The 56,445-nt window shown below is 61.9% G+C and carries 58 protein-coding genes (1 of these 58 only partly in view); 42 read left to right on the forward strand and 16 right to left on the reverse strand.

The features are described 5' to 3' along the window. Positions 1–135: 135 nt before the first annotated feature. Entirely contained in the window at positions 136–711 is a 576-nt protein-coding gene (locus CVS27_RS13775) for an NADPH-dependent FMN reductase (RefSeq protein ID WP_103466337.1), read from the reverse strand. Positions 712–786: 75 nt separating this feature from the next. Between CVS27_RS13775 and CVS27_RS13780 the strand changes: the two genes are divergently transcribed. The 10 genes from CVS27_RS13780 (at position 787) to CVS27_RS13825 (ending at position 10,481) form a co-directional block, all read left to right on the forward strand. After that, positions 787–1,341 (forward strand): MarR family winged helix-turn-helix transcriptional regulator, encoded by a 555-nt coding sequence (locus CVS27_RS13780; protein ID WP_243400191.1) that lies wholly within the window; start codon positions 787–789, stop codon positions 1,339–1,341. 59 nt (positions 1,342–1,400) lie between these two features. Continuing rightward, positions 1,401–2,621 carry a 1-deoxy-D-xylulose-5-phosphate reductoisomerase gene (gene dxr, locus CVS27_RS13785; protein WP_103466338.1) on the forward strand — a complete coding sequence of 407 codons (1,221 nt, stop codon included), beginning with the start codon at positions 1,401–1,403 and terminating at the stop codon, positions 2,619–2,621. A gap of 17 nt (positions 2,622–2,638) precedes the next feature. Continuing rightward, the gene (locus CVS27_RS13790; protein ID WP_103466339.1) at positions 2,639–3,970 is read left to right on the forward strand and encodes a M50 family metallopeptidase; all 1,332 of its coding nucleotides are present in this window, start codon (positions 2,639–2,641) and stop codon (positions 3,968–3,970) included. A gap of 81 nt (positions 3,971–4,051) precedes the next feature. Further along, positions 4,052–4,684 carry a MarR family transcriptional regulator gene (locus CVS27_RS13795; protein ID WP_103466340.1) on the forward strand — a complete coding sequence of 211 codons (633 nt, stop codon included), beginning with the start codon at positions 4,052–4,054 and terminating at the stop codon, positions 4,682–4,684. Positions 4,685–4,745: 61 nt separating this feature from the next. Next, complete coding sequence (locus CVS27_RS13800; RefSeq protein ID WP_103466341.1) at positions 4,746–5,216, forward strand: hypothetical protein; 471 nt, start codon at positions 4,746–4,748, stop codon at positions 5,214–5,216. Between the two features lie 9 nt (positions 5,217–5,225). Continuing rightward, positions 5,226–5,519 (forward strand): YciI family protein, encoded by a 294-nt coding sequence (locus CVS27_RS13805; protein ID WP_103466342.1) that lies wholly within the window; start codon positions 5,226–5,228, stop codon positions 5,517–5,519. A 129-nt stretch (positions 5,520–5,648) separates the two neighbouring features. Next, positions 5,649–6,815 (forward strand): flavodoxin-dependent (E)-4-hydroxy-3-methylbut-2-enyl-diphosphate synthase, encoded by a 1,167-nt coding sequence (gene ispG / locus CVS27_RS13810; RefSeq protein ID WP_103466481.1) that lies wholly within the window; start codon positions 5,649–5,651, stop codon positions 6,813–6,815. Then, positions 6,772–7,665 (forward strand): GNAT family N-acetyltransferase, encoded by an 894-nt coding sequence (locus tag CVS27_RS13815; protein ID WP_103466343.1) that lies wholly within the window; start codon positions 6,772–6,774, stop codon positions 7,663–7,665. Before ispG ends, CVS27_RS13815 begins: the two co-directional genes overlap by 44 nt. A 207-nt stretch (positions 7,666–7,872) precedes the next feature. After that, a complete protein-coding gene (locus tag CVS27_RS13820; protein ID WP_103466344.1) occupies positions 7,873–9,900 on the forward strand; it encodes an oxidoreductase in 2,028 nt (675 codons plus the stop codon). Positions 9,901–9,908: 8 nt separating this feature from the next. Continuing rightward, a complete protein-coding gene (locus CVS27_RS13825; protein ID WP_103466345.1) occupies positions 9,909–10,481 on the forward strand; it encodes a PadR family transcriptional regulator in 573 nt (190 codons plus the stop codon). Here the strand turns inward: CVS27_RS13825 and CVS27_RS13830 are convergent. From CVS27_RS13830 to CVS27_RS13840, 3 genes are all read right to left on the reverse strand, one after another. After that, positions 10,478–10,750 carry a hypothetical protein gene (locus tag CVS27_RS13830; protein WP_103466346.1) on the reverse strand — a complete coding sequence of 91 codons (273 nt, stop codon included), beginning with the start codon at positions 10,748–10,750 and terminating at the stop codon, positions 10,478–10,480. The two genes, CVS27_RS13825 and CVS27_RS13830, sit on opposite strands and share 4 nt — an antisense overlap. A gap of 95 nt (positions 10,751–10,845) precedes the next feature. Next, positions 10,846–11,601: an ABC transporter permease gene (locus tag CVS27_RS13835; protein WP_243399887.1), complete on the reverse strand. Its 756-nt coding sequence runs from the start codon at positions 11,599–11,601 to the stop codon at positions 10,846–10,848. After that, positions 11,598–12,410 (reverse strand): ABC transporter ATP-binding protein, encoded by an 813-nt coding sequence (locus CVS27_RS13840; RefSeq protein WP_103466347.1) that lies wholly within the window; start codon positions 12,408–12,410, stop codon positions 11,598–11,600. Before CVS27_RS13840 ends, CVS27_RS13835 begins: the two co-directional genes overlap by 4 nt. Before the next feature lie 217 nt (positions 12,411–12,627). Here CVS27_RS13840 and CVS27_RS13845 point away from each other — a divergent pair, with 217 nt between their 5' ends. The 3 genes from CVS27_RS13845 (at position 12,628) to CVS27_RS13855 (ending at position 16,125) form a co-directional block, all read left to right on the forward strand. Next, on the forward strand, positions 12,628–12,852 hold the full coding sequence (locus CVS27_RS13845; protein WP_103466348.1) for a hypothetical protein: 225 nt from the start codon (positions 12,628–12,630) through the stop codon (positions 12,850–12,852). A 259-nt stretch (positions 12,853–13,111) separates the two neighbouring features. Continuing rightward, positions 13,112–14,905, forward strand: a complete 1,794-nt coding sequence (locus CVS27_RS13850; protein WP_103466349.1) for a proline--tRNA ligase — start codon at positions 13,112–13,114, stop codon at positions 14,903–14,905. Between the two features lie 419 nt (positions 14,906–15,324). Next, a complete protein-coding gene (locus CVS27_RS13855; RefSeq protein ID WP_103466350.1) occupies positions 15,325–16,125 on the forward strand; it encodes a sulfite exporter TauE/SafE family protein in 801 nt (266 codons plus the stop codon). A 240-nt stretch (positions 16,126–16,365) separates the two neighbouring features. Here the strand turns inward: CVS27_RS13855 and CVS27_RS13865 are convergent, their stop codons facing one another. Both CVS27_RS13865 and CVS27_RS13870 read right to left on the reverse strand, forming a co-directional pair. Further along, entirely contained in the window at positions 16,366–17,349 is a 984-nt protein-coding gene (locus tag CVS27_RS13865; RefSeq protein WP_103466351.1) for an aminoglycoside phosphotransferase family protein, read from the reverse strand. 157 nt (positions 17,350–17,506) lie between these two features. After that, entirely contained in the window at positions 17,507–19,441 is a 1,935-nt protein-coding gene (locus tag CVS27_RS13870) for a DUF4439 domain-containing protein (RefSeq protein ID WP_103466352.1), read from the reverse strand. A gap of 169 nt (positions 19,442–19,610) precedes the next feature. Between CVS27_RS13870 and rimP the strand changes: the two genes are divergently transcribed. From rimP to rbfA, 5 genes are all read left to right on the forward strand, one after another. Further along, the gene (gene rimP / locus CVS27_RS13875; RefSeq protein ID WP_103466353.1) at positions 19,611–20,255 is read left to right on the forward strand and encodes a ribosome maturation factor RimP; all 645 of its coding nucleotides are present in this window, start codon (positions 19,611–19,613) and stop codon (positions 20,253–20,255) included. A 2-nt stretch (positions 20,256–20,257) separates the two neighbouring features. After that, positions 20,258–21,229 carry a transcription termination factor NusA gene (gene nusA / locus CVS27_RS13880; RefSeq protein WP_103466354.1) on the forward strand — a complete coding sequence of 324 codons (972 nt, stop codon included), beginning with the start codon at positions 20,258–20,260 and terminating at the stop codon, positions 21,227–21,229. An 86-nt stretch (positions 21,230–21,315) separates the two neighbouring features. Beyond that, positions 21,316–21,639, forward strand: a complete 324-nt coding sequence (locus CVS27_RS13885; protein ID WP_103466355.1) for a YlxR family protein — start codon at positions 21,316–21,318, stop codon at positions 21,637–21,639. 188 nt (positions 21,640–21,827) lie between these two features. Further along, positions 21,828–24,758: a translation initiation factor IF-2 gene (infB, locus tag CVS27_RS13890; protein ID WP_103466356.1), complete on the forward strand. Its 2,931-nt coding sequence runs from the start codon at positions 21,828–21,830 to the stop codon at positions 24,756–24,758. Positions 24,759–25,001: 243 nt separating this feature from the next. Then, entirely contained in the window at positions 25,002–25,439 is a 438-nt protein-coding gene (gene rbfA, locus CVS27_RS13895; protein WP_103466357.1) for a 30S ribosome-binding factor RbfA, read from the forward strand. Between the two features lie 301 nt (positions 25,440–25,740). Here rbfA and CVS27_RS20820 read toward each other — a convergent pair whose 3' ends face one another. From CVS27_RS20820 to CVS27_RS13910, 3 genes are all read right to left on the reverse strand, one after another. Further along, positions 25,741–26,310: a hypothetical protein gene (locus CVS27_RS20820; protein ID WP_165788156.1), complete on the reverse strand. Its 570-nt coding sequence runs from the start codon at positions 26,308–26,310 to the stop codon at positions 25,741–25,743. A gap of 92 nt (positions 26,311–26,402) precedes the next feature. Then, positions 26,403–27,890 (reverse strand): WXG100 family type VII secretion target, encoded by a 1,488-nt coding sequence (locus tag CVS27_RS13905; protein ID WP_133162937.1) that lies wholly within the window; start codon positions 27,888–27,890, stop codon positions 26,403–26,405. Between the two features lie 80 nt (positions 27,891–27,970). Next, positions 27,971–28,750 carry a hypothetical protein gene (locus CVS27_RS13910; protein ID WP_103466360.1) on the reverse strand — a complete coding sequence of 260 codons (780 nt, stop codon included), beginning with the start codon at positions 28,748–28,750 and terminating at the stop codon, positions 27,971–27,973. Between the two features lie 123 nt (positions 28,751–28,873). Here CVS27_RS13910 and truB point away from each other — a divergent pair, with 123 nt between their 5' ends. The 8 genes from truB (at position 28,874) to CVS27_RS13950 (ending at position 37,270) form a co-directional block, all read left to right on the forward strand. Then, entirely contained in the window at positions 28,874–29,839 is a 966-nt protein-coding gene (gene truB, locus CVS27_RS13915; protein ID WP_207767531.1) for a tRNA pseudouridine(55) synthase TruB, read from the forward strand. Beyond that, complete coding sequence (locus tag CVS27_RS13920; protein WP_243399886.1) at positions 29,836–30,258, forward strand: hypothetical protein; 423 nt, start codon at positions 29,836–29,838, stop codon at positions 30,256–30,258. Before truB ends, CVS27_RS13920 begins: the two co-directional genes overlap by 4 nt. Continuing rightward, a complete protein-coding gene (locus tag CVS27_RS13925; protein WP_103466483.1) occupies positions 30,255–30,680 on the forward strand; it encodes a hypothetical protein in 426 nt (141 codons plus the stop codon). The genes CVS27_RS13920 and CVS27_RS13925 overlap by 4 nt, the downstream gene beginning before the upstream one ends. Continuing rightward, positions 30,677–31,891 carry a GNAT family N-acetyltransferase gene (locus CVS27_RS13930; protein ID WP_165788312.1) on the forward strand — a complete coding sequence of 405 codons (1,215 nt, stop codon included), beginning with the start codon at positions 30,677–30,679 and terminating at the stop codon, positions 31,889–31,891. Before CVS27_RS13925 ends, CVS27_RS13930 begins: the two co-directional genes overlap by 4 nt. A 72-nt stretch (positions 31,892–31,963) precedes the next feature. Beyond that, positions 31,964–32,911 (forward strand): bifunctional riboflavin kinase/FAD synthetase, encoded by a 948-nt coding sequence (locus tag CVS27_RS13935; RefSeq protein ID WP_103466363.1) that lies wholly within the window; start codon positions 31,964–31,966, stop codon positions 32,909–32,911. A gap of 193 nt (positions 32,912–33,104) precedes the next feature. Further along, on the forward strand, positions 33,105–33,374 hold the full coding sequence (gene rpsO / locus CVS27_RS13940) for a 30S ribosomal protein S15 (RefSeq protein WP_103466364.1): 270 nt from the start codon (positions 33,105–33,107) through the stop codon (positions 33,372–33,374). Positions 33,375–33,667: 293 nt separating this feature from the next. Beyond that, positions 33,668–35,908: a polyribonucleotide nucleotidyltransferase gene (locus CVS27_RS13945; RefSeq protein WP_103466365.1), complete on the forward strand. Its 2,241-nt coding sequence runs from the start codon at positions 33,668–33,670 to the stop codon at positions 35,906–35,908. 3 nt (positions 35,909–35,911) lie between these two features. Further along, positions 35,912–37,270, forward strand: coding sequence for a M16 family metallopeptidase (locus CVS27_RS13950; RefSeq protein WP_103466366.1), 1,359 nt, complete (start codon positions 35,912–35,914; stop codon positions 37,268–37,270). A 139-nt stretch (positions 37,271–37,409) separates the two neighbouring features. On the opposite strand, the gene CVS27_RS13955 is transcribed toward CVS27_RS13950, so the two are convergent. Further along, positions 37,410–38,378: an AraC family transcriptional regulator gene (locus tag CVS27_RS13955; protein ID WP_103466367.1), complete on the reverse strand. Its 969-nt coding sequence runs from the start codon at positions 38,376–38,378 to the stop codon at positions 37,410–37,412. An 80-nt stretch (positions 38,379–38,458) separates the two neighbouring features. Here CVS27_RS13955 and CVS27_RS13960 point away from each other — a divergent pair, with 80 nt between their 5' ends. After that, positions 38,459–39,301 carry a Rossmann-fold NAD(P)-binding domain-containing protein gene (locus CVS27_RS13960; protein WP_103466484.1) on the forward strand — a complete coding sequence of 281 codons (843 nt, stop codon included), beginning with the start codon at positions 38,459–38,461 and terminating at the stop codon, positions 39,299–39,301. Then, positions 39,298–39,783, forward strand: coding sequence for an anthrone oxygenase family protein (locus CVS27_RS13965; protein ID WP_103466368.1), 486 nt, complete (start codon positions 39,298–39,300; stop codon positions 39,781–39,783). The genes CVS27_RS13960 and CVS27_RS13965 overlap by 4 nt, the downstream gene beginning before the upstream one ends. A gap of 17 nt (positions 39,784–39,800) precedes the next feature. Here CVS27_RS13965 and CVS27_RS13970 read toward each other — a convergent pair whose 3' ends face one another. After that, positions 39,801–40,769, reverse strand: coding sequence for a helix-turn-helix transcriptional regulator (locus CVS27_RS13970; RefSeq protein WP_103466369.1), 969 nt, complete (start codon positions 40,767–40,769; stop codon positions 39,801–39,803). Positions 40,770–40,830: 61 nt separating this feature from the next. Here CVS27_RS13970 and CVS27_RS13975 point away from each other — a divergent pair, with 61 nt between their 5' ends. The 4 genes from CVS27_RS13975 to CVS27_RS13990 all read left to right on the forward strand — a co-directional run bounded on the left by CVS27_RS13975 (position 40,831) and on the right by CVS27_RS13990 (position 45,019). Further along, positions 40,831–41,865, forward strand: coding sequence for an ABC transporter ATP-binding protein (locus tag CVS27_RS13975; protein ID WP_207767532.1), 1,035 nt, complete (start codon positions 40,831–40,833; stop codon positions 41,863–41,865). Beyond that, complete coding sequence (locus tag CVS27_RS13980; protein ID WP_103466370.1) at positions 41,862–42,653, forward strand: ABC transporter permease; 792 nt, start codon at positions 41,862–41,864, stop codon at positions 42,651–42,653. The genes CVS27_RS13975 and CVS27_RS13980 overlap by 4 nt, the downstream gene beginning before the upstream one ends. Positions 42,654–42,755: 102 nt before the next feature. After that, positions 42,756–44,279, forward strand: coding sequence for an amidase family protein (locus tag CVS27_RS13985; protein WP_207767533.1), 1,524 nt, complete (start codon positions 42,756–42,758; stop codon positions 44,277–44,279). Then, positions 44,276–45,019 carry a DNA alkylation repair protein gene (locus tag CVS27_RS13990; RefSeq protein WP_103466371.1) on the forward strand — a complete coding sequence of 248 codons (744 nt, stop codon included), beginning with the start codon at positions 44,276–44,278 and terminating at the stop codon, positions 45,017–45,019. Before CVS27_RS13985 ends, CVS27_RS13990 begins: the two co-directional genes overlap by 4 nt. Here the strand turns inward: CVS27_RS13990 and CVS27_RS13995 are convergent. Further along, entirely contained in the window at positions 45,013–45,312 is a 300-nt protein-coding gene (locus CVS27_RS13995; protein ID WP_103466372.1) for a hypothetical protein, read from the reverse strand. The genes CVS27_RS13990 and CVS27_RS13995 overlap by 7 nt on opposite strands. 122 nt (positions 45,313–45,434) lie before the next feature. Here CVS27_RS13995 and CVS27_RS14000 point away from each other — a divergent pair, with 122 nt between their 5' ends. Further along, positions 45,435–46,526 (forward strand): helix-turn-helix transcriptional regulator, encoded by a 1,092-nt coding sequence (locus CVS27_RS14000; RefSeq protein WP_103466373.1) that lies wholly within the window; start codon positions 45,435–45,437, stop codon positions 46,524–46,526. A 569-nt stretch (positions 46,527–47,095) separates the two neighbouring features. Here CVS27_RS14000 and CVS27_RS14005 read toward each other — a convergent pair. The 3 genes from CVS27_RS14005 to CVS27_RS14015 form a co-directional block, all read right to left on the reverse strand. After that, on the reverse strand, positions 47,096–47,377 hold the full coding sequence (locus CVS27_RS14005; protein ID WP_103466374.1) for a MoaD/ThiS family protein: 282 nt from the start codon (positions 47,375–47,377) through the stop codon (positions 47,096–47,098). Between the two features lie 2 nt (positions 47,378–47,379). After that, complete coding sequence (moaA, locus tag CVS27_RS14010) at positions 47,380–48,495, reverse strand: GTP 3',8-cyclase MoaA (RefSeq protein WP_103466375.1); 1,116 nt, start codon at positions 48,493–48,495, stop codon at positions 47,380–47,382. Positions 48,496–48,564: 69 nt separating this feature from the next. Further along, complete coding sequence (locus tag CVS27_RS14015; RefSeq protein WP_103466376.1) at positions 48,565–49,035, reverse strand: hypothetical protein; 471 nt, start codon at positions 49,033–49,035, stop codon at positions 48,565–48,567. A 91-nt stretch (positions 49,036–49,126) separates the two neighbouring features. Between CVS27_RS14015 and CVS27_RS14020 the strand changes: the two genes are divergently transcribed. The 7 genes from CVS27_RS14020 to CVS27_RS14050 are packed head-to-tail and all read left to right on the forward strand — an operon-like array spanning position 49,127 to position 53,959. After that, entirely contained in the window at positions 49,127–50,446 is a 1,320-nt protein-coding gene (locus tag CVS27_RS14020; RefSeq protein ID WP_103466377.1) for a molybdopterin molybdotransferase MoeA, read from the forward strand. Continuing rightward, on the forward strand, positions 50,434–50,970 hold the full coding sequence (gene moaC, locus CVS27_RS14025) for a cyclic pyranopterin monophosphate synthase MoaC (protein WP_103466378.1): 537 nt from the start codon (positions 50,434–50,436) through the stop codon (positions 50,968–50,970). Before CVS27_RS14020 ends, moaC begins: the two co-directional genes overlap by 13 nt. Next, positions 50,967–51,467 carry a MogA/MoaB family molybdenum cofactor biosynthesis protein gene (locus CVS27_RS14030; RefSeq protein WP_103466379.1) on the forward strand — a complete coding sequence of 167 codons (501 nt, stop codon included), beginning with the start codon at positions 50,967–50,969 and terminating at the stop codon, positions 51,465–51,467. The genes moaC and CVS27_RS14030 overlap by 4 nt, the downstream gene beginning before the upstream one ends. Further along, on the forward strand, positions 51,457–51,936 hold the full coding sequence (locus CVS27_RS14035; RefSeq protein ID WP_103466380.1) for a molybdenum cofactor biosynthesis protein MoaE: 480 nt from the start codon (positions 51,457–51,459) through the stop codon (positions 51,934–51,936). The genes CVS27_RS14030 and CVS27_RS14035 overlap by 11 nt, the downstream gene beginning before the upstream one ends. A gap of 10 nt (positions 51,937–51,946) precedes the next feature. Further along, a complete protein-coding gene (dapB, locus tag CVS27_RS14040; protein WP_103466381.1) occupies positions 51,947–52,705 on the forward strand; it encodes a 4-hydroxy-tetrahydrodipicolinate reductase in 759 nt (252 codons plus the stop codon). A gap of 19 nt (positions 52,706–52,724) precedes the next feature. Next, entirely contained in the window at positions 52,725–53,168 is a 444-nt protein-coding gene (locus CVS27_RS14045) for a hypothetical protein (protein ID WP_243400193.1), read from the forward strand. A gap of 2 nt (positions 53,169–53,170) precedes the next feature. Next, a complete protein-coding gene (locus tag CVS27_RS14050) occupies positions 53,171–53,959 on the forward strand; it encodes an alpha/beta fold hydrolase (RefSeq protein WP_243400194.1) in 789 nt (262 codons plus the stop codon). Positions 53,960–54,008: 49 nt separating this feature from the next. Here CVS27_RS14050 and CVS27_RS14055 read toward each other — a convergent pair whose 3' ends face one another. Further along, positions 54,009–54,857, reverse strand: coding sequence for an SGNH/GDSL hydrolase family protein (locus CVS27_RS14055; protein ID WP_103466383.1), 849 nt, complete (start codon positions 54,855–54,857; stop codon positions 54,009–54,011). Between the two features lie 100 nt (positions 54,858–54,957). On the opposite strand from CVS27_RS14055, the gene dapA reads away from it, so the two are divergent. Both dapA and CVS27_RS14065 read left to right on the forward strand, forming a co-directional pair. Continuing rightward, positions 54,958–55,863 carry a 4-hydroxy-tetrahydrodipicolinate synthase gene (gene dapA, locus CVS27_RS14060; RefSeq protein ID WP_103466384.1) on the forward strand — a complete coding sequence of 302 codons (906 nt, stop codon included), beginning with the start codon at positions 54,958–54,960 and terminating at the stop codon, positions 55,861–55,863. Positions 55,864–55,865: 2 nt separating this feature from the next. After that, positions 55,866–56,445, forward strand: partial view of a ribonuclease J gene (locus CVS27_RS14065; RefSeq protein ID WP_103466385.1) — the 5' portion only. 1,112 nt of this gene lie beyond the right edge of the window; 580 of the gene's 1,692 nt are visible here — the first part of the coding sequence; it begins with the start codon at positions 55,866–55,868; its stop codon lies beyond the right edge, outside the window.

Below are 56,445 nucleotides of genomic sequence, written 5' to 3' on the forward strand. Positions count from 1 at the left end.
GAACTATGCGGACGCATGAAAAACTCCCCGGAAGTAAAGATCTGAATTAATCAGTCCAACTTCCGGGGAGCAGTTCAACCAAAGTGCAGGAGCGTTCGGTAAAACCACCCCGTTGCTGCAGGAGCGTTGGGATATTTAGACGGTTGTCAGGGCGCCTTCACGGACAGCCTTCATGGCGTGGGTCCAGGCAACCAACTGGTCGAACATGGGGGCAACAGATGCGGCCTGCAGTTCGGTGGGCTTGAAGGTGGAGAAGTTCTCGAAGTCGGTGAACAAGGAGAACATGCCCGTCTTCTGCACGTGGGCAACCTGGAGTTCGGAGAGGATTCCGCGCAAGTGCTCCATGGCCCTGACACCGAAGGCTGAGCCGTAGCCCACCATGCCGGCAGCCTTGTTGTTGAACTCAACGTTCAGGTATGAGATGGCGTTGGCCAGGGCAGGCTGAACGGAGTGGTTGTATTCGCCGGTGATGAAGATGTAGCCGTCGAACTCGTTCATCTTCGCTGCCCAGACCTTGGTGTGATCGTTCTGGTAGTTCTGGTAGCCGGCGGGGTACGCCTCATCCAGAACGGGCAGGTTAAAATCGGCAATGTCTACCAGCTCGTAGTCAGCATCTCCGCGCAGCTGTGCCTGGGCCAAAACCCACTCGGCAACTCCGGTGTTGTTGCGGCCGGGGCGGGTGGAACCGGTGACGATAGCGATCTTAGTCATGCGCGTTGCTCCTTGAGATTGATAACCCGCCACCATAGATAGGTGACGTGTCAACTAAAACTTGATGTTTCTGTCATGAACCAGACATACTTGATATGTCAACTACTACGTAACAACCACTTGAGGGACGTCATGGCTGCACCGGAGATCACGGCAGAAGCAATCGCAGAGCCGCGCTGGCTCACCGAGAAGGAGCGCCAGCTTTGGCTGGAGCTGGTGGAATTCAGCAACGGGCTTCCCCGGGCCATCGACAGGCAGCTCAGCCGAGACTCCGAGGTATCAGGGGTGGAATATTCCATACTGGCGTCCATATCCGAGGCGTCCCCCGACGGTGTGCGCTCCGGTGATTTGGCGGCCCGGCTGCAGTGGGAGCGTTCACGACTTTCACATTTGCTGCGCCGCATGGAGGCCCGGGGCCTGATTGGCCGCTGCGCAGCCAGCACCGATGGCCGGGGCCAGGAAATTTCCCTGACTGAGGCCGGCTGGGCCAAAATTCGCAGCGCAGCGCCAGGGCACGTGACCATGGTGCGCGAGACCATTTTCGACCCGATCAGCGTGGCCCAGCAGGAACAATTGCTCCTGGCCATTGGGAGGATCCGAGAAGCTTTCACCGAGCGCGGACTCTGGTGATCCCAGCTGATCTGCGAGGGGAGCCGCCGTCGTGCGCCAAGTGCGGAATACTTGTAACTATGGCGCATCGTAAAGTGATCATCCTCGGCTCAACAGGTTCCATCGGCACCCAGGCGATCGACGTGATCGAACAAGCAACCCTGGCGGACGGCAGCCCGCGCTTTAGTGTGACTGCCCTTAGCGCTGGCGGTGGCAACTTGGAATTGCTGGCGCAGCAGGCCGTGCAGCTGCGGGTTTTGGCGGTTGGAAGTGCCTCGGACGACGCCGGGACCTTGCGTTCCCTGATCGACTCAAGTGCCGCTGCGGCCGGCTTGGCAGGCTTCGCGCCGACGATTGTCACGGGCCCGGACGCCTCCACCGTCGTCGCAGCATGGGGGGCGGGAACCCCAGAGGGCGCCGACGTTGTTCTCAATGGCATTACCGGCTCCATTGGCCTGGCCCCAACCCTGGCCGCCCTGGGCACCAGTGCAATTGTGGCGCTTGCCAACAAGGAATCCCTGATTGTGGGCGGCGCCCTGGTCAAGGATGCGGCATCGCCCGGGCAGCTGGTGCCCGTCGATTCGGAGCACTCGGCTCTGGCACAGGCCCTGCGATCCGGCACGGCGGCTGAGGTGGACAAGCTAATTGTGACGGCCTCCGGCGGGCCCTTTCGTGGCCGTAGCCGTGAAGAATTGGCCGACGTGACTCCGGCCCAGGCGCTCAAGCACCCCACTTGGGACATGGGCTTGATGGTCACCACCAACTCCGCCACACTCGTCAATAAGGGCCTGGAGGTCATTGAAGCCCACCTGCTCTTTGACGTACCGCTTGATCGCATTGAAGCCGTGGTGCACCCGCAATCGGTGGTGCATTCCATGGTGCAGTTCACCGACGGGTCCACCATGGCCCAAGCTTCGCCCCCGGACATGCGCCTGCCCATTGCCTTGGGTTTGGGTTGGCCCGAACGCGTTCCGGGAGCCGCAGTGCCGTGCGACTGGAGCATGGCAACCACTTGGACCTTTGAGCCGCTGGACAACGTGGCGTTTCCCGCCGTCGAACTTGCCAAGGATGCTGCGCGGCGGGGGAGTACGTGCCCCGCCGTCTATAACGCCGCCAACGAGGAAGCCGTCCATGCCTTCCATGCCGGAGAGATAGGCTTTTTGGATATTGTGGACACTATTGCGCAAGTTCTCAGTGAACACACACCGAGTTCGCAGCTGACGCTCGAATCCGTGTTGGAAGCTGAACTCTGGGCGCGCGCGCGGACCCACCAAGTGCTGGCCACCAAGGGCAGAAAATAATAGGGACAAGAAAGTAAATCGTGACTGTATTGCTTTTCATTGGCGGAGTGGTCTTTGTGGCCATTGGGATCGCCCTCTCCATCGCCTTGCACGAGGTGGGCCACCTGCTGCCCGCAAAGCTGTTCAAGGTCCGCGTGACCCGGTACATGATTGGCTTTGGACCCACCCTGTGGTCCAAGAAAAAGGGCGAAACGGAGTACGGCATCAAGGCCATTCCAGCCGGTGGTTATGTTGCCATGGTCGGCATGTACCCGCCGAATCCCGCCGATGGCAGCGTGCGCCCCTCCAGTACGGGCATGTTCCAGACCATCGCCACCGAGGCGCGCAGCGCTGCGCACGAGGAAGTGGGTCCGGAGGACGCCAATAGGGTGTTCTACAAGCTTCCCGTATGGAAAAAAATCATCATCATGCTGGGCGGGCCGTTCATGAACCTGCTCATTGGTGTGGTGCTCATGGGTGTGTTGTTGATGGGCTTTGGGACAGCTCAGGCCACCACCACGTTGGCGGACGTCAACGCCTGCCAGGTGGCTTTTGGTGAACCGACGCCCACGGATCTAAACAATTGCACCAAGACGCCGGCAGCTGCCGCAGGGTTGCGGCCCGGGGACACCATCAAGTCCTTCGACGGCAAGGATGTCACTAACTGGACCGCTTTCACCGACGACGTGCGAGCCTCAGCGGGCAAGACTGTCCCCTTGGTTTACGTCCGCGGTGGGGAACCCATCACCACCAACATCACTCCCGTCCTCACGGCGCGGCCAGTCATTGACGCCAATGGTGTGGCCAAGGTGGATGCCGACGGCAAGGCAGTCACTGTGCAGGTAGGGTTCCTGGGCGTTGGGCCCAGTGCGGCCATGGTGCGCCAACCGGCGTCGGCCGTTCTCCCTGCCGTGGGGAACAACATTGTCCAGATCGGCGGGGTGGTTTTCCAACTTCCGCAAAAGCTGGTGGGCGTGGCCCAGGCGGCGTTTAGCTCCGAACCCCGGGATCCGAACGGCCCCATTTCAGTGGTGGGTGTGGGGCGCGTTGCCGGGGAAGTTGCGGCCATGGAGGAGATTCCGTTGAGCTCCCGGGCGGCCACCTTGATTGGCCTGCTGGCTGGTGTAAATCTTGCCCTGTTCGTGTTCAACTTGATTCCGCTGCTCCCGCTCGACGGCGGACACGTGGCGGGTGCGCTGTATGAAGGTGCGCGGCGCACTGTTGCCAAGGTCTTCAAACGCAAGGATCCTGGGCCATTCGATATTGCCAAGCTGCTGCCTGTCACCTACGTTGCGGCCGTGGTGCTCATGGCCATGGGTGCCTTGCTGATCTACGCCGACATTGTGAAACCCGTCAACTTGTTCGGATAGATGTTGCTGCCGGGCTACTCGGCTCCCATTAGACATCCAAAAATGATTGATAGTTGATAAACAATCAATTATGGTTTATTCATGTTTGTGATGACTATTGACCAGCGCGGCAGCCGGATCCATGGCGACAAGGTGCCTCCGCTGCTAAGTCTGTTGGCTAACCTGGATATGGTCCTGCCCTTTGAACGCTCCGTGGGCGATGAAATTCAAGGCGTCTTTGAGGAACCCAGCGCTGTTGTTGAAGCGGTGGCCCGAGTTCTGCGGGAACGCGACTGGTATATAGGTATTGGCCTCGGAGGTGTGGACCTGCCCCTGCCCAAGAACTCCCGGGAGGCATCTGGGAGCGCTTTCGTAGCGGCTCGGGAAGCTGTGGAGGCAGCCAAAAAAACGGGGGAGCGCGTGCCGCTCCGCGTCAAGACGCCTCTCGCTGCTGCTGCCGCTGCACGATGGGTTGATGCTGCCGAAGCGGTCCTGGTCCTGGCCGGAGATGTGATCAGGCGCCGGTCCGAGGCCGAGTGGCGGGTGCTTGACGCATTGGCGGCTGCACCGGCTGCTTCCCAAAAGGATGTGGCCCAACAACTCGGCATAAGCCCCCAGGCCGTCAGCAAGGCCATAGTGCGCTCCGGCCGTCACGAGGTGCGTCATGGCCGTGAAGCGGCGACCCTTCTCTTGGAGCACGCGAAACAAGCACACAATGTCGGTGCCACACGCTAGTTTAGAGACCACAGTTGTTCCAGCGCCCTGTTCGGGGGATTCGCTGGATGAGGGAGGTTCCGTGGATGCTGTCTGGATAGGCGTGGCACTTGTTGTTGCGGTGGCCGGAGGGTGGCCTGTGACAGCTGGACTCCTCAAATTTGCCACATCAAAAACCGTCCGAGCTGTGGATGACGCAGAGTCCGGAGTCGCCGACGCGTCCGAGGGGCCAGCTGAAGCGGGGTCGGTAACTGCGGTGCCTGAGGCCTCGGCACTGGAGACCTCGGCGCCGGACGCTTCGGCGCCGCGCCCGCGGGTTGAAGTGCTGCGCGGCGGGTTGCTCATTGGGTTCTTGGAACGTGGGGCTGTGGCGGTGGCCATATTTTCCGGTCAGCCGGTGGCCATCGCCTACGTTGTGGCCATCAAGGGCCTGGGCAGGTATCCGGAACTGAAAGACACCCCGGCAGCCAGTGAAAGGTTCATCATTGGCACGCTGGCGTCAATGTTGTGGGCGGCCAGCGTTGCTGCAGTCACAAAAGCACTCCTACTATAGGCTGAATCCATGTCTATTTTTGCTGTTGAGTATGTTTACGGTCCCGAGGCTGAAGATGGCCGCGTGGAGCACCGCCCCGCCCACCGCCAGTGGTTGGCCGGCCAGGCTGAAGCTGAAGTGGTTCTCGCCTCCGGGCCCTACGTTGATGGGGCTGGCGCCTTGCTGATTTTCCGTGCGGCGGATGAAGCCTCCCTGCGTGAACTAGTGGCGCAGGATCCAATGTGCTCAGGCGGGGGCGTTACCGGCCTGAAGATTTCCGCGTGGAATCCCGTCATTGGCCAGCTCAGCGGCTACGTGGCATAGGCCTCACTCGTCCGCCAATGGCGGGGATCAAGCCTACAATCAATGGTAGATACTGCGAGATTCCTTAGCGGCGCCAATCACTGGTGCCCGTGCCGCAATATTTGAATAATGAACTCCAAGGAGCATATTTTGACCTCCGTCAGTCTCGGAATGCCGCCACTGCCCCCGCCGGTACTCACACCTCGGCGCAAAACCCGGCAGATCAAGGTCGGCCCTGTAGGTGTTGGCTCGGATTCGCCCATCAGCGTGCAGTCCATGACCACCACTCCCACCACTGACATCAACGCAACGCTGCAGCAAATTGCTGAACTGACGGCATCGGGTTGCGACATTGTGCGTGTGGCTTGCCCGTCCCAGGATGACGCTGACGCGTTGCCCATCATTGCCCGCAAGTCACAGATTCCTGTCATCGCCGACATCCACTTCCAGCCCAAATACGTTTTTGCGGCCATCGAAGCGGGCTGTGCAGCCGTACGCGTGAACCCCGGAAACATTCGCAAGTTTGATGACCAGGTCAAGGAGATTGCCCGGGCCGCCAAGGACCACGGCACCTCAATCCGCATTGGCATCAACGCCGGTTCCCTGGAGCCGGGCATCATGAAGAAGTACGGCAAGGCAACACCTGAGGCATTGGTGGAGTCCGCCGTGTGGGAGGCGTCCTTGTTTGAGGAGCACGGCTTCTACGACTTCAAGATCTCCGTCAAGCACAACGACCCCGTCATCATGGTGGCAGCCTACGAGATGCTCGCCGAGCAGGGCGACTGGCCCCTGCACCTGGGCGTCACCGAGGCGGGCCCCGCATTCCAGGGCACCATCAAGTCGGCAACGGCCTTTGGTGCACTGCTCTCCAAGGGCATTGGTGACACCATTCGCGTGTCCCTTTCCGCCCCTCCGGTGGAGGAAATCAAGGTTGGCAACCAGATCCTGCAGTCGCTGAACCTGCGCCCGCGCAAGCTGGAAATTGTGTCCTGCCCGTCCTGTGGCCGTGCCCAGGTGGACGTTTACAAGCTGGCCGAAGAAGTCACCGCAGGCCTTGAAGGCATGGAAGTTCCCCTGCGCGTGGCTGTCATGGGTTGCGTTGTCAACGGACCCGGCGAGGCACGTGAAGCAGATCTCGGTGTGGCCTCCGGAAACGGCAAGGGCCAGATTTTTGTGAAGGGAGAAGTCATCAAGACTGTTCCCGAGGATCAAATTGTTGAGACACTCATTGAAGAAGCCATGAAACTAGCCGAACAGATGGAGTCCGATGCCGATGACGCGACTCTCCAAGGTGGCCCCGTGGTTAGCGTTTCCTAAGGCGCCGCAACAACTGCCGGTGCGCGTCCTGGTCCATGCGGACACGGACGCGCTCCGGGGCTTGATAGCGCGCGATCGCGTGGCCAACGTGTTTGTCGATTCGCTGATCGCGCAGAGCAACAGCGCTGTGCCTGCCTTCCCGGGCGCCATCATGCTTGGCATTTTTAAGGACGACGGCGTAACCCTTGCCGCTGCTTGTTGGGTGGGTTCCAATGTGGTGCCCGTCGAAGCAACCGCGGAGCACGCCACGCATTTTGGCCAGTGGATTGTTGATCACTGGCAGCCCCGGGCCTCCATTTTTGGGCCTGCCGAGGCGACGCTAGCCTTGATGAACGTGCTGCACAAGGCAGGCATTTCGGCCCAGGAAATCCGGGCCAACCAACCTCTTCTGACCATTTCTGGCCCTCCGCTGGTGGAACCGAACCCCGCCTTGATCGTGAGCAAGAGCAGCCAATTTAGCGAGATCCTTGCCGCCGCTGCCGCCATGTTCGAAGAGGAAGTGGGGTACTCGCCGTTTCTCGGCGGGGAGGAAAGCTACCGCCGTCGCGTTGCCTGGCTGATCAACCACGGCTATTCCTTCAGCCACGATGAGCCCAGCGGCGAGATCATCTTCAAAGCTGATCTTGGTGCCGTCACCAAGTACGCCACCCAGATTCAAGGGGTGTGGATGAACCCTGAGTACCGTGGCGCCGGGCTCAGTCCCGGATACATGGCAAGCGTTGTTGTTTTGGCCCAAGCCCATGCGCCCATCACAAGCCTCTACGTCAATGACTACAACACTCGCGCCCGGGCAAGCTATGAGCGCGTCGGATTTGAACAAGTAGGCACCTTCGCCACGGTTCTGTTCTGATCCCGCAATCTTCTGCGCTGAATGGACAGACAATGCCGTTTTGCCGCATCATGGCGGCATTGTCTGTCCAGTCAGGAGTTCGGTGTGGCCGTGGCCCGGCATCGGGCGCCGGACTGGCCCCAAATCTCCGCACCAATATGGCCATGTAACCCACATCACCAAATACGCGCTACGATTATGCAACTTGTTGCGCAAAGGAGTGCATTGATGAACGCTGGCCAGTACCCCCACTTGTTCGCCCCGCTGGATTTGGGTTTCACCACCTTGCCCAACCGGGTGTTGATGGGCTCCATGCATGTGGGGCTGGAGGAACGCCCCGGCGGCTTTGAGCGCATGGCGGCGTTTTACGCCGAACGCGCCCGCGGGGGAGTGGCACTGATGGTGACAGGCGGCATCTCACCCAACGATGCCGGCCGGCCCATGAAGGGCGGAGCCAAGCTCAGCACACCCGAAGAAGCAGAGCACCACAAAGTGGTCACCGAGGCGGTGCATGCAGAGGGCGGGAGGATCGCCTTGCAGCTGCTGCACTTTGGCCGCTACGCATCACAAAAGGAGCTGGTGGCACCCAGTGCCGTGCAGGCACCCATCAGCCCGCTGACTCCGCATCCCCTCAGCGCTGACGAGGTGGAGCAAACCATTGAGGACTTTGTCCACGCCGCCCAGCTGGCCCAGTCGGCAGGCTACGACGGCGTGGAAATCATGGGGTCCGAGGGTTACTTGATCAATGAATTTGTAGCCAGGCGCACCAACCACCGCAGCGATGAGTGGGGTGGATCGTACGCGAACCGGATGCGTTTCCCTGTGGAAATTGTCCGCCGCACCCGTGAGCGGGTGGGGGAGAATTTCATCATCATCTACAGGCTCTCCATGCTTGATCTGGTCGAGGACGGCTCTACGCTGGAGGAAGTCATCGCTCTGGCCCAGGCCGTAGAAGAGGCCGGTGCCACCATCATCAACACCGGCATCGGCTGGCACGAGGCTCGAATACCCACCATCGCAACCTCCGTGCCACGGGCAGGTTACGCGTGGGTCACCAAGAAGGTCATGGGATCTGTCAGTATTCCCTTGATCACCACAAACCGCATCAACACCCCGGATGTGGCCGAGCAGCTCCTTGCCGACGGCACAGCCGACATGGTCTCCATGGCGCGGCCGTTCCTGGCTGATTCATTCTTCATGCGCAAAGCCCAACAGGGCCGCAGCGATGAGATCAACAGCTGCATTGCCTGCAACCAGGCCTGCCTGGATCACACCTTCGCCGGGAAAACGTCGTCGTGCCTGGTCAATCCGCGCGCGTGCCACGAAACCGAGATCGTCATTGCGCCCACGCAGGAGCCCAAGAAGCTGGCGGTGGTTGGCGCCGGACCCGCCGGGCTGGCCTTTGCTGTCACGGCTGCTGAGCGCGGCCACCACGTGACGCTCTTTGAATCGGCAGCTGAGATTGGCGGCCAGTTCAACCTGGCCAAGCAAATTCCGGGCAAGGAGGAATTCCACGAAACCATCAGGTATTTTGCCCGCCAAATCCAGCTGCGCGGTATTGAATTACGCCTGAACACCCGGGCCACGGCCGAGTCTCTGAGCGCTGAAAACTTTGCCGAGGTGGTGCTGGCCAGCGGTGTCACCCCGCGCCTTCCCGAGCTCGACGGCGTGGACCATCCCAGCGTCATGAGCTACGTGGACGTGCTGCGGGAAAAGAAGGACGTGGGTGCCACTGTGGCGATCCTGGGAGCCGGCGGCATTGGTTTTGACGTGGCCGAGTACATCACCCAGCACGGCACCAGCGCCACCCTGGTCCCGGAGAAGTTTTACCGCGAGTGGGGCATTGACGCGCAGTACACCGGCGCCGGCGGCATCACCACGCCTGAACCGCAGCGCCCGGACCGCCGGGTTGCCCTTTTCCAGCGCAAGGAAACCAAAGTGGGCGCCGGCCTGGGCAAGACGACAGGCTGGATCCACCGCACAGCGTTGAAAGCCAAGGGCGTGCAGATGGTCCCGGGTGTGGAGTACCAAAAGATTGACGACGCCGGACTCCACCTGCGCGTCAACGGCACCGACACTGTCCTCGCCGTCGATACCGTGATCCTGTGCACCGGGCAAGAACCACAGCGTGAACTGCAGGCCGGGCTGGAAGCCCGGGGCGCCGTCGTGCATGTCATTGGTGGGGCGGATGTGGCGGCCGAGCTCGATGCCAAGCGGGCCATCGACCAGGGCACCCGGCTCGCGGCAGGGATCTAAGGAAAGCCATGGCTTTGGCACAAGCAATCTTGACCTCGCTGTTGGAAAAGCCCTGCACGGGGGCCGAATTGGCGCGCCGCTTTGACAAGTCGCTGGGTCATTTCTGGCAAGCAACGCACCAGCAGATTTACCGGGAATTGGGGAAGCTGGAGCAAGACGGGTTGGTCCGGGCCCATGGCCTGGCGGCAACGCGCGGCCAGCAGCGGCACTTTGAAGTTCTCGCAACAGGGAAGGCTGCACTGGAGTCATGGTGTGCCGAACCGGGGGAGCCGCGCCCCATCCGGGACGAACTTCTGGTGCGCCTGCGGGCGGCAGCGGTTTTAGGCACCGTTGATGTGCGGGTCGAGCTGCTGCGCCACCAAGGGATGCATGCACAGACGCTGGATCGCTACCTGGCCATTGAGGCGAACGATTTTCCGGCTGATGCCCAAAAAACTGTGGCTGATGAGTTGCAGTTTGCTGTTTTGCGGGCAGGAATTGTGTACGAGCAGTCGTGGCTGAACTGGTGTGAGCAGACTCTTTCGCACGCGCCCGCAATCCAGAAACCGGCACTTGTGGAGGTTTGGCCTCCCGCGGATTAGCTGCTGGCGGATTCCTGCTCGGCGGCCTGGGCTTTGAGGGCATGGGCGGTGGACTCAAGCAGGGATGCCGTCTGGACAATGACGGGAGCATACGATGACTGCCAGGCGTGCCGGAAAACAAAGGCGTCGGGACCTTCCCAGCGCAGGTTGTTGCTTATTCGGGCGCTCAACTCGTTCAAGACAGTCAGGAGGACGGTGTGCGCCCGTTCCAGCTCGACGGCGAACTGCCGTAAATCCTCCGGGGCTGCACCAAGATGGCCGGTGCTCATGGAAACTCCTGCAATCTGCCGATACGTTGAACCTCCACAATAGGTTGCGGCGGACTCAACAAGCCATGGGCAGAGCTACCCATGACCCTTTGGGCTCAGGTGCTCTGGCGCCGCAACGTCAAGGAAGCCAGCAACAAACCGGCCACCACAAAGGCGGCCACCACCATAAGGTCTGTCACCAGATCGGCGCTCGGATCTTTGTGGGCGGCAACTTCCTGCAAACCATCCACGGCAAAACTCAGCGGCAAAACGTTGGAGATGGCCTCCAAAACACCGTTCATCTGATCACGTGCCACAAAGAGGCCACACAGCAGGATTTGCGGAATCACCACAACAGGCATGAACTGCACCGCCTGAAACTCGGTGGTGGCAAACGCCGAACACAACAGCCCCAACGCCACACCCAGAACTGCCGTCAGCACGGAAATTAGCACCACCCAACCAGCATTTCCAGCGATCTTCAGCCCAAAAACCCAGTACGCGGTAGCCGCGGCCACCAAGGCTTGCAGACCGGCCATGATGGAAAATGCCAGGGCGTAGCCAAACAACAAGTCAGCCTTGTGGATGGGCGTTGTCAAAAGGCGTTCCAGCGTTCCCGAGGTCCGTTCCCGCAACATGGTGATGGAGGTGACAAGGAACATCACCACAAACGGGAAAATGCCCAGCATCATCAACCCCACCCGGTCAAAGGTGCGTGGCTGCCCGGGGGCCAAGGCCTCGTTTTGGTACAGCCAATACACCAGTGCCAACAGCACGGCGGGGACCACAAGGATCAGCCCAATGCTGCGGGGATCGCCCTTGAGCTGTCCCAGTACGCGAACACAGGTGGCCCACATCATCGAGAGATTCATGACGCGGCGCTTCCTTCGGATTCGGCTGCCTGGATGAGTCGCAGGAAGGCCAGCTCAAGATCGTCCGTCTCACCCTGGACGCGCAGTTGCCCGGGCGTCAGCTGTGCCAACAGCATGCCCTCCCGCAGGAGCAACAGCGAATCGCAATGCCCCGCCTCTTCCATGACGTGGCTGGAAATGATGAGCGTGGTGCCCTCCGCCGCCATCTCTGAAAACTGTTTCCACAGGTCAGCCCGCAGCACGGGATCCAGGCCCACAGTGGGTTCATCCAAGACCAGCAGCTTTGGCCTGCCCACCAGGGCGCAGGCCAGTGAGACGCGGCTGAATTGCCCGCCAGACAAATCCCCGGCCTTGCGTTTGGCAAACTCGCCCAACCCCACAGCCGCCAGCACAGCATGGGCGTCTTCCCTGCCGCGGCCATGCACAGCCCCAAAATAGCGCACATTGTCTACAACACTGAGGTCCTTGTACACGCTGGCTGCCTGGGTGACGTAGCCGACGTCGTTCCTGTTCTGCAGGTCTCCTGCCGGACGTCCCAGAACACTGACCGTCCCCGCGGTAACTTTTTGGACGCCCACCAGCGCCCGCATCAAGGTGGTCTTTCCACTGCCAGACGGTCCCAGCAACCCCGTGATGCGGCCCTGCTGGATGTTGAAGGACACATTTGCCAGCACGGTGGTCTTGCCGCGGTGAACACGCAAGCCCTCAACGCTGACAGCGATGGGGCCGTTGGTGCCCGAGGGATTGGCAGGGACCGGGAGGGGGGCGAAAGGACCGTCGGGGGCGGGCAACTCTGCTTTGTGAGACATCAGGGCTCCAAGATTGCAGGTGCATGAACCTATCCACTCAAACTAGACCCGCCGTGAACAGCTGTCCAGCAAAGCCCCCACCAGAAGACATATTCGCAGACACGGTGGAAATGCTTGAAGTTGTGCACGGTCGCCACGTAGTTTGGCAGAGGCTGCACTAGCAAAGTGCGCATTCCATATTCATGTGGAATTGAAGTGAACTGAAAGGACCTACCTCATGGCAGTTTCGGTTAATTTGGCAAAGGCACTCGACAAGGAATTCGAGGACAAGTCATTGGACGTAATTCTCGACGCCTCACCGGCGGCGCTGGCTGGCATCACTGACGCCAAGGCAGCGGCTCTGAAGGAACTTCTAGGCATTAAAACAATTCGCGAGCTGGGCAGCAATAAGTTCTTCGCAGTCGCCGGGGTACTGGTGGCCCTGGAAAACAAATCAGGCTAGTCCCTGATCTCTCCCCATGTGCAGCCGCTGGCGCGTCTGCACATGGGGACCCCTCGAGATCAGGGGCCCATAGGTGGGTGGACCCCTCGGGCGTGTGGGCCCATAGGTGGGTGGGGGCCTCGGGTGCGTGGGACCAGCCGTGTTTGCGCCCCTCCTCGCGGGCGCGTGTGCCATCGCATTGCTTGAACCGGTAGATTAGAGTCCGTGCGTCTGTATCGACGACGGCACCTACCAACTTCAAGAAATGGAAAATTCGCCCGTGGCACTTCGCCTTTCCACACTCTTTTTACGTACCCTGCGTGAAGATCCCGTCGACGCCGAAGTGGACAGCCACAGGCTCCTGCTGCGTGCCGGCTACATCCGCCGCGCGGCGCCGGGCATCTACACGTGGCTCCCTCTGGGCCTGCGCGTGCTGCGCAAGGTTGAAACCATTGTGCGCGAAGAGATGGACGCGATCGGTGCCCAGGAAGTCCACTTCCCGGCTTTGCTGCCCAAGGAGCCCTACGAGCAGACCAACCGTTGGCAGGAATACGGTGACGGCATCTTCCGTCTCCAGGACCGCAAGGGTGCTGACTACCTGCTGGCCCCAACGCACGAGGAAATGTTCACGCTGCTGGTCAAGGACCTGTACTCCTCGTACAAGGACCTGCCGCTGAGCCTGTACCAGATCCAGAACAAGTACCGCGACGAGGCCCGTCCCCGTGCAGGCCTCCTGCGCGGTCGCGAGTTCATCATGAAGGATTCCTACTCCTTTGACATTGACGACGCCGGACTGGAAGCCAGCTACATGGCCCACCGCGGTGCCTACTTGCGTATTTTTGAGCGTCTGGGCCTGGAAATCATCCCGGTTGCAGCCACGGCTGGTGCCATGGGTGGTTCCAAGAGTGAAGAGTTCTTGCACCCCATGGCCATCGGCGAGGATACTTTTGTGCGCTCGGACGGCGGTTACGCTGCCAACGTTGAGGCTGTCACCACTGTCGTGCCCGAAGAGATTGATTTCAGCAACGCAGCTGCAGCCCTTGTCCGCGACACCCCGGACACACCCACCATTGACACCTTGGTGGACGCCGCAAACCAGCTCGCACCGCGTGCCGAAGGCGCTTGGACGGCTGCCGACACGTTGAAGAACGTGGTCCTGGCCATTGACCTGCCCACGGGCGAGCGCCAGATTGTTGTTGTTGCCCTGCCGGGTGACCGCGACGTTGACCTCAAGCGCATCGAAGCCAACATTGGCACGCACCTTTCCATCGGCGGTGAAGTTGGTGTTGAAGCTGCCGGCGAAGCGGACTTGAAGAAGCACCCGGGCCTCATCAAGGGCTACATTGGCCCTGGCCTGAGCCTGGCTGCAGCTGTCTTGGGTACCGAAGCTGCCACCAAGCTGCTGTTCCTTGTTGATCCCCGCGTAGTATCGGGCACCAGCTGGATCACCGGCGCCAACGAAGAAGGCAAGCACGTGTTCGGCCTTGTCGCTGGCCGCGACTTCACCTGGGACGGCACCATCGAGGCCGCCCAAGTTCGTGAAGGCGATCCCGCCCCGGACGGATCCGGACCCCTGGAAACAGCCCGTGGCATTGAAATGGGCCACATCTTCGCCCTGGGCACCAAGTACAGCAAGGCCATGGACCTGAAGGTCTTGGACCAGAACGGCAAGCTCGCCGTTGTCACGATGGGTTCCTACGGCATCGGAGTCACCCGTGCAGTTGCTGCCTTGGCCGAATCCAACCACGACGACAAGGGCCTGATCTGGCCCTCCAACGTTGCTCCCGCCCACGTGCACGTGGTGGCAGTGGGTCGCGGCGAGGAAATCTTCGACACGGCAGCCCAGCTGACCGCCGATCTGGAAGCTGCCGGACTGGAAGTCATTTACGATGACCGTCCCAAGGTTTCTCCCGGCGTGAAGTTCGGCGACGCTGAACTCCTCGGTGTCCCCACCATCCTGGCCGTGGGCCGCGGACTGGTGGACGGCGTCGTGGAGATCAAGAACCGCGCCACAGGTGTTGCCGAGAACGTGGCAGTGGCCGAGGCCGTTCAGTACATCCTCGACCAGCAGTAACACCACAACTGGCCCGCAGAAAACGGCGAAAATTCGCTATTTTGGCGCGATTTTCGGCGTTTTCTGCGGGCCACTTTGAGTTGCCTTGGCTATGCGCAGCGCTGGCAGCCAGCGAGGCGCAGCTTGGTCACTGGCGCCACGCTAGGGGACTGCAGTGCGCATGAGCAAAGCTATGTCAGGGTATGCGCCGCACTCGTGTCTAGGGCGGCGCATAACCTAGGGCGGCCCTTGCTCACGGTGCAACCTCAACTAGGCATCGTCAATAACGATGATTTGATACTGCGCCAGAAGAATTATCGCTTGCCACGGCAAGGACGAAGCGATCACGAACTGACCCGCAGAAAACGGCGAAAATTCGCTATTTTGGCGCGATTTTCGGCGTTTTCTGCGGGCCAGTTGCCATGAATGAGGGGGGACGAATGATTTCCGGTTTTGAAGACATCACCACTGCGACGATTCTGTTGATCATTGTGGCCGGCTTTGCTGCCGGCTGGATCGACGCCGTGGTGGGCGGCGGCGGACTGCTGCAGCTGCCTGTGGTGCTCATGATCCCGGGGATCACTCCGGTCCAGGCTCTGGCCACGAACAAGATGGGCTCCATCTTTGGCACGGCCACCAGCTCGGTGACGTACTACAGACGCGTCAAACCTGACATGCGCACGGCCCTGCCCATGGCCGGGGTGGCGCTGTTGGGCAGCCTTGGCGGTGCAGTGGTGGCCGCCAGCCTGCCAGGTTCAGTGTTCAAGCCCATTATTGTTGTGGCCTTGGTGGTGGTGCTTCTCTTCACGGCCTTCAAACCCAACATCGGCGAACTGACGGCGCTGCGCCACTCTGGCCACAAGCACTACGTTGTGGCTGTCTGCATTGGTGGTCTGATTGGTTTTTACGACGGCCTCATTGGGCCGGGCACTGGCTCCTTTTTGGTCATAGCCATGGTCAGCCTCATGGGTTACGCCTTCCTGGAAGCGAGTGCCAAGGCCAAAATCGTCAATCTGGCAACCAACGCCGGTGCCCTCATGTTCTTCCTGCCCCACGGTTCGCTGCTGTGGGGAGTGGGCCTGGTCCTCGGCGCGGCCAACATGGCTGGCGGCTATCTCGGCGCCCGGACAGCTGTGAAACAAGGCAGCAAGTTCATCAGGATTGTGTTCCTGGTGGTGGTGGGAGCGCTGATCATCAAACTGGGTCTTGATGTCTGGAACGAAAACATCGTTAATAGATAGCAGCCATGGAGTCCTTGACTGATTCTTCCCGTCAAATACAGTGATTGCATAGTGGAATCACAGGTGAAAGTGAAGCGATGACCGTACGCGCCGACCTGAACAGCTCTCTCGACGGGTACACCACAACCACCGATCAAACCCCCGAGCATCCGTTCGGCCACGGTGGTGAGCGACTTCCTCCAAGCCGGACTCATTGACCAACTCCACGTGGCAATCAACCCCATCCTGAGCACCTGAGCCCTAGTACAGCACCTTGAGTTGCTGTGCTTCCGGCAGGCCAGGGAGTGTTCTGCCGGCCAGGGTGCTGGCCACCCACAGTGACCGCTGGGCGTCGTCGTGCGCCGACTCCTCCACATAGCACAGCGCATTTTCCACTTCCCGCACCACTGACCACTGCACAGCAAGCTCCTCGTCCAACCCCGCCGCGTTGGCCAATTGGGATGCTCGACGGCGGAGCCCGGCTTCGGGGTTGCGTGCAGGTAGGTCTCGGAGACGGTTCCAAAGGCACGGTGCAACAGCAAATTCGGCGTCGCCAAGCTGGGCCTGCGGATCGATGGCCAGGTACTCATTGCCGTCGAGGCGGGCCAAAACATTCAGGTAGTGCAAATCTGTGTGAACCAGGACGTCATTGCTGCTCCGCCGGCCAACAACCCCACGGATCTGGCAGACTTCCAAAGCCGCTTCCAAGAGCCACCGGGGGAACGGCTCACTAAGATCGGCCCATCGTTGGGGCAATTCGTCGCAGTATCTTTCGGCGGTGGCAGCAATCGCAGGGATCTGGGGCCATTGTGGGCGGGCGTCGGGCCGAATGCTGAGGGCTTTGACTAGCCCACCCCACGTGGCAACCGCCTCATCCATGGGCAGCTCCAGCAAGGAACGGTTTACATCCAGCCGCTCCATGAGGATGGCACCCAAGGCTTCATCGCTGGCCAAAACGCGCACAGTTCCGTGACCGTCCCAGAGTTTTAGCGCAACCGGTTCCAATAATGCTTCCTCGTAGGGGAATGCCACCTTCAAGGCGGCGGTTCCTCCGGCGTGTGTGAGCACGGGAATGACCACGCCGGTGTGGCCGTGCCACGGCAGGGCACCCAGGGGCACATCCACACGGAGTTCCCATTGCTCCAGAGCCTGCCGGATGAATCCGGGCAGGTTTCTCAACCACAGCCGTCCCTCGTGACTTCCACGGTGGCGCAATTGCAAGGGTTCGGGAATCACTACGCTCATGGACACACCCCGAGTTTAGTCGCAGTCTCTGTCTCAAGCCCTCCGGCGTCGAACAAGCACGGAACGACCCGACCAGTCCGCCGGAGCCAAGCAAATTTCGGATCGCGAAGGTGGCCGCGGTCCAGCCGGTGATGGCCGGGGCGTTCTTCGCGGGACGCTATGGCGTTGCGGTTGCGGACGGAGGAAGCGTCGCGGCCAGCCCCGGCAGGGCACCCACGGTGCCTCCCCAAAACGCCTGTTTCTGGGCTGAATCCAACAACCAGGCAACGGAAATTTCGCGCAGATTGCTGGGGTTCGACGGCTCCTGGCTCGGTGTCGACGGGGCGGGTTCAGCCGAGGCAGCACCTGCCGTTGGCGTGACGGCGGAGGAGCTCTGGGCAAGACTTAGCGCGGCAAGATCACCGTAGATGGCGCTCAGTTCGCCTTCCAAGCGGGCCAGAGCTTTTGCCGGTGCTGAGGTGAATGATGAATCCAACCCGAAACCCGCAACAGGGGTGGCCAGGGGCAGGCACCTGAGCTCAAGTTCCGCATTGAGTACCTGCAGTTTCCGCTTATGCCCTGCCAGCAACGTCGCCGAGCTGGAAAATTGCGGTTCAGCGAAGCGGGTTGTGGCTACTTGGTAGGCGTAGACAGCCTTTTGTTCCCCCATGGCGCCAGCACGCAGGGCGGCATCGATGGTTGCGCCAGGACGGGGTTCCAGCGTGGATTTACAGGTTGGTCCCACAGCTGCGGGGAAGTCGACGCGAGCCGGCAGGAACTGTGATGGTTGCGGCGTGGTGCCCACAGCCGTGCTGAGGTTTTGGCTCTGCAGTAGTTGGCTGGTTCCCGCGGCCGCAAAAACTCGCCCCATGGCGTAGTCGGCGGTCATCGCGTTGCTCAGCAACGCTTCACCACTGGCGTGCAGGGCCGCAGTGAACTGAGCCAGTGTTGGGGGAGCGGGAGTGGCTGTGGGTGTGGTGGTGCTGGCCGGTAAACCGTCGCCAAGTGCGGCAGCCTGGACGGCCAAATCCACGGCCGTTTGGCTCAGAATGTCCTGAACCGTGACACTGCCCACGGAGCCGCCCAAGTGGCTGGCCTGGGCTAGGAGCAGCGTTGTTTGCTCCCAGGTGCGCTGCCGGTTTGCCTCCGTCTGGGAAGGGCCAACAGCTGCCTCGTCGTGTCCGGTGAGCACGGTTCCCATGCCTACCACCACAAGCGAAATGACCAGCAGAAAAAATAGTCCACGCGCGAACGAGGCAAACTTGCCTCTGCGCTGGCCCCGACGCCTGCCGGGCTGTTCCTGAGGCTGCTGACCGGCGCCGGGCTCTGCGATGATGCGGCCCGATTCGGGCACCGGTGCGGCCGTCAGCGCCTGAGCTGCTGCGGTTGCCGCAGGCGATGCAACGGCGGCCCCGGTCATGGGCCCTTGCTCTGCCAGGCGCCTTTCGCGACGGGAAAGCGGAACCGCAGCCTCCGTTACGGGCTGCTCCGCAAGAGCTGTATCGGCTGCTTCAGTCTCGTCGGCAACTGCTTCGGGCTCAAGGGCATCGACAGCAGGTTTCTGTGTTGCATCGTCCCCGGGCGCATCGGCAGAGACCGTTGCCGTCTCCTCGGACGGGTCAGCCGACGCGCCTGCAAATTTGCTTGCCACGGTATTTGGAGTCACGGCGGCCTGTGCGTCAGCAGCCCCGTCTTCTGATGCCGGTTCCTCCGCTGCGTTGGTTTCGGCGGGCCGAGCGTCAACTACTTCAATCTCTGACGCAGGTTCGTCGCTAGACTCGGGTTCGCGCAAAGCTGGGGGATCGGCGTCAGGGGAGTGGCCGTCCGGTGCCGGCGACTCTGATTCTTGCAGTGTGGGCTCGCTCAACGGCGATTCAGCCAACGCCGATTCTTGGGCGGACTGCACCGGGGCAGGTGCAGGCACCAGCGTTCCATCAGCGCCAACAACCAACAGGGCCGGCACACTGGAAAGTGACGTGGCGGGAGCGCCGGCAGGAGCCGTGGCCCGGCGGGGGCCCTTGCGCGATGGCCTGGCCGCCCCTGCATGGGTGTCAGGAACCGTCACAGCGGGGGCGTCGGCGCAGGAATCGGCCGGAGAATGTGGATTGCTCACAACTGTAAATCATCTCATGGTTGCTTCGACAACCCGGTACTGAAAGGGCCTGTGCCGGCAAAGTTGCGCAGGAGTGCGTTCATACTCACACCCATTCCGTTCAGCGGCATGCCCGGAAACTCGGTAGTCTATATATCTACAACATCATCAATAGGGAGGCGTGCGTCCAATGACCAAGCCAGATAGGCCCAAATCGGCCGCACGCTCAGAGCACTCACACTCAGCGCACCCACATGCAGCCCTAGACACTGTGGCGGAGGCGCAAAGACTCCACGAACTCCTAGCCCCCACAGTGACTGCAGCGGACCTTTACTTGGAAGAAGTAAAAGTTCACCTGGCCGGATCCCACCGCACCGTTTCGGTGGTTGTGGACCTGCCCGAGGATGCCTCCGGCGGCGTTGGAATGGACGCCATTTCAGCCATTTCCCGAGAGCTCTCCGAGGTGATGGATGCTGATCCTTACGACGACGGACGCGCCTACGACCTTGAAATCTCCTCGCCCGGGGCCACCCGACCCTTGACTGAACCGCGGCACTGGCGACGAGCCTTGGGCCGCATGGCCAAAGTTAATGCGGCCGATCGGGAAAACTTTATGGGCCGGATCCTGGCTGTGGATGACGACGGTGTGCTCTTCAAGCCCGAACTGCCGGTAAAAAAGGGTATGAAGGCAAAGCAAGGCGAAGTCGAAAAAGTCTTGTTTACAGCCATTCGACGTGGTGTTGTTGAGCTGGAATTTGCTCGCCTGGAAGAGGCCGAGCTCGATTTGGAATTTGAACCGACTGGCGGCAACGCAGTCGATGGAGAGGGAAACTGACCATGGACATAGATATGAGCGCACTTCGCGAGTTGGAGCGTCAACGAGAAATCCCCTTGGATTTGCTCATCCCCACCATTGAGCAGGCGCTGCTGATGGCCTACCACAAGTCCCCGGGATGCCATGAGATGGCCCGTGCGGAGCTTGACCGTAAGAGCGGCCATGTCACCATCTGGGCTGCCGAGCTCGACGACGACGACCAGCCCGTCGGTGAGTTTGACGACACCCCCAAAGGTTTTGGTCGCATTGCCGCCAGCACGGCACGCCAGATCATCTTGCAGCGACTGCGCGACGTTGAAGATGACAACGTCCTTGGCGAGTTCCGTGGCAAGGAAGGCGAGCTGGTTGCCGGTCAGATTCAGCAAGGCAACAACCCCAACATGATCCAGGTTCACCTGGGCGCTGTTGAAGGCGTTCTGCCCCCCAACGAGCAGGTACCTGGCGAGGACTACCGCCACGGCACCCGCATCCGTGCGTTCGTGGTGGACGTCCACCGCGGGCTCAAGGGCCCCTCCATCACCTTGTCACGTTCACATCCGGGCCTGGTGCGCAAGCTTTTCGAAATGGAAGTTCCGGAAATTGCTGACGGCACCGTGGAAATCGTTGCCCTGGCCCGGGAAGCCGGCCACCGCAGCAAGATTGCCGTGCAGGCCAACAAGCTCGGCGTCAATGCCAAGGGTTCCTGCATCGGTGAGATGGGTTCGCGTGTCCGCGCCGTCATGACCGAACTCAATGATGAGAAGATTGACATTGTTGATTTCAGCGCCGATCCGGCCACTTTCATCGCCAACTCCCTCTCCCCGTCGAAGGTGATTTCAGTCACCATCATTGACGAGGGTCTGCGCTCCGCCCGCGTTGTCGTCCCTGATTATCAGCTGTCTTTGGCCATTGGCAAGGAAGGGCAGAACGCCCGACTGGCAGCCAAGCTCACCGGCTGGCGCATCGACATCGTCTCCGACGCCGCGGCTGTTTAGGCCTGCGGCCAAACGGCGCGGTAGAATAAGACGAACCGGGCCTGCAAATGCCCTGATGCCCAAAAACACTTGAAGGTACAGCACAGTTGGCAAAGAACGCAGTTGCAGAAGAATTTGAAACTGCCGATGCCAACCAGGCTGTACGGACATGTATTGGGTGCAGGAAAAAAGCAGACCGGTTGCAACTAGTACGGGTAGTGCGTTCAACCAACAGTTCCGGGGAACTGGAAGCGTTGGTTGATGTATTGCGCCGTATGCCTGGCAGGGGAGCGTGGCTGCACCCCCACCCGGATTGTTGGAAACTGGCTATCAAACGCCGCGCCATTGGCAGGGCCCTTCCGGGGGTCACCGCCATCAGCGAGGTTGAGAGCTTTGCGCAAAACAGTCTTGAACAAGGCGAAACCACGTAAATTACGAACCTATTTGTCCCTATGTGAAAGCGGGTCAGAAAACCGATGGAAACCCGATGAGTACCCAGCGATGAGTGCCCAACAATGAGCAATTTCACGTGCTCTCACGCCGCCCATTCCGGCATGGAATGGTGCAGTAAGAATTAAGCGGTTCGTACCTGTCCGGTGCGGGCCGAGACAGGAGAAATGTGGCCAAGGCCCGCGTCCACGAGCTTGCAAAAGAGCTCGGTATCACCTCAAAAGAAGCAGTAAGTAAACTGCAGGAGTTGGGCGAATTTGTTCGTTCAGCATCCTCCACCATTGAGGCCCCCGTTGTGAAGAAACTTCGCGACGCATTCCCTCTGGCAGTCAAGGCTGCCGAGTCCAAGCCCGAAGCAGCAGCTCCGGCCGCCCCCGCAGCACCGGCCGCACCAGCGGCCAAGGCTCCGGCAGCGCCCGCAGCAGCCGCACCGGCTGCACCTAGTGCTGTTGTTCCTGGTCCCAAGGCAGCTGCTCCGGGCGCCAAGCCCGGCTTCAAGCCTGCCCCGGCACCCGCAGCCCCGGCCGCACCCGCTCCAGCCGCACCTGTTGCAGAGGCAGCTCCGGCTGCTCCCGCAGCAGCGGCTGCCCCGGCTCCGAAGGCACAGACACCCGGAGCCCCCCGCCCCGGCAACAACCCCTTCGCTACTTCTCAGGGCATGCCGCGTTCAGGCCGCCCGGAGCGTACGGAAAACCGCAATGAGAACCGCAGCGACACCCGTGGCGGCGACAACCGTGCGCCGCGTCCGGCAGGTGCCGGGGCTCCTCGCCCCGGTAACAACCCGTTCGCTCCGTCTCAGGGCATGCCCCGTCCGGGAACTCCGCGCAATGCCGAAGCCGGCACTGGTGGACCTCGTCCTGGTGGACCCCGCCCCGCAGCTGGCGCTGGCGGCCCCCGTCCGGGTGCTCCCCGTCCGGCTGGCGCTCCCGGAGCCGGTGGACCGCGTCCCGCAGGTGGCGCTCCGCGTCCCGGCGGTGCCCGTCCCACTCCCGGCATGATGCCCAACCGCACCGAGCGCCCCGCTGCGCCCGGTCGCGGAACTGACCGTCCCGGTGCTCCGGGCCGCGGTCGTCCGGGCGCTCCCGGTGCTACACCCGGTGGCGCTCCCGCTGGCGGCGCTCCCGCTGGTGGTGGCTTCGGCAAGGGTGGCCGCGGTCGCGGTGGTACCCAGGGTGCTTTCGGTAAGGGCGGCGCAGGCCGTGGCAAGCAGCGCAAGTCGAAGCGTGCCAAGCGTCAAGAACTAGAGCAGATGAGTGCTCCTTCACTGGGCGGCGTGAGCGTACCCCGTGGAGACGGCAGCACAGTTATTCGTTTGCGTCGTGGTGCGTCCATCTCGGACTTTGCCGACAAGATTGAGGCAAACCCGGCAGCATTGGTGACAGTGCTCTTCCACTTGGGTGAAATGGCTACCGCCACTCAGTCCTTGGATGAAGACACCTTCGCACTCTTGGGTGCCGAGCTGGGCTACAAGGTCCAGGTTGTTTCCCCTGAGGATGAAGAGCGTGAGCTGCTGAGCAGCTTCGACATCGACTTCGATGCCGAGCTTGAAGCTGAGGGTGACGAGGACCTTGAGGTTCGTCCCCCCGTTGTCACGGTCATGGGTCACGTTGACCATGGTAAGACGCGCCTGTTGGACGCCATCCGCAAGTCGGATGTTGTTGCTGACGAGCACGGTGGCATCACCCAGCACATCGGTGCGTACCAGATCGTGCACGAGCACGAGGGTACCGAACGCCGCATCACCTTCATCGATACACCCGGTCACGAGGCGTTCACCGCCATGCGTGCCCGTGGTGCCAAGGTCACCGACATCGCCATCTTGGTGGTTGCCGCTGATGATGGCGTCATGCCGCAGACCATTGAGGCGCTCAACCACGCCCAGGCAGCTAACGTGCCGATCGTGGTTGCAGTGAACAAGATTGACAAGGACTCAGCTAACCCGGAGAAGATCCGTGGCCAGCTGACCGAATACGGTCTGGTTCCCGAAGAATACGGTGGCGACACCATGTTCGTGGACGTTTCAGCACGCAACAACATCAACATCGAGGAACTCCTCGAAGCTGTGCTGTTGACCGCTGATGCTGCCTTGGATATGCGCGCCAACCCGAACAAGGATGCCCGCGGTATTGCCATCGAAGCGAACCTGGACAAGGGCCGCGGTTCCGTGGCCACCGTTCTGGTGCAGTCGGGTACCTTGCACGTTGGTGACACCATCGTTGCTGGTACTGCCCACGGCCGTGTTCGTGCCATGTTTGATGAGAACGGTGACGTCATCTCCGAGGCCGGTCCTTCGCGTCCGGTTCAGGTTCTGGGTCTGTCCAACGTTCCCCGTGCAGGTGACACGTTCTTCGTTACCGGCGACGAGCGTACAGCCCGCCAGATCGCTGAAAAGCGTGAGGCAGCTGACCGTAACGCCGCACTGGCCAAGCGCCGCAAGCGCATCAGCCTGGAAGACTTCGACCAGGCAGTTGCTGACGGCAAGGTTGACACACTTAACCTCATCCTCAAGGGTGACGTTTCCGGTGCTGTTGAGGCCCTGGAAGACTCCTTGCTCAAGATCGATGTTGGCGAAGGCGTGCAGCTGCGCGTCATCCACCGCGGTGTTGGTGCGATCACCCAGAACGACGTCAACCTGGCAACAGTGGACAACGCGATCATCATCGGCTTCAACGTCAAGCCGGCCGAGCGTGTTGCCGAACTGGCTGACCGCGAAGGCGTTGACATGCGCTTCTACTCGGTCATCTATGGCGCCATTGATGACATTGAGCTGGCTCTTAAGGGCATGCTCAAGCCTGAGTACGAGGAAGTTCAGCTCGGTACCGCTGAGATCCGCGAAGTATTCCGCTCCTCGAAGCACGGCAACATTGCTGGTTCCATTGTTCGATCCGGAACCATCCGCCGTAACTCCAAGGCACGCGTGCTCCGTGGCGGCAAGATCATCGGTGAAAACCTCACTGTTGACTCGCTCAAGCGCTTCAAGGATGACGCCACTGAAGTCCGTACGGACTTCGAGTGTGGTATCGGTTTGGGTTCGTTCAACGACCTGCAGGCCGAAGACATCATCGAGACGTTCGAGATGCGCGAAAAGCCGCGCGTCTAATACGATCTCAACCGAGTGGGGCCCCCGTCTGCTACGCCGATGGGGGCCCCGCCCGCTTTGCGCCACACACGACTTCGTTGGTGTGTCGCTACAGGCGCCCGATGCCACTCCCGGGCCCCCATCGGCTTCGCAGCCCGGGGGCGGCGTCGGCGTAGACTCGCTTTAGTCTCGCGGAACGAACCTGGACTCGACTGGTGCGCACGATCCGCCGTCGACGGTCCCTTTATTCTTTAGGAGTTTTTCATGGCTGATTCAGCCCGCGCCGCCAAATTGGCTCAGCGCATTAAAGTTGTGGTGGCTGAGGCTCTCCGTCGCCGGGTCAAGGACCCGCGCGTTGAAGGTCTTACAGTCACTGACGCCCGCGTCACCAATGACTTGCAGCACGCCACCGTTTACTACACAGTATTTGGCGACGAGACTGCCCAGTCGGAGGCCAAGATTGGACTGGAACGTGCCAAGGGTGTTCTGCGTGCCGAGGTTGGCAAGAACATCACTGTGCGCCTGACGCCCACCCTGGAGTTCGTTGCCGACGTCATTCCGGAGAACGCCTCGAACCTGGAAGCGCTCCTGCGGGTAGCCAAGGAACGCGACGCCAAGCTGGCAGAAATCTCGGCCAACGCCGAGTTCGCCGGCGATGCAGATCCTTACAAGAAGGACGAAGACGACGCCGAAGAGGCGTAAACTCTTTCTTCAAGAAACGACGCCGGGCCTGTCACCAACTCCATGTTGGTGACAGGCCCGGCGTTCGTATTTTCCCCGCAAGGGGTGGGCATGGCGTTGACTTCACGACGGACACCGAAATGTTCGGGCCGTTGATCCCGTGGACCCGATCTCTTTCGACTCCCTGCTGAGCAGCGAGGAACTCGCCTTGCGTGAGCGGGTCCACCGGCCTCAAAGGACCCGTCTCGTTCCTGAACGAGGCGCGCTACGGCAGTGCGTGGGGTTCGCAGCTATGACGGCCTGGGGGTGTTCCGGTGAGTGGTTAGTAGCGGTCAAAGTTGCCGGTTGCGGCGATGCCTGCCTCAGCCTCCGGCGTGTAATATTTGTCCTCAAGCTGAATGGAGTAAATCCAGGTCAAGCTGCCGGTGGTGTGGTTTGCGATGGCCTCCACTGAAAACGCTGTCCCTGTTTTGTTGCCCAGGCCAGGGTTCCAGCTCGATTTTCCGGAACCATCCTTGAACTCAGGCCCAATGCCTGAGAATTCGTCCAGGGCACGGAACCCCAACTCATTTTTGGCACGGTCAATCTCGGCATTGGCGTCCTGCGCATCCGGGAAGTTGTAAAAGATGTCTATGCGGTCAACATATTCCGTTGGAACTCCGGGCCGGACCCGGATGGTGTCGGTGGTCATGGTGACCACGCCATGGGGTGTTGTGATGCTGACGTCGATCTTCTTCTCCGAATCCGTTGCGATCAGGATTCCATCCGATCCTTCGCTAAAACCAAGGGCAGACATGGCCAGCGGGCGTTCGGAGACGTCAAAGTTGGCCTGCCTACTGCTCTTGATGTCTTTGATCCCCTCGGGGGTGAACTGTGAATTGCCATTGACCACGACGGAGGGCTCCTTGGATGCAGGTGAGGTTGGAAGCAGGGAACAGCCGCCCAAGAGGACCACTGCAAGTATCGCTGCACTTAGACTTCGCTTCATGGTGCCCCCAGAAGATCACGGACTGGTTTGGGTACCATACGGTACTCGTCTACTCGCTCAGGCATAGGCTTCACCATCTCACCATAGGGGTTGTCCCGGCCGTGCAGCCAATCCTCGTAAGCTCCCAGGGTGTCCTGGTCAATCAATGCCCATCGGTCTTCCCGCACGGAGATGTTACCGTGGTGGACATCCACGCCAAGGGGCGGGATCCTGCCAAAGTCAAGGTATGGATCTGCTGCCGGAAACTGCTCATAGTAGGAGTCGGCGCCCACAATGCTCGGTTTGCCCAGAACCGTCATGGCCTCGGTAAAGGCAACACCCGAGGGCCGGTCCCTGATGTTGTCGTAGTCGTCAGCAATGACAAAGTTCTGCTCTCGGTCAGCAATGTTGTAGGAAGCCTTGTGCAGAAGTTGCTTCTGGGTTGTTGTCAGACCGTGATAGTCCTGTGGATTTGAGTACTGCGGCACCGAATCAATATTGCGCCACGCTTGATCCATGGGATCCGTGACAAGCCCGGCAGCCCGCATTCGTTCAATTTCGGCGAGGCCGCCCTGTTGAAAGGCAAAGTGTTGTGAGCCAATATCGGTGAAGATTTGTTTTTGCATCGACAGGAAAGTTGTCTCGTAGTAAGCCAAATCTTCAGCGCCCAAGTTCATCAAGCTTTGCAACGCCGCGTATCGCGCGGGATCCATGTCCGCAAGGAACTCGCTTGCGTCCTGCCCGGCATCGGCCATCTTGTGCAGCACGGCAAGATCTTCAAAGCCGGCAATGAAGGTGGGGCCCACTTGGTTGGCCATGCCGATCCATTCCATGCGGGGATCGTTCTTGTAGAGCTCTGCATAAAACGCGTAGACCTTGTAGATGTCTTCGCGATTGTAGTCAACGCCTTTCGCAGGGTCCCAGTGTGCTGGATCAATCCCGGCTTGGCGCATGGCTGATTCCGCCCAATACTGCTCCAAGAATTTGCCGTAGCCGTTGGGCTTGTCAGTGAGGCGGAGCGATGCAAACTGGCCGGAGTCTGCGAGTTTGTCCAGCACGGTCTTCGCGGCATCAGCATTGGCCTGGGTCGCACGCACCCACTTCTCAAACTCTTCGGAGCTCAGATACTTCTGAATCTCTTCCGCGCTCATCCCGGCCAGCTTGTTTTCCAAGTCTGCTCCCGGAGTGCCACTTGCGGTGGCAGTCATTGAACTGCCGCCGGTGTCTAGGGACGCCGCTGAGCTGGCCTGGTGCTGCTCGTCGGCATTGCGCAGCAGCATTTGCGCCGCCGTCTCCAGCTCGGCACTAACGCTACGAATGCTCTTTAAGTGGGATGCGCTCCAGTCCCGGCGGAAACGATCGCTGTCCTGGCCCTTCCATTGCAATGCCGCCAGTGCGCTGCCCAGAGAGGAAGAAATCGTCGTCAGACGCTTCGAGCACGCTGAGAGGTCTTGGGCAAAACCGCGCAGTTCCGCCACGTCAGCGCCATAAAATGTACCGGACAAAAGTTCCGCCTAACGGGTTGAGGCTGGTGCCCCAAGCACCTCCCCGCGGGACGGAGAGGTGCTTGCAGGAAAACAGAAGGTCAGTTGCCCCAGATGATCGGGTTGTCCCGGTAGGGGTTGTCGCCGTACTTGACGTAATTGTAGTTCGAGTCATCGTAGCTGGCGGTCGTAATGGCGTCACCCTTGGGTGCCAGGAACACCGTGCACATAGTTTTGCTGGAGCCTACGACGTAGGTGAAGGCGTCATCCTCGCCAGTTGTTTCAAAGCTGTCGCTCTTGCAATCGTCCATGGTGCCGAAAACAATGAGCTTTTGCGCGTCGGTGCCGTCCTTCAGCTGGGCGCTGATCCGGGGATCACCAATTCCAGCCGAGGGGCTGCTCAGTGAAGTCAACTTGACGTCCGTGTAGACGTAGTAGGGCACCTGGCCGGCAAACTTGGCGGCGTCCTTGAAGTCGGCAAGATCGGCTTCGCTGCCTGCCACAATTTTGGTGACGTTGGTCTCGTGTGTGGATTCCTTGTACTTGGGTGTATCGCGTTCCCCGCTGTTGCTGTGCGTGTTGGCAACCTGGCCAAACTTCAATTTGGTCCCCGGGGCCGTCAATGTGCCGGCAGCTGCAGGTGCCGCCGCAGCAGGCGTAGATTCCTCAGTGGCCGCCATGGTGGATTCGCTTCCGCCCCGGGCGCCACCTGTTGCGGATTTGCTGTCAGCAGGCGTCGCGCTCTGGGTTGCGGCTGATTTCGGGGCATCCTTGGGTGCGGCCGCGCCGGGCAAGCACCCGGTCAAGGCGATCAGCACCGCTGCGCCGGCGCCGAGTGCTGTCAACGATCGCTTGTAGCTGTTGGAAGCTGGGGTGTTCATGATTCTCCGTCTCAAAGGGTGGCCGCACAATTACTACTTTCAATAGCGTAACCAGGGTGGCCGGAGTCGGCCATGGGGACAAGTCACCATGGGCCATGCCCGGGTGCGGATATACTTCAAAGCGTGCTTTCTGGACTGGTAATTGTAGACAAACCGCAGGGATGGACCAGCCATGACGTGGTGGGTCGGATGCGAAGGCTGGCGGGGACCCGAAAAGTGGGCCACGCCGGCACCTTGGACCCCATGGCCACGGGAGTTTTGGTGGTGGGCATCAACAAGGCCACCCGCCTGCTGACCTACATCGTGGGCACCTCCAAAACCTACGAGGCCACGATCCGCCTGGGTGCCACCACCATCACGGACGACGCCGAGGGCGATGTCACCGCGACCTCCTCCACGGCGGCAGTCACCGATGAGGCCATCGAAGCCGGCATTGCGAAACTCCGCGGCCCCATTTTGCAGGTTCCCAGCAGCGTCAGCGCCATCAAGGTCAACGGTGAACGCGCCTACGCCAGGGTGCGCGCCGGCGAAGACGTCAAACTCGCCTCCAGGCCGGTCACCATTCACACCTTTGACGTCCTGGCCATCCGCCATGGAGTTACAGCTGTTGCCACGGACGCTTCCACGCGCGACGGCGTAAGCTACGTCGACATTGACGTCACCGTGTGCTGTTCTTCCGGCACGTACATCCGCGCGCTGGCCCGGGACCTAGGCGCCGATCTGGGCGTTGGTGGTCACCTCACCGCCCTGCGCCGCAGCGCCGTTGGGCCGTACACTCTTGACCGTGCCCGCACTCTTGAAGAATTGGCCGAAAATCTGGAAATTCTCGACATTGCCGACGCGGCCCGCGCGCTCATGCCGGTGCGCGAGCTGACCGCCGCCGAAGCAAATGAGCTTTCCTTCGGGCGCCGCATTCCGGCCAGCCCCGAAGGCACCCACACAGTTGACGCACCGGCAGCAGCTTTTGCGCCTGATGGAACCCTCGTGGCACTGCTGGCCGACGCCGGCAAGCATGCCAAGCCTGTGCTGGTTTTCCCGCCGGACCCCGAAGCTAAAACCGCTGTCGTCACCGAGGGGCCAAGCCAGTGATCCTTGACGCCTGGTTTATTATTGGCGCCATCGTTGGGTTGACCTCCACCGTTGTTTGTGTCGTTGCGGCGGTGATGAAAAAGAAACCCAACGACGTCACGCTTCTGGCGTTGATCGCCGTCGAACTTTTCATCGTGGCCTACGCCATCGGTTCGATCATTCGGCTGGCAAATGGGGAACCTCTTGCAGGGGAGCCCTGGGAATTTTGGGGCTACATGTTCACCGCGGCGGCGTTGCCCGTGGCCGGTTTCTACTGGGCCATGATGGAACGCACGCACTGGTCGAACTACGTCATGAGCGCAGTGGGCGTCACAGTGGTTGTCATGCTGGCCCGAATGGCACAGATTTGGTATGGCACGGGCCTCTCCGCACAAGCCGCGCCGGCACTGGAATCACTTCAGCAAGGACTTGGAATATGAGCACTCCCAACACAGCCAAAAAGGAAACACCAACGGGGCGAACATCGGGCCCCGGTCGGCTGCTGATCACGGTCTATGGTGTGTTTGCCATCTCGGCCACGGCCCGGGCGCTCCTTCAGATCGCCACAAAGTTTGACGAAGCCCCCGTGGCCTACACCCTTTCCGCCTTCGCCGCGATCGTTTATATCGTGGCAACCGTCTCGCTGGCCAAGCCGGGCGCGAAATGGGCCACGGTTGCCACAGTTGCCATCTGCATCGAACTTCTCGGCGTCCTGGTGGTGGGGGCCTTGAGCCTGGTTGATCCGGCCGCATTCCAGCACGCTAGCGTATGGAGCAAGTTTGGCCAGGGCTACGGCTACATTCCGCTGCTGCTGCCCATCATTGGTTTGATTTGGCTGTACCGTCACAGGGAAGCCAAGTGAGGGTTTTGGAACACACTGTGCCCAGCCCGGTCCTCTCCGACGGCTTCACCACGCTGCGTCGTTTCACCGTGGAGGATGCGCAGGCTTTTGCCGCCATCCACCACGACCCCTTGAACGTGACCTGGACAGCCTCCGACGCCACCATGAGCCGAGCCCGTGCCGCCGAGTTCATCACCGGATCCATCGCCGCCGGCTGGGATGCAGGCAGCGATCTCCGCTTCGCCGTCGTGGATACGCGCTTGGGCACCGATGGTAGTGCCGGCGATATAGTCGGCACCCTGAGCCTGCACGAGATCTTTTCAACCTCCCGCGGCGGCTCCGCCAGCGTTGGCATCAAGATGCTCCCGGCCGGCCGTGGGACGGGCAGCGCACAACGCGCCATCGAACTGTTGTGCGGCTACGCCTTCGGCAACCTGGGTCTGGAAATTCTCCACTGGCGCACCACCAGCGCCAACGCCGGAAGCAATTCCCTGGCCAAACGCTGCGGATTTGTACTGGCCGCCGAGATTCCCGGCTACGGCCACCAAGACGCACAGGTTGCCGACGGCATGGTGTTCAGCCAAAGCCTGCGTCAATTCCAGGCCAGGGACCAAAGCGCTGCCGAGGCTGAAAAAGCCGCCGTGGAGATTGCCCCAGTGGTTCCCGTCCTCCGCAACGACGCCGTGGTGCTGCGGGCGCTGACCATGGCTGATGCCACGCAATTGGTGGAAAACTGCATCAACGAAGATTCCGTACGCTGGACCACCGTGCCGCTGAATTACACCATGGAGCACGCGGAATTCTTCATCAACACCCTCACCCCACAGGGCTGGGCCTCAGGGGAAACCCTGACCTTTGCGGTGGTGGAACCAGCCACGGACGGCCTTCTTGGCACGGTGGACCTGCAGTGCAAAAATCCGGGTGCCGCCAGCATTGGCATCAACTTCGGGCCCCACGCCCGGGGCACGGGAGCAGCGGAAGAGTCCGTCCGCCTGCTGCTGGACTACGCGTTCAACCAGCTCAACCTCAGCTATGTGCATTGGCATGCCTTGGCGCCCAACTGGGGAAGCCGGAAGCTGGCATGGAAACTCGGATTCACCTTTGACGGCGAAATTCGCGGGGACTACAACGACCGCGGCACACCGGCGGACCGATGGGTGCTTTCACTGGCAGCAACCGATCCCCAGACTCCCCAACATCCCTGGACAGGCCCGGGGCCTGTCAGCAGGTAATCTGGAAGCGGTATTGGGGACTTAGGGCATGAAAGCCCGTTTGGTCATGAACTTAGTGGATGAGGAAAAGTAGTGCAGATTTGGAACTCATTGAATGAGGTTCCCCAGGATTTTGGCCCCTGTGTGGTCACCCTGGGGAACTTTGATGGGCTGCACCGCGGGCACCAGGAGGTCCTGGCCCAGGTCCGGGCCGAAGCCGCCGCGCGCAACGCCCGTTCGGTTGCGTTGACCTTTGACCCCCATCCGGCACTGATTCACAGGCCTGAATCGGCGCCGGCACAAATCATGGGCCTGGCGGACAAGATGGTTGCCATGGGTGATTTGGGCCTGGACGGCGTGCTGGTCATGCCCTACAGCCTGGAGTTCGCCCAGCAGAGCCCCGAGGAGTTCGTCAAAAGCGTGTTTGTCGACGCACTGGGTGCCTGCGCCGTCGTGGTGGGCCACGATGTCCGCTTTGGCAGGGGCAACACGGGGGATCTGAACACCATGGTGGGCCTGGGCGCGGAGCTGGGCTTCGACGTCGTGGTGGTCGATGACGAAGGCCACGACCGCCGCTGGTCCTCCACCTGGGTGCGCGAGGCGCTGGGCAAGGGCGACGTTGACACGGCGGCACAAGTCCTGGGCCGTCGGCACTCCATGAGCGGGGAAGTGGTGCACGGCGCCGCGCGCGGCCGCGAGCTGGGTTTCCCCACAGCCAACCTGTCGCCCGATGCGTGCGGGATCATCCCGGCCGACGGCGTGTACGCCGGCTGGTTGGTTGACGCCGATCAGCACCGCTGGCCCGCCGCCATCTCCGTTGGCTCCAACCCCACCTTTGTGGGTGTCAGCCGGCAGGTTGAGGCCTACGTGCTGGACAGGCCGGCGGAGCCTGTTGAAGCCTTTGACCTCTACGGGCAGCATGTTGTGGTGGAATTCGTGCAGCGGCTGCGCGGCATGGTGGCCTACACAGGCCCGGAAGCGTTGATTGAGCAGATGCACCAGGATGTGCTCGACAGCCGGGAAATTCTTCGCGAACACTAAAGAGCCATTGCTCACTTCGCTTCGACTAACAGTGACTTCTGCACTAAACTAAGGCATAGAGTCCGGCTGCAGTCCGTGGTGGCTGGATTCCACTGTGTTTGACCAATAAATGTTTGACCAAGGAATTGGTTTGACCAAGGAATTGTGTCAATGCACAGCTCAACATGTTCACGGCACATTCAAGGAGTTACTTGTGGCATTAGACGCCGCTGTAAAGCAAGAAATCATGCAGGCTTTCGCAACTAGCGAAGGCGACACTGGTTCGCCCGAGGTTCAGGTAGCAATGCTCTCACGACGCATCGCTGACCTGACCGAGCACCTGAAGATGCACAAGCACGATCACCACACCCGCCGCGGCCTCATGGGCCTGGTTGGTCGTCGTCGTCGCCTGCTTGGCTACCTCAAGGACACCGACATCGCCCGCTACCGTACGCTCATCGAGCGCCTCGGCCTGCGTCGCTAGCATGAGACGATAGGCGGCCTCCCCGCAAGGGGAGGCCGCCTATCCTAGTGTTGACCGTGACCGCGGTTGCACGAAACTTACACAAGTTGCCAACCGGACACCGCGCATTCGCGGTCCTCGGTAGTGGCCTCCGGGACGCAGCGATCATTCGCTGCACGCCCGTGGGCCTCGATCGAAGACCGGGTGTTGTACAGCCCTTCACAGCTTTACCCGGTGGAGTGTCTGGGATGGTACCGGTTGGTTACTTGGCGTAAGTGTTTACAACACCTACACAGAAATGGAGGTGACTCTCTATGGAGGGTCCCGAGATTCAGTACGCAGAGGCCGTTATTGACAACGGCCGTTACGGCAAGCGCGTTATCCGCTTCGAAACCGGACGCCTTGCCCAGCAAGCCGCCGGCGCCGCAATGGTTTACATTGACGAAGACACAGTGTTGCTGTCCGCCACCACGGCTGGCAAGCACCCCCGTGAAGGCTTCGACTTCTTCCCGCTGACGGTTGATGTGGAAGAGCGCATGTACGCCGCCGGCCGCATCCCGGGCAGCTTCTTCCGCCGCGAAGGCCGCCCCTCAACCGAAGCCATCCTGGCTTGCCGTTTGATGGACCGCCCGTTGCGCCCGGCCTTCGTGAAGGGTCTGCGCAACGAAGTCCAGATCGTTGTCACGGTTCTGGCCATCAACCCGGACGTTCTGTACGACGTGGTCGCGATCAACGCTTCCTCCATGTCAACACAGCTCTCCGGTTTGCCGTTCTCCGGCCCCATCGGCGGCGTTCGCGTTGCCTTGATCGACGACGGCCAGGGCCCCCAGTGGGTTGCCTTCCCGAAGCACTCCGAGCTGGAAAACGCCGTGTTCAACATGGTGGTTGCCGGCAAGGTTGCCGGTGACGACGTTGCCATCATGATGGTTGAAGCCGAAGCGACCGACAACTCCTGGAAGCTCATCAAGGAACAGGGCCACCAGGCCCCCACCGAAGAGGTTGTTTCCGAGGGCTTGGAGGCTGCAAAGCCGTTCATCAAGGCACTCTGTGACGCTCAGGCAGACTTGGCAGCACGCGCAGCCAAGCCCACCGTTGAGTTCCCCGTCTTCCTTGACTACGAAGATGACGCTTACGCCGCCGTCGAGCAGGCATCAGCTACCAAGCTGGCAGCCGTGTTCACCATCGCCGACAAGCAGGAGCGCGACAACGCCTCCGACGCCTTGAAGGATGAGACCATTGCCGCTTTGGCGTCCGACTTCGCAGGACGCGAGAAGGAACTCTCCGCAGCTTTCCGTTCCGTGACCAAGCACGTCATCCGCCAGCGCATCCTCACCGAGCAGATCCGCATCGACGGCCGTGGCCTGACGGACATCCGCCAGCTCACCGCCGAGGTTGAAGTTCTGCCCCGCGTGCACGGTTCGGCCATCTTCGAACGCGGCGAGACCCAGATCCTGGGTGTCACCACGTTGAACATGCTCAAGATGGAACAGCAGATTGACTCGTTGAGCCCGGTAACGCGCAAGCGCTACATGCACAACTACAACTTCCCGCCGTACTCCACCGGTGAAACCGGCCGCGTGGGCTCGCCCAAGCGCCGCGAAATCGGTCACGGTGCCCTGGCTGAGCGTGCACTCGTGCCCGTTCTGCCGACGCGTGAAGAATTCCCCTACGCCATCCGCCAGGTCTCCGAGGCCTTGAGCTCCAACGGCTCAACGTCCATGGGCTCAGTTTGTGCATCGACCCTGTCGCTGCTCAACGCCGGTGTGCCGTTGAAGGCTCCCGTCGCAGGTATCGCCATGGGCTTGGTCTCCGACCAGGTTGACGGCCAGACCCGCTACGCCGCTTTGACCGATATCCTCGGCGCCGAAGATGCTTTCGGCGACATGGACTTCAAGGTTGCAGGTACCGCAGAGTTCGTCACAGCCATCCAGCTGGACACCAAGCTCGACGGCATCCCGGCCTCCGTTTTGGCTGCTGCACTGAAGCAGGCCCGCGAAGCCCGCCTGCACATCCTCAGCGTTCTGACCAGCGCCATTGACGTTCCGGACGAGCTCTCCGAGTTCGCTCCCCGCGTCATCGCCGTGAAGATCCCCGTGGATAAGATCGGCGAGGTCATCGGCCCGAAGGGCAAGATGATCAACCAGATCCAGGAAGACACCGGCGCTGACATCTCCATTGAAGATGACGGCACGGTTTACATCGGTGCAACGAACGGTCCGTCAGCTGACGCCGCTCGTTCAGCGATCAACGCCATCGCCAACCCTCAGATTCCTGAAATTGGCGAGCGTTACCTGGGCACAGTTGTTAAGACCACCACGTTTGGCGCGTTCATTTCGCTCACGCCGGGCAAGGATGGTCTGCTGCACATCTCCGAGCTGCGCAAGCTGGCCAATGGCAAGCGCGTAGACAACGTTGATGATGTTGTTGCCGTGGGTCAGAAGATCCAGGTTGAAATCACCAAGATTGACGACCGCGGCAAGCTGTCCCTCTCACCGGTAGTTGCCGATGAAGAGAACGCTTCCGAAGAGGCCGTTACTGAAGGCGCTGCTGAGTAATTCATGGCGATAACCCTTTTGCCGCTGACAAGCGCTGCCGATGGCCTGGCCTCCGACGAATCCACACTGATCTCCGGAACGGCGGGCGGCGCAGTAGTGCGCCGCTCCGTCCTGCCCGGAGGTGTGCGGGTACTGACCGAGGCCATGCCCGGACAGCGTAGTGCGACAATCGGGTTCTGGGTTGGTGTTGGCTCTCGGGATGAATCCGAGGGCCAACACGGCTCAACCCATTTCCTGGAACACTTGCTGTTCAAGGGAACCAAGCGCCGCACGGCGTTGGAAATTGCTTCCGCCTTTGACGAGGTGGGCGGCGAATCCAATGCAGCGACGGCCAAGGAAAGCACCTGCTACTACGCACGGGTGCTTGACTCCGATCTGCCCATGGCCATCGACGTCATCGCCGACATGGTCACCTCAGCCGTGATTGACCCGGCCGAGCTGGAGCAGGAACGCGACGTCATTTTGGAGGAAATCGCCATGGACGGCGACGACCCCACAGATGTTGCGCACGAAAATTTTGTGGCAGCCGTTCTTGGCGGCCACGCCCTGGGACGCCCCATTGGCGGCACCCCGGAAGCCATCAAGGCTGTTCCGCGGGAATCCGTGTGGGAGCACTACCAAAAGCATTACCGGCCCGAGACGCTTGTCATCACGGCAGCAGGCGGCCTGGACCACGACACCGTCTGCACCCTGGTCCTGGACGCCCTGCGCACAGCCGGTTGGTCGCTGGATGAGGGTGTTGCGCCGGCCCCGCGCCGTGCCAACGATGTGGTTGCCGTGTCCGGCACTGCCGGCCTGCACGTGATCAACCGGGCGGTGGAGCAGGCCAACATCATCTTGGGGTGCCCGTCACTGCGTGCCACAGACTCGCGCCGCTATGTGATGAGCGTGTTGAATTCCATTCTTGGTGGCGGCATGTCCTCGCGCCTGTTCCAGGAAATCCGGGAGAAGCGGGGCCTGGTGTACTCCACCTACTCCTTCGCCTCCTCCTACGCCGACACCGGCTACTTTGGTATGTACGCGGGCTGCTCGCCGGCCAAGGTGGGCCAGGTCATTGGACTGCTCAGTGCCGAGCTGGAGAAGCTGGCAGCCGACGGCGTGAGCGACCTTGAGCTGAAGAAGGCCCTGGGCCAGCTCTCCGGCGGCATTGTGCTGGCTCTGGAAGACAGCGGATCGCGCATGTCACGCCTGGGTCGTGCCGAAATTGTCACGGGCGAATTCATGGACATTGACGAATCCCTTGACCGGATCCGCAAGGTCACGGCCGCCGAGGTGCAGGCCCTGGCCCGCGAACTCGCAGCCGCCCCGCGCACCATCACGGTGGTTGGCCCGTTTGAGGAAACCGAAACCTTCGGCCTCTAGTCTTTTCCAACTGACCCGCAGAAGTGGTCGAAAAAACGCGATTTCGCGGTGTTTTTCGAGGGGCCCACTCCCGCGAGGGGCCCCGAGCGAGGCACGAGGTTGGGGAGCGGGTGGGGACAACTGCGGGTCAGTTTTCGTTTTAAGGAACGACGGCGTTTCCTTCCGCTTCTGTTCTCGGATAGGAGCGTCGGCGGTACCCGGTGGGACTGAGCCCGAATCGTCGCTTGAAGGCAGAGCTCAGGGCGAAGGGGGTGCCGTAGCCAACCTCGGCGGCAATCTGGGCGGTGGTCAGCTGAGGGTTTGCGAGTAGTTCACTGGCAAGGAGCATGCGCCAGTTCGTCAGGTATGTCATGGGCGGCTCGCCCACAATACTGCGGAATCGACTGGCCAGGGTCCCACGCGAAACGTTCAGGCGATGGGACAGTGATTCCAGCGTCCATGCGTCGGCGGGAGACTCGTGGAACAACGCAAGCGCCTGGGCCACGAGTGGATCGTGGCCGCCGGCGAGCCACCCGCGTGCGGTGTGGGGATGGAGTTTTGCCCAGGCCCGGATCGTGTGAACGAGCAGCACATCCAGCAGTCGATCGATGGTGCTGCCCTGTCCAGGTGCATCGCTGGCGATTTCGCCCTCGAGGAACCTGACAAGAGCAGGGTCGATCTCATGGGCCGGGACGACGGCGACCCGGGGGAGCGCAGCCGTGACGGCGGAACTGACCTCTGCGTCGGTCTCATAGGTGCCGATGAGCATTGTCGTCTGGCCGGCCGCCGTGTTTCCCCACGTGCGCATGCCGCGTTTCATGCTGAGCTGGAGGTCTTGCCCGGACGGTGAACTGCACAGTTGCCCCGGGTGGACGATCACGTCGGGGATGCGTAAAGGATCATCAGTGACGATGTAGGGGCCCGGGCCCCGAACCAGGGCGACATCTCCTGGCTGTAGCTCGAGCTGCTCGCTATCGGCTACGAGCCAAGCTCCGCTGGACAGCATGGCAATGACAGTGAGGGGCGCCTGGTCTTGGACATCGATGGACCACTTCGGAGCCATGACCACGCGCAGGGCGAAGGCCCGGCGTGCCCGAGGGCCATCGAGCAGGTGTGTGAGCGGATCCATGCAATCATCCTAGACGATCGCGTATGTAAAGACGTGTTTGAACTATTCAAACATTGAACGGGGTGTTGTTGACTGGTGTCATGACTACTCAAAGAGTTCTTGTTCTTGGTGGCACCGGCCGTACCGGTGCTCGCATAGTTCGTCGGCTTGCCGAGCGCGCCGTACCCACCCGCGTTGCCTCTAGGCAGGGGGAGTATCCGTTCGTGTGGGAAGACCGTGCAACGTGGGATGCCGCATTAAAAGGGGCGTCATCTGCTTACCTCTGTTATTCGCCAGATCTTGCCTTCCCTGGCGTCGCGGAACTGATCGCGGAGTTTACCCAACGCGCACGGGAGTTGGGCGTGAATCGTCTCGTGCTTTTGTCGGGCCGAGGAGAAGAGGGCGCACAGGCCAGCGAACGGGCCGTGCAGACCACGGCAGCTGAATGGACGATTGTTCGGTCGTCGTGGTTCGCGCAGAATTTCAGCGAACATTTTTTGCTCGGCCCTGTTCTGCGCGGGCGACTGGTCCTGCCGGCTGGCGACGTCGTCGAACCTTTCATTGATCTCGAGGACCTGGCGGAACTCGCCACCGCTGCGCTCATCGAGGACCGCCACGCCAACACGGTTTATGAGGTGACCGGGCCGCGACTTTTGTCCATGCACGACGTCGCTGCGGAGATTTCCGCGGCGACCGGGCGCAGTATCGACTACGCGCCCAGCACTGCAGAAGAGTTCATGGCCGATCTTGCCCGTGACGGCATCCCCCGTGATGACACTCAAGCCCTGGCTGAGCTATTCGAGGAAATCCTCGACGGCCGCAATGCCACCGTTACCAGCGACTTAGAATCTGCGCTCGGCCGACCCTGCCGGGACTTCGCCGACTATGCGCGGCGCAGTGCCACGAGCAACGTCTGGCAAACAGGTTTCCAGGACCAGCGATGACGACCACGCTGCAGAGCGCCCTCACCATCGCAGCGGCGCTCGGTGCAGGAATTGCGGCAGGCGTGTACCTGGCCTTTCCCGCGCTGGTGATGCCTGCACTACGCATCGTCCCCGCCCGGACGGCAGTTGCTGCGATGCAGCAGATCAATATCAGCGCGATGCGAGGGCCCTTCATGGTCGTCTTTTTCGGTGGCGCCGCGGCTGCCGCAACAATCGTCGTCTCGGAACTAGTCTCCGGCGCTGTCGCGGAGGAAGGTCCCGTTCGTATAGTGGGCGCCGGACTGGCTCTGGCCGCGGTTGGCATCACGATCGTGCGGAACGTTCCGCTCAACGATCAGCTCGCCCGTATCACGCCGGATTCACCCGATATCGCGGACCGGTGGCGGTCATTTGAGAGGAGCTGGAGCATCGCCAACCACGCTCGAGCGTTCGCCTCGATAGCTGCGACAGTCATTCTAGCTGTGTCGCTCGCAACGACATGATGCCAGACAAAGCCTGCTCAATTCCGTGTGGCGTTCAGCATCCGTTCGGCAGCCTCCCGCAGGAACGCCGTCGTCGCCGCGTCGCCACGCACCTCGTACTGGACCCCCTCCGGAATCCATGCCAGTGACGATATGAGCTCGTGCGGGCTGCGGCCCTCGATAGGCCACGCCGTTTTGAACGCACCAACGGATCGTGCGCCCTTGGCCCACGGTCCGAAGTACTCACGCATCCGCTCAATCGGAAGGTCCATCACCACCTCCGCTGTCACGGTGCCCAGCAAGGAGGACACGGCTGCGGCGACAAACTCGGCAGCATCGCCGGCTGGAAGCTCACGAGGTTCGAATTGAACCCGAGTGGCGAAGAATTTCTCGAGCCGATCAACTCGGAACGTTCGCCACGCCTCCCGGTGAAGATCCCAGGCCACCAGGAACCAGTATCGCTGGGCGGCAACGAGTGAATGCGGCTCGACGACACGATCGGTTTCTGCCCCATTGGCCGCCACGTAGTGAAATCTGATGCGCTCCCGATCGCGACAGGCAAGGGCGAGCTTCCCCAGTACTTCTGGCGTCACCGCCGGCACATCCGGGTGCACCGGCTGCACGTGACCGGCAAGCGCGTTCACCCGTGACCTCAGCGCTGCCGGCAATACCTGTTCGAGCTTGGCCAGCGCCGTCAGGGTGGTCAACGCTCCATCAGCGAGTCCCTGTGTGGCCGCCACACGGAGGCCGATCGCCATGGTGACCGCTTCGTCATCGGTCAGCAGGAGCGGAGGAATCGAAGCTCCGGCCTCGAGGCGGTAGCCGCCATGGGTGCCCGGCGCCGACTCAATGCGGTAACCGAGTTCCCGCAGCCGCTCCACATCGCGGCGCAGTGTTCGCCCGGTGATGCCCAGACGCTGCGCAAGTTCCGTTCCTGACCAGTGCCGGTGAGTCTGCAGCAGGTTCAGAAGGGACAGTACTCGCGAGGTTGTGGTGGATTCTGACATGTTCCAAGATTAGTTTACGTCGCGGACAGAAACTGTCCTCAAGGAAGAATAGCCTTGGCACATGACAAACGAAACCATCATCACAGCCCGCGGGCTGACGAAAAAATTCACTGTTAAGCGAGAACGCGTCGACGCCGTCACCGGCCTGGACCTGGATGTCCAGCGTGGAGAACTCGTGGCCTTCCTTGGCCCCAACGGTGCTGGCAAATCAACCAGCCTGCGAATGCTCACCACGCTTCTCCCTCCAACCTCCGGCACCGCTTGTGTGGCGGGCTACGACGTTCGCAGGGAACCAAACGAGGTGCGCCGCCGTATCGGCTACATCGGTCAGGGCAACAGTGCCGGCCACTATCAGCGGGTACGCGACGAGCTGCTCAGCCAGGGCGCCTTCTACGGAATGGGGCGCGCCCAGACCCGGCGACGGGCGGATGAACTGCTCGAATCCCTCGACCTTGCCCCGTTGGCGAAGCGTGGCGTGTTGAGCCTCAGTGGCGGACAGAAACGCCGTCTGGACATCGCACTTGGGCTGCTGCATTCGCCGGAACTGTTATTTCTGGATGAACCCTCGACTGGGCTCGACCCGCAAAGCCGGGAAAACCTGTGGCAACACATCCTGGACCTGCGCCGCACGCACGGCACCACCATCTTCGTCACCACGCACTACCTCGATGAGGCTGACAGGTTCGCCGAACGCGTCATGGTCATGGACCACGGCAGGCTCATCGCCGATGATACTGCCTCCGGATTGAAGACCACCCTCGCAGGCGATGTGATCACGCTCGGCTTCGACAGTGCTGGCGACGCCGCGGCCGCCCGCCCCATCGCCGCCACCGTGACCGGCGCGTCCGTCTCAGTCAACGGCCAGCAGCTGGAGATCACCCTTGACCACGGTGACCGGGTGCTCCCTCGACTGCTCCGCGAACTCGACACTGCAGACACAGCCGCGGCCACCGCCGGGCTACGCCAGCCCACCCTCGACGACGTGTTCCTCGCCCTCACCGGGCGAAGCCTGCGCGACGACAGCGGAGCGAGCGAAACAGCAGCCGGAAAAGCAGCCCAAGAAGAATCAGCCCTGAAGGAAGAGGTATCGGCATGACCACCACAGCCACTCACAACACTCTGCCCGTTCGCTCCAACGCAGTTCGCGACTCCTGGAATGTGCTCGTCCGCGAGCTGCGCCCCGTGGTTCGAGATCCCTTCTCGCTGATCTTCAGCCTGTTGCAGCCCCTTGTCTTCCTGGGGCTGTTCGGTCCGCTGCTGATCGGCGGCTCGGATGCCCCGGCCGGGGAGGTGTTGCAATGGTTCGTGCCGGGCATCCTGGTCATGATCGCCTTGTTCGGCACCGGTGTCACCGGCTCGAACCTGCTCATGGAAATGCAGACGGGATCACATGAACGAACGCTGGTGGCGCCGATCGCCCGCCCGGCACTCCTGATCGGGCGGGCGCTGAAAGAGATGGCGCCGATCATGGTGCAAGCCGGGGTGATCGCGCTGGCGACCATCCCGTTCGGCTTCTCGGTGAATCCGCTCGGCATGCTGCTGGGCCTAGTGCTGATCGCCATCTTCGGGATGGGGTTTGGTGCTCTGAGTTACACGCTTGCCCTGGTCAGCCGCAGTCGGGACTGGATGTTCTGGGCCGTACAGCAGGCGACCATCTTCCCGCTGATGATCCTCTCCGGCATGCTGCTGCCACTGGAAGACGGCCCGCGGTGGATGCAGGTGGCTGCTGCCTTCAACCCGATCAGCTACGTGGTTGCGGCTGAGCGGGCACTCTTCGCGGGCGAGCTGAGTTCGCCGGATGTGCTTTGGGGTTTCCTTGCGGCAGCCGTGTTGGCCGCGATTGGCTTGGCCGTGGGGATCCGCTCGATCAAGCGCAGTGACTAAACGACGTGCGAACGGCGGCATTTTGTCTCGTAGCCCGTAGCTCCTCAGTTCTGGCAAAAGAGTTCTTGACGCTCACGCAGTGTCAGCGTATAGAACGAGAACATGGAACCGTTTAGTAGCCATGACGTGATCACAGAACCCCTGACCGCCATGTCCTCCGCAGGGCATGCTGCGGCGGCCATCCGCGCCGGACGGAGCACAGCGGCCGAGGTCACCTCGGCGTTGCTGGCACGGATTGCTGCCGTGAATCAACGAGTGAATGCCATCAGCGAGGTCGACCCGCAGGGTGCGATTGTCACCGCAGCTCTTCTGGATGAGTCGATTGCACGCGGTGAACCAGGCGGATCCCTCGGGGGAGTGCCGATGACGGTGAAAGATGCTTTCCACGCTATTGGCCTACACACCACTTGGGGCAATCCGGCATTCGCTGGTGAGGTGGCCGATTGGGACGCGGCAGTTGTCGCCCGGCTGCGCCGTGCCGGGGCCGTGATTGTGGGGAAAAGCAACGTCGCCATGATGCTCGGTGACTTTGGCCAGAGCCGCAACCCGTTGTCGGGGACCACCAACAATCCGTGGGATCTCGGACGTACCTCGGGCGGGTCATCTGGGGGAGCTGCGGCCGCCATCGCCTCTGGGTTGAGCTATCTCGAGTATGGTTCGGACCTGGTGGGTTCGATCCGGATTCCGGCGGCATTCTGTGGGGTCTACGGGCTCAAGCCGACGGCGGGCACTGTGCCGCTATCGGGCCTGCAGCCGCCTGGGCCCAAGGCTCTTGCATCCGACCGGCCAGCAGTAGTTGGGGTCGGTCCCTTGGCTCGGAGTGCCGGAGATCTTCGGCTCGCCCTTCAGGTTACCGGCGGCCCCGACGACGCCGATGAGCTTGTCTATCGCTGGGAGCTGGCACCGCCGCGATGGCGGACATTGGCCGATTACACGATGGGGGTCGTGTTGGACCACCCTGCCTGTCCTGTGACGACGGCAGTCGGTGACGTGTTGTCCAACGCCATCGACGTGCTTGCCCGGGCTGGGGTCACCATCAAGTACGGCTGGCCCGATGGAATCGATCCGACGAAGGTGGCAGAGTCGTTCGGAGTGCAAGTCGGGGCGTATCTGGCCTCGGTGGAACCAGGTGGAACGCTCGATGGTCTCGATTATCTGAGGCACGAACACTTTCGGCTGGCTACCCGAGCTGCCTGGGCAGACCATTTCCGTGAAACTGATGCCTTTCTGTGCCCAGTCACTTTTTCGCCGCCGTTCCCGCATGACACCAGAGCATTCCATGAGCGGACTATCGAAACACCAACAGGGGCGAGGCCCTACACGGATCTGCCGTTTTGGATCGCCCAAGCCTCACTTGCCGGCCTGCCAGCGTTGTCCGCCCCGGCGGGGTGGACGGCAACAGGCCTGCCGGTGGGTGTTCAGATACTCGGGCCCCGGCATGAGGACGACACCGTCATCACCCTTGCTGAGCTGATGGCCGAGGTCATTGGCGGCTTCCTCCATCCACCGCTGGTGAGCTCGGTGGAAGCACCGCGGCCAAACCGTGACGGCGTCGGCAATCACCGAGGTGCCGATCACCCAGGGGCCGATCCCGCCGTCGTCGATCACAACGGCCAACCATCGTGACCACACATCTACCGAGCGAACGGAGTGCACAAGCGTTCATCGCCGAGCTCCGGCTTCTTGCCTCGGAGGCTGAACAAGAGAAGATCCAACGCTATTTCAAATCCGGCGCCGGTGACTATGGTGAGGGGGATGTTTTCCTAGGCGTTCGCATGGGCGAGGTATTCGCTCTGGCTTCGCGTTATACGGATATGTCACTGAGCCAGCTGGAAGAGCTGTTGGAGAGTCCGCTGCACGAAGCACGGGCTGGTGCTGTGAAGATTATGGCCAAGCAGTCCGGAAGTAAGGCCGCGAGTGGCCAGCGTCAAAAGGAGCTGTTTGACTTGTTTCTGCGACGTATTGACCGCATCAACAATTGGGACCTTGTGGATCTTGGCGCATGGGATGTGATTGGCCGCTATCTCGCCGACAAGCCCCGGGGCATCCTGGACGAACTCGCAGGCTCAGATGATCTTTGGGAGCGCCGCACAGCCATCCTGGCAACCTTGCACTTCCTGCGACGCGGTGAAGTTCAGGACACCGTGCGTCTTGCCGCGTTGCTTCTAGATGATGACCAGGATCTCATTCACAAAGCCGTAGGGGGCGTGCTGCGAGAGGTGGGAAAGCATGATCGAGAGCGATTGCTACAGTTCCTCGATGCCCATGCGGCCGCCATGCCGCGGACCATGCTGCGCTACGCCATGGAGCACCTCGATGCGCAGCAGAGAGCTCACTACCGTGGTGTCGGCCCAGCGGCTTACTGACTCTGCCTCGAGGCGATCAGCTGTTCCACGATCCGTGTCTTTGGACCGCCTGCCAGCGCTGGAGAAACGCTCGGGGCAGACCACACCTGGGCCTTCAGCCGGCCTAGGAACTGCTCCGCCTCTGCCTGGGTGGCAAAGTCCAGGTCAAGCACCACATAGTGTTCCTCACCCACCGGGCGGAACACCCTTTCGGCCCTTACTCCGGAAGCTTCCCGCCCCAGCGGATCGGCGTCGTAAGCGCTCTTCCACATGCCAAAGTCCTTGATGCCGTGTTCAATTTGCAAGGTAAACATTGTCCCTGGTCCTTTCATGGATACTGCTGCCTTGACTGTAGGTGTCCTCGCTACCAGGGACCATCCCACAAATCTGGGATCTGCAGATCGTGGCCAGAACCCGAGGCGCGCATACTTGAGAGATGACCAGCGAATGGGCACTGCGCCGCTGTTTGGACCGGGTTGCGGCATTAGGGGATGCGCACCTGGAGAGTCATCTTTACCGAGCCGGCGTGCTCGGTGAGCTGCGCGCCGTCGTCAGTTTTGACGGCTGGGTATGGCCGCTCGCGGATCCTGTGACAACTGTGGGCATTGCCCCGATGGCACAGGTGCCTGGTGTGCCGGAATTGCCGCTGCTCATCGCGCTGAGGTACCGGACCCTCATCAACAGATGGACGGTCCTGCCCACGCATCCGTCTCGGGCGGTGTCTTTGCAGACGGCAACCGGGAATGAACCTGGCCGCAGCGAGATGTGGAAGGAGCTATTGGAACGGTACGGGGTGGTGGATGTCTTGTCCGTTGCCTTCGCCGATAAGTGGGGACTCTGGGGTTGGCTTGAGCTGTGGCGCGGACCCGGCGATTCCGATTTTTCCGACGCCGAGGCACACTGTGTGGAGTCCATGGCCGGCCTGATTGCTACGGGTTTGAGGGAATGCTCCGCCCGCGAATTTCAGCTTGGCGTCACGGGGGATGCCGTCTCTGGGCACCGGCAAGCCGTGTTGGTGCTTGCTGATGACTTGTCCGTCATCAGTCAAACCGAATCGGCCGTGTCATGGCTGGAATTGTTGCAGCGGGCACCCCAGCCGTATCAGGGGATTCCGGCGGAAGTGCTGAACGTGGCAGCACAGCTGATGGCAGTGGAACGGGGAGTTGATGCCCACCCCTCCCGTTCATGCCGACATGTTGGCCAAGGAATATGGGCTGGACTTTCGGCCGCGAGAATGACGACGGCGGCGTCCGGAGCCACGGCGCCCATTACGGTCACCATCCAAGATTGCCTGCCCGCGGAACGGCTGGCAGTCTTTGAGCGCAGCTTCGCCCTAAGCCCGCGGGAATGCCAGTTGTTGGAGCGCTCTGCTGCAGGTCTGGACACGGCAGGGTTGGCCGGCCACCTGGGAATCAGCCGGTATACCGTCCAAGATATTTTCAAGGCACTTTTTGGAAAATGCGGTGTTCAAAGCCGCGGTGCCCTGCTGGCCATGGCACTGGGGCCCCTGGCGGCAACTGGCACGTGAATTACGTGACTCGACCCGTCATGAGCGAGAGCGTGGGATGGGCCCACAAGCGCCAGGGTCCCGCTGCCATCCCGCCAACTGCAGTAGTCCCCACCCGGTCCCCAACCTCGTCGATCGGGGCCCTCGCGGGCGTGGGCCCCTTGAAAAAATCGAATTCGCGGTGTTTTTCGACCACTACTGCGGTTCAGTTGGTGGGCGGCTTCGCCGCGTCACTGGCACCTGTAAATTCAGTGGCACCTGTAAATTCTGCCGTGGCTTATGCGCAGCCGTGGAAACGAGTGTGGCGCATACACCCCATTCTGGGCACACCAGCTTTGGTTATGCGTCGCGCCAGGAGCCAGCGCGGCGCAGCTGTGACACTGACGCAATGCCCGGTATCAGCAGTGCGCATGCCCAAAGTGGCCCCGGCTTATGCGCCACGCCAACTCCCAGGCTGGCGCATAAGCTGCCAACACCACACAGCTGGCCACCAGCGGACTCTTAAAGAGCTGTGGGCAGCTCCGATACTCAGGTCACCCTCACCCAAGCTGCCCAACCGACCCTATTTACGCATCAGTTGTCCAGTGGGATCAGCCGCCGGCGAAGGGCGGGAGGACGTCGACCACATCGCCTGGCTGTAACGCCACGGACAGGTCACGCGCGGCGACTTCATTGAGCAGGTAACTGCACCGGGTTAACAACTCTGAAAGTGGGGGAGTGTGGCCGGAAGCCGATACCGGAAAACTCGCCACCAGCAGCTCCGACAAGTCGGCGAGTGTGAAGGGTTCGGTGCCAGCCAGCGCGGCCAGGTCAACACCCTGCTCCTCAACTCCCGTGGCAGCAGCGGCTGCGGCAAAAAAGCGTACGTTCATGCTCATCCTCCAATGGCGCTCATGCTGCGGTCGGGTTGGACAAAATCGGCGTCGCCCAAACCGGGGTGGCCCATGCCGTGGGCTTTGGGTTTGGCCCACATGGCGTCCTGCCAGCGGGCGGCGACGGCGTCGTCGTCGGACGCCGAATCCCCGGCGCGCAGCAGCTCCAGCAGATCCACCTCGGTGCGGGAAAACAAGCAGCTCATGACTTTGCCTTCGGCGGTGATGCGGGTGCGGCGGCAATCGGCGCAAAAGGGCTCGGTGACGGAGGCGATGATGCCCACAGTGCCCAGGAGCTCCGTGGCGCCACGGTGGCGGACCTCAAAGCGTTCGGCGGGTGCGCCGTCGCGGGCCCGGGGATCTGCCGAAAGGTCAAAGTCGGCGGTGAGCAGTTCGCGGATCTCGGCGGCCGTGATCATGCCATCGCGCGTCCAGCCGTGGTCGGCGTCGAGCGGCATTTGCTCGATGAAACGAAGTTCGTAGCCGCGGTCAAGGCTCCACTGCAAAAGTTCCGCTGCGTGTGCGTCATTGATGCCGCGCAGCAACACCGCATTGATCTTGATGGGTGTCATGCCGGCCGCCGAGGCCGCCTCGATCCCGGCTTTCACTTGGTCCAGGAAGGGCCGGCGCGTGAGCTGCAGGAACGCATCGTGGTGCAGGGTGTCCATGGAGACGTTGAGCCGCGTCAGCCCGGCGTCGGCCAGGGCCTGGGCCTTCTTCGTCAAGCCCACGCCGTTGGTGGTCAGCGAAATGGGCAGTTCCGGATGGTTCGCACGCAGGGCAGCAATGATCTCCACCAGATCCGCACGCACCAGCGGCTCTCCGCCCGTGAGCCGCAATTCGCGCACACCCAAGCGGTTGACGCCCAAACCGACCAGCCTGACGATCTCGGCCGCGGTGAGAAGCTTGTCCTTCTTCAGCCACTCCAAACCTGCCTCGGGCATGCAGTAGGTGCAGCGGAGATTGCATTTGTCCGTCAGCGACAAGCGCATGTCGGTGGCCACGCGGCCAAACTGGTCCAGCAGGCCGGTTTCCGCCCCACCCAGACGCGGGCGGCCGGAGCCTGTGGGGGCCTGGCGGACCTCCGGAATGCCCAGTGCAACGCGTTCTGTGTCCATGTCTCAACGCTACGCCATTATTGGCGTTTCGGGGTCACTGCCGCGGCCTGCTTGGTTCGGAGCCGGGGGTCACCAACCGTTGGCCAGGGCCAGCTGCACAAAGCCCTTGGAGGTCTCAATGTTGCGCAGTGTCCGGGCCTTGCGCCGGCCCTCCGGCAGCGCCGCGGCGGCAGCAATGTCTTCAGCTGTCCAAGGCAGAACCGAGCGGCTTCCGCCCGCAGCCCGCCACCGCCGGTACCAGGGCGGCCCCCAAAACGGCGGCCACCACACGAGAGAGACCATCAGCGGCACCATCGGAATCCAAAAGAGTATGGCCCAGATGAACTTTCTGGCGTGTTCCCAATGGAGCGCCTCGAACACCAGCGACGGCATGAGCGTGACAAGTGTGAGTCCGGCCAACAACAAGGTGAAAGGGAAGTAGCTGGTGGTGCGCAGCCATTCTGCCCTGGTGACGGGCCGGGCCACTGTCCAGGACCGCCAGTCGCCGCGCAGCGCCAGATAGGCCGGGAAGGCAAGTGCAGCCACCGCGAGGGTCACCATCGGCACGCCCGGCAGCGGCCACTTTTGGGCAGGGCATTACCCTAGGATTGAGGAAAACGAGCACCGCACGGTGCCCTTTACGGAGGATGTAATGCGTAGAACTGTCGCCGAACACCAAAGTGCCGTCGTGGAGACCTTGCGCCGCAGCTGGACTCAAATGCCGGGCTCGGTGATGGACGACGGCGGTTCCCAGGAGCCGCTGATGGCCGGGCTGGGGCGTGTGCTCGCCACGGACCTGGTGGCACCCCTGGACCTGCCACCCTTTGCGAATTCACAGATGGACGGGTACGCCATCCGCGTGGAGCCGGAACAACCCATGGACGTTGATTCGGCGCAATCAACCACATTCCGTGTAGCTGCCACCATCCCGGCCGGCGTGGTTCCCGCGGCCCTGGCTGCGGGTGTGGCCGCCCCGATCATGACAGGGGCCATGCTGCCCGACGGCGCCAATGCTGTGGTTCCCGTGGAAAAAGCAGTGCCTGCCGCGTTCCTGTCCGCAGGAGATGAGGTGGCATTGCCCGTTCCGGCGGCCGGAACCTTTGTCAGGGCGCAGGGCAGCGATGTGCGCCGGGGCAGTGTTGTGATCCCCGCCGGCACCCTGCTCAATGCGGCGCACCTGGGGTTGGCGGCCGCCTTGGGTTTCACTACCTTGCCCTTGAAGCGCCGGGCGAAAGTGCTGCTGCTGACAACAGGGGATGAAATTCTGGCACCCACCGGCAGAGCCGACGAGCTGCCCCCGGGCATGATCTTTGATGCCAATGAAACACTCCTGCGGGCCAGCCTGGGCCAGTCCTCGGTGGATGTGGTCAATGCCGTCATTGTCAAGGATGATCCGCAGGCTCTTCTGCGGCTTCTGGACACCGAGGTTGGTGGCGTGTTGGCTAGGGACGGGGGAAGCCAGCCACGTTACGACCTGGTAGTTTCGGTGGGCGGCATCAGTGCCGGTGCCTTTGAAGTGGTGCGGCAGGCTCTGGGTGCGGCCTCCGAGGGCGCCGCATCCAACGCTGCCATGGAGTTTGTGTCAGTGGGCCTGCAGCCCGGCGGTCCCCAAGCGCTGGGGACGTACCGGGGCGTACCTTTCCTGGGCTTCCCGGGCAACCCCGTCAGCGCCTTTGTGTCCTTTGAGCTGTTCCTGCGCCCGGCGCTGTTCAGCCTGCTGGGCGCCCCGGCACCGCGGCAACGCGTGGTTGCCGCCCTGGAACACGCACTCAGCTCGCCGTTGGGGAAGCACCAGGTTCGGCGCGGCGTCTACTCCGGTCCGGAATTTGAGTCGGCACCGTCGGTGCGTGAGGTGGGCGGTGAGTCCTCGCATTTGCTGGGCTCCCTTGCCCAGGCTGACGCCTTGATTCACATCCCTGCCGGTGTCACCGAATTGCGGGCGGGGGCAAAGGTGGAAGTATGGCTGTTGTGACTTCTTCTGAACAACCAGCACTCACCCATTTGCGGCAGGATGGTACGGCCCAGATGGTGGACGTTTCCGCCAAGGCCGTGACCACCCGCCAGGCCACGGCCACCGGCACAGTCACCACCACGGCCGAGGTGATGCTCCTTTTGGGCTCCGGCGGACTTCCCAAGGGTGACGCCCTGGCCGTGGCCCGGGTGGCAGGCATCATGGGGGCCAAAAAGACGCCCGAGCTCATACCCTTGTGCCATCCGCTGCCCCTTTCCAAGGTCACTGTTGATTTTGAGCTCAGCGCCACCGCCGTCACAGTGCTTGCCACAGTGAAGACCCGCGGCGTGACAGGAGTGGAGATGGAAGCGTTGACAGCCGTCTCCGTTGCCGCCCTGAGCGTGTACGACATGATCAAGGCAGTGGACAAACACGCCGTCATCTCCAACATCCAGGTGCTGGCCAAAAGTGGCGGCAAAAGCGGCGACTGGGTTGGGGAAACAGCCCAGCAAATTTCCGCCACAGAAGTAGAGGACAACGCATGAGCGCCTGCGAACCAGGAACGTCTTTGGGCGCAGCCGCCGTCATCATCGCCTCCACCCGGGCCGCACTGGGCGTGTATCCCGACACCACCGGGCCCATCATCGCTGACTGGCTGGGCGAGCACGGCTTTGAGACCATGCCCGCCGTGGTGGTGCCCGACGGCGCACCGGTGGGAGCCGCGCTGCGGGCAGTGCTGACGCAACGTCCCGCCGTCGTGATTACCAGCGGAGGCACAGGACTCAGCCACGACGACCAAACACCCGAAATGACCCTTCCGCTGCTGGATCGGCCAATCCCCGGCATCATGGAGGCCATCCGCGCCGCGGGACTGGCCAAGACCCCCATGGCGGCCCTGAGTCGGGGGCACGCGGGGCTTGCCGGGCACACGTTGATTGTGAATTTGCCCGGATCCCCCTCCGGCGTCATGGACGGACTCGCCGTGCTGGATCCCATCATCAAGCACCTCTGCGAACAGGTCAGCGGACACCATGGACACTAACGTCGAGGTGGTTTCGGCCCAGCTGAGCGCCACCCCCATCTCGGTTGACGCGGCCATCGCGGCCGTGGAATCCGATGCGGCAGGGGCGGTTGTCAGCTTCAGCGGCGTGGTGCGCAACCACGACGGCGGCAAGGACGTCACGCGTCTGAGTTACAGCGCGCACCCGCTCGCCCTGGGGGTGCTGAGCGAGATAGTCGGCTCCCTGGCCCAGTCCACGGCGGACCCGGACGGCCACCCCGTGCGGATCTGGGTGGCACACCGGGTGGGTGCCCTGGAGATTGGCGACCCCGCACTGGTCTGCGCCGTGGCGTCATCGCACCGGGCGGAGGCGTTTGAGCTGTGCTCGGCCCTCGTGGAGCGGATCAAGGCCGAGGTGCCCATTTGGAAGGAACAGTTCTTCAGTGACGGTTCAGTGGAGTGGGTGGGGGCAGGAAACGTCCCGGAGCAGAGCCCACCAGAAAACCAGTAGGCTTAAACCCATGAGTGAAATGCTGAAGGTGGCCGTGCTCGGTGCCAAGGGACGAATGGGAACGGCCGCCGTGGCGGCCATCAATGCGGCACAGGACATGGAACTGGTGGCCGCTTTGGGCCGGGCCGACTCCCTGGACGTGCTGCTGGAACGCGGTGCCCAGGTCATTGTTGACCTGACAGTCCCGGACTCCACCGAGGCCAACATCCACTTTGCCGTGGAGCACGGCATCCATGCCGTGGTGGGAACCACCGGCTGGGACGCTGCCCGGCTGGCCGCACTTGAGGCCCTGCTGGCCAAGCACCCCGAAACCGGTGTCTTGATTGCCCCCAACTTTGCCCTGGGCTCCGTGCTGGCGACCCGCTTTGCCGCCCAGGCCGCCCGCTACTTCGACTCCGTGGAGATCATTGAGCTGCACCACCCGCGCAAGGTGGATGCCCCCTCCGGCACCGCCCTGCGCACGGCCCAGCTCGTGGCAGCGGCCCGCGCCGCCGCCGGAGTTCCTGACGCCCCGGATGCCACTGAAACCGAGCTCGACGGCGCCCGTGGAGCCTCCATTGACGGCATCCCCGTCCACAGCGTGCGCTTGGCCGGCCTCGTGGCACACCAGGAAGTCCTCTTGGGCAGCCACGGCGAGGCGTTGACCATCCGTCATGACTCCTTCAACCACGAATCGTTCATGCCCGGCGTGCTGCTGGGTGTGCGGACTGTGGGCAGCCGGCCGGGACTGACAGTGGGCCTTGACGGCTACATGGATTTGGACGGCTAGGACTGTGGCTGCGCTGAAAGTGTCTAAAACAAAAATCTGGGTTGCGCTCATTTGCCTGCTGCTGGTCTTCTACATGGTGGTCATGATGCAGAGGGCAGTGCTGCTGCTGGGCGACACGGACTGGGTAGCGAAACTCCTGGGTGTCTCCTACTTTGTGATCCCGCTGGTGGCGGCCTGGGCGTTGATCAGCGAGGTTCGCTTCGGAGCCGCCACCGAGAAAATGGCCAACATTCTGGACGCCGAAGGCGGCCTGCCGGAGGACAACCTGCCCCGCACACCGGGCGGTCGCATTGTCCGTGCCGCCGCTGATGCCGAATTTGAAAAGTACAAGGCCGAAGCCGAGGCCGCGCCGGAGGACTGGCGGTCCTGGTTCAGGCTGTCGTGCGCCTACGACGCCTCAGGGGATAGGAAGCGCGCCCGCAAGGCCATGCGCGACGCCATCGTCCTGTTCCGCAAGGCCTAACCGTGGCAGTTGCCAGGAATCCGCACGACGGCGTCGAGCTCGCCTACAACATGGTGGGGGAGGGGGCGCCCATCCTGCTGGTCCATGGGAGCGCCCTGAGCAAGGCCATTTGGCGTGGCTTTGGCTACACCAAGGCGCTGCGCGAACACTTCCAGGTCATCACCATGGACCTGCGCGGGCACGGCCTCAGCGGCAAGCCCACCACGCCGGCCGACTATGCCATGGACCTGCTCGTGGCCGACGCCTTGGCGGTGCTGGATGCCGCCGGGGCGCAACAGGCCCACTACGGCGGCTATTCCGTGGGTGCCCGGCTGGGTTTCTCCCTGGCCGTCGCGGCCCCGGAGCGCCTGCTGTCCCTGACTACTTTGGGCGGGACATTCCGCATTCAGCCGGGCAGCATCGGTCAGCTTTTCTTTGCCGAGTACGACGCCGCCCTGCACTCAGGCGGCATGCCCGCCTTTGTTGCTGGCTGGGAAGCGCGGAGGGGGCGGCCCCTGGATGCCCAAACCCGGGCCGCTTTCCTGGCCAATGATGCCCAAGCCCTGCTGGCCTATTTCCGCCAAACCGAGGCAGACGCGCCGGTCCCGGAAGCGGAGGTGGCAGCCATAGAAGTTCCAGCCCTGCTCATGGCCGGAACAGCCGATCCCGCACGAGTGGCGGATTCACGCAGGGCAGCGGAACTGATGCCCCAGGCCCGCTTCGTTGAGCTGCCAGGCCGCAACCACGGCAGCACACTGGTGCCCGCCCAGCCGGTCCTGGATGATTGGCTGCCCTTCCTGCTCTCCCTCTAACCCCTCCAGAGCCTTTGGCTTGGGGCGGTCATGCCCTGTTCCGGCAGTGTCAGTCAGCCCCGGGGCGCAGCGGCGGAACCGCTGTGGTTTCCGGCCCGGGTGCCGGGTACTCGTCGTCGTACGCAGCCAGAACAGCCGGCATCAACGCCAGAGACGCGGAACGGTAGCCCATGCTGGAGGGGTGAAAACCGTCAATGGAAAACATGTACCGCGGGTCGGACAGGAAGATTTGCCGGACGGCCTTGCCCAGCAGGACCGGATGGGCGCCGGCCGCTGCGGCAGCCTTGAACTGGGCCGTTGCCAAACGGCGGGACATTTGGCCGCCAAATTCGCGCAGCGGCTGCGGGAGCGAGGGGAGCGTGTCAAAGTCGGGGACGGTTCCCACCACCACCTGGCTGCCCAGGGCCTGCAAGTTGGCGATGGCAAGCTCCAAGAACTTGATGGAGTCGGCTAATGGAATGTGGTTTGTCAGGTCATTTCCGCCCACAATGATCACCGTGACATCGGGTCCAAAACTGGCCGGCAGCCTGGCAATCTGCGCCAGCACCGCAGACGTTTGCGCCCCCACCACCGCCATGGTGCGCAACTCCACGGCACGGCCCGCGTGCTCGGCCAGGGCAAGCGCCAAAGCGGCGCCCAGGGTGGCTTTGGGCGTGCTGGCGCCCAGACTGGCGGCCACCGAGTCGCCAGCAATCACCAAACGCAGTGGGTTCCCCCATTCGGGGCGGTACACGGTGTCGGCGTCGGGGCCATTGTTCCCCAGGCGATGCCCCACCGTCTGCTGGGCGGCGCGCCCCTCGGCCTTGAACAAGAGTGCGATCCCGCCCAGTGTGGCGGCGAGGCTGGCGGCCACAACGCCACCAGCCAAAGATGCTTTGCGCCACTGACTGACCTCCATGCGGGATCCTCCTTGCAAGGAAGTATATTCCTGCCTGGCGGCGCGGCGACTCGTGAACAGCGTTGAACGAAAACGCCCAAGAGCAGGTAACGTTTTAGCTATGTCTGTCTCTGAAATTTCCCAGCGCCCGTTCGGAACTCTGGTGCCCGCAATGGTCACCCCTTTCACCGCTGATGGGGCAGTGGATTACAAGGCGGCCGGAGAGCTCGCCAACAAGCTGGTCGACGACGGCTGCGACGGCATCCTGGTCACCGGAACCACGGGTGAAACCTCCACCCTGACGGATGAAGAGAACCTGGGCATGTTCCAGGCCGTGATCGACGCCGTTGGACACCGTGCCCGCGTCATCGCCGGCACCGGCACCAATGACACCCGTCACTCCATTAGCCTGTCCCAGCGCGCGGCCAAGCTGGATATTGACGGCCTGCTCATTGTCACCCCGTACTACAACAAGCCCAGCCAGGCCGGCATCGCGGCCCACTTTGAGGCCATTGCCAACTCCACCGAACTGCCCGTGATGCTCTACGACATTCCCGGCCGCGCCGGGGTGCCCATCCACACCGAAACCATCATCCGCCTGGCCGACCACCCGCGCATCACAGCGCTCAAGGACGCCAAAGCCGATTTCACCGAGACCAGCCGCGTGCTGGCCAACACTGACCTGGACGTTTACTCGGGCGACGACGGACTGACGCTGCCGCTGATGGCCGCCGGCGCCGTCGGACTTGTCAGCGTCAGCGCCCACATTGCCCCGAAGCAGTTCCGCGCGCTGATTGACGCCGCCGCGGCAGGGGATTTTGTCACGGCACGCAAGATTCATTTTGAGCTGGACGCGGTTATTCGCGCCACCATGGGCCACGTGCAGGGCGCAGTGGCTGTCAAACAAATTCTTAAGTGGCAGGGAATCCTGTCCAACTCGGTTGTCCGGCTGCCCTTGGTGGAGCCGGGCGAGGCCGAGATCGCCATGATCAAAGCTGACCTTGCGGAAGCTGGAATGGAAGTTTAACCATGACTCAAATGACTGAGCCTGGACTGCGTACCCCGCCAGCCTTGGAGCCGGGAACGCTGCGGGTTGTTCCGCTGGGCGGCATCGGCGAAATTGGCCGAAACATGACAGTCTTTGAAATGGACGGCAAACTGCTCATTGTTGACTGCGGCGTGCTCTTTCCTGAAGAGGACCAGCCCGGCGTCGACCTGATCCTGCCCGATTTCTCGTACATCGAGGACCGCCTTGACGATGTGGTTGGCGTGGTGCTCACGCACGGCCACGAAGACCACATTGGTGCCGTCCCGTACCTGTTGCGCCTGCGCAATGACATCCCCCTGATCGGTTCACAGCTGACCCTGGCGTTCATTGAAGCCAAGTTGACTGAGCACAGGATCAAGCCCTGGACCCTGACTGTCAAGGAAGAGCAGGTTGAGCAGCTGGGCCCGTTCCAGTGCGAGTTTATTGCCGTCAACCACTCCATCCCGGACGCCCTGGCCGTGTTCATCCGCACCGCTGGCGGCTCCGTGCTGCACACGGGCGACTTCAAGATGGACCAGCTGCCGCTGGACGGCCGCACCACTGACCTGCGCCACTTTGCCC

Origin of the sequence: Arthrobacter glacialis (assembly GCF_002909445.1) — a bacterium.
Taxonomy (GTDB): domain Bacteria; phylum Actinomycetota; class Actinomycetes; order Actinomycetales; family Micrococcaceae; genus Specibacter; species Specibacter glacialis.

Excerpts from the sequence above, each read along its gene's own strand:
- CVS27_RS13975 (WP_207767532.1), top strand. The coding sequence starts at position 40,831 with ATGACAAACGAAACCATCATCACAGCCCGCGGGCTGACGAAAAAATTC.
- CVS27_RS13845 (WP_103466348.1), top strand. The coding sequence starts at position 12,628 with ATGGCAGTTTCGGTTAATTTGGCAAAGGCACTCGACAAGGAATTCGAG.
- dapB (WP_103466381.1), top strand. The coding sequence starts at position 51,947 with ATGAGTGAAATGCTGAAGGTGGCCGTGCTCGGTGCCAAGGGACGAATG.
- CVS27_RS13960 (WP_103466484.1), top strand. The coding sequence starts at position 38,459 with ATGACTACTCAAAGAGTTCTTGTTCTTGGTGGCACCGGCCGTACCGGT.
- CVS27_RS13830 (WP_103466346.1), bottom strand. The coding sequence starts at position 10,750 with ATGAGCACCGGCCATCTTGGTGCAGCCCCGGAGGATTTACGGCAGTTC.
- rimP (WP_103466353.1), top strand. The coding sequence starts at position 19,611 with ATGACCAAGCCAGATAGGCCCAAATCGGCCGCACGCTCAGAGCACTCA.
- CVS27_RS13925 (WP_103466483.1), top strand. The coding sequence starts at position 30,255 with ATGAGCACTCCCAACACAGCCAAAAAGGAAACACCAACGGGGCGAACA.
- CVS27_RS14035 (WP_103466380.1), top strand. The coding sequence starts at position 51,457 with ATGGACACTAACGTCGAGGTGGTTTCGGCCCAGCTGAGCGCCACCCCC.
- moaC (WP_103466378.1), top strand. The coding sequence starts at position 50,434 with ATGGCTGTTGTGACTTCTTCTGAACAACCAGCACTCACCCATTTGCGG.
- CVS27_RS13985 (WP_207767533.1), top strand. The coding sequence starts at position 42,756 with ATGGAACCGTTTAGTAGCCATGACGTGATCACAGAACCCCTGACCGCC.
- CVS27_RS13865 (WP_103466351.1), bottom strand. The coding sequence starts at position 17,349 with ATGAGCGTAGTGATTCCCGAACCCTTGCAATTGCGCCACCGTGGAAGT.
- CVS27_RS14030 (WP_103466379.1), top strand. The coding sequence starts at position 50,967 with ATGAGCGCCTGCGAACCAGGAACGTCTTTGGGCGCAGCCGCCGTCATC.
- CVS27_RS13775 (WP_103466337.1), bottom strand. The coding sequence starts at position 711 with ATGACTAAGATCGCTATCGTCACCGGTTCCACCCGCCCCGGCCGCAAC.
- CVS27_RS14000 (WP_103466373.1), top strand. The coding sequence starts at position 45,435 with ATGACCAGCGAATGGGCACTGCGCCGCTGTTTGGACCGGGTTGCGGCA.
- CVS27_RS13950 (WP_103466366.1), top strand. The coding sequence starts at position 35,912 with ATGGCGATAACCCTTTTGCCGCTGACAAGCGCTGCCGATGGCCTGGCC.
- CVS27_RS13980 (WP_103466370.1), top strand. The coding sequence starts at position 41,862 with ATGACCACCACAGCCACTCACAACACTCTGCCCGTTCGCTCCAACGCA.
- CVS27_RS13820 (WP_103466344.1), top strand. The coding sequence starts at position 7,873 with ATGAACGCTGGCCAGTACCCCCACTTGTTCGCCCCGCTGGATTTGGGT.
- CVS27_RS13855 (WP_103466350.1), top strand. The coding sequence starts at position 15,325 with ATGATTTCCGGTTTTGAAGACATCACCACTGCGACGATTCTGTTGATC.
- CVS27_RS14020 (WP_103466377.1), top strand. The coding sequence starts at position 49,127 with ATGCGTAGAACTGTCGCCGAACACCAAAGTGCCGTCGTGGAGACCTTG.
- CVS27_RS14015 (WP_103466376.1), bottom strand. The coding sequence starts at position 49,035 with ATGGTGACCCTCGCGGTGGCTGCACTTGCCTTCCCGGCCTATCTGGCG.
- nusA (WP_103466354.1), top strand. The coding sequence starts at position 20,258 with ATGGACATAGATATGAGCGCACTTCGCGAGTTGGAGCGTCAACGAGAA.
- CVS27_RS14005 (WP_103466374.1), bottom strand. The coding sequence starts at position 47,377 with ATGAACGTACGCTTTTTTGCCGCAGCCGCTGCTGCCACGGGAGTTGAG.
- CVS27_RS13945 (WP_103466365.1), top strand. The coding sequence starts at position 33,668 with ATGGAGGGTCCCGAGATTCAGTACGCAGAGGCCGTTATTGACAACGGC.
- rbfA (WP_103466357.1), top strand. The coding sequence starts at position 25,002 with ATGGCTGATTCAGCCCGCGCCGCCAAATTGGCTCAGCGCATTAAAGTT.
- CVS27_RS13805 (WP_103466342.1), top strand. The coding sequence starts at position 5,226 with ATGTCTATTTTTGCTGTTGAGTATGTTTACGGTCCCGAGGCTGAAGAT.
- CVS27_RS14055 (WP_103466383.1), bottom strand. The coding sequence starts at position 54,857 with ATGGAGGTCAGTCAGTGGCGCAAAGCATCTTTGGCTGGTGGCGTTGTG.
- CVS27_RS13995 (WP_103466372.1), bottom strand. The coding sequence starts at position 45,312 with ATGTTTACCTTGCAAATTGAACACGGCATCAAGGACTTTGGCATGTGG.
- CVS27_RS13970 (WP_103466369.1), bottom strand. The coding sequence starts at position 40,769 with ATGTCAGAATCCACCACAACCTCGCGAGTACTGTCCCTTCTGAACCTG.
- CVS27_RS13965 (WP_103466368.1), top strand. The coding sequence starts at position 39,298 with ATGACGACCACGCTGCAGAGCGCCCTCACCATCGCAGCGGCGCTCGGT.
- CVS27_RS13955 (WP_103466367.1), bottom strand. The coding sequence starts at position 38,378 with ATGGATCCGCTCACACACCTGCTCGATGGCCCTCGGGCACGCCGGGCC.
- moaA (WP_103466375.1), bottom strand. The coding sequence starts at position 48,495 with ATGGACACAGAACGCGTTGCACTGGGCATTCCGGAGGTCCGCCAGGCC.
- CVS27_RS13835 (WP_243399887.1), bottom strand. The coding sequence starts at position 11,601 with ATGAATCTCTCGATGATGTGGGCCACCTGTGTTCGCGTACTGGGACAG.
- CVS27_RS13795 (WP_103466340.1), top strand. The coding sequence starts at position 4,052 with ATGTTTGTGATGACTATTGACCAGCGCGGCAGCCGGATCCATGGCGAC.
- CVS27_RS13780 (WP_243400191.1), top strand. The coding sequence starts at position 787 with ATGAACCAGACATACTTGATATGTCAACTACTACGTAACAACCACTTG.
- CVS27_RS13815 (WP_103466343.1), top strand. The coding sequence starts at position 6,772 with ATGACGCGACTCTCCAAGGTGGCCCCGTGGTTAGCGTTTCCTAAGGCG.
- CVS27_RS13840 (WP_103466347.1), bottom strand. The coding sequence starts at position 12,410 with ATGTCTCACAAAGCAGAGTTGCCCGCCCCCGACGGTCCTTTCGCCCCC.
- CVS27_RS13910 (WP_103466360.1), bottom strand. The coding sequence starts at position 28,750 with ATGAACACCCCAGCTTCCAACAGCTACAAGCGATCGTTGACAGCACTC.
- dxr (WP_103466338.1), top strand. The coding sequence starts at position 1,401 with ATGGCGCATCGTAAAGTGATCATCCTCGGCTCAACAGGTTCCATCGGC.
- dapA (WP_103466384.1), top strand. The coding sequence starts at position 54,958 with ATGTCTGTCTCTGAAATTTCCCAGCGCCCGTTCGGAACTCTGGTGCCC.
- CVS27_RS13825 (WP_103466345.1), top strand. The coding sequence starts at position 9,909 with ATGGCTTTGGCACAAGCAATCTTGACCTCGCTGTTGGAAAAGCCCTGC.